This is a genomic window from Burkholderia sp. WSM2230 (assembly GCF_000472445.1).
In the GTDB taxonomy this organism is placed as follows: Bacteria; Pseudomonadota; Gammaproteobacteria; order Burkholderiales; family Burkholderiaceae; genus Paraburkholderia.
In genome coordinates, this window is record NZ_AXAJ01000011.1 from 1 (window position 1) to 57,671 (window position 57,671).

44 protein-coding genes (1 of these 44 running past the window's edge) are annotated in these 57,671 nt (G+C 63.0%); 28 read left to right on the forward strand and 16 right to left on the reverse strand.

Annotated elements, in window-relative coordinates:
• From A3AC_RS0120345 to tssJ, 6 genes are all read left to right on the forward strand, one after another.
• Positions 1-1,617: type VI secretion IcmF C-terminal domain-containing protein (locus tag A3AC_RS0120345; RefSeq protein WP_025601069.1), on the forward strand; the 1,617-nt coding region annotated here is incomplete at its 5' end.
• On the forward strand, positions 1,614-1,892 hold the full coding sequence (locus tag A3AC_RS0120350; RefSeq protein ID WP_025601070.1) for a hypothetical protein: 279 nt from the start codon (positions 1,614-1,616) through the stop codon (positions 1,890-1,892). The genes A3AC_RS0120345 and A3AC_RS0120350, both read left to right, overlap by 4 nt.
• A 5-nt stretch (positions 1,893-1,897) precedes the next feature.
• Complete coding sequence (gene tssA / locus A3AC_RS0120355) at positions 1,898-3,481, forward strand: type VI secretion system protein TssA (protein WP_025601071.1); 1,584 nt, start codon at positions 1,898-1,900, stop codon at positions 3,479-3,481.
• A gap of 36 nt (positions 3,482-3,517) precedes the next feature.
• Entirely contained in the window at positions 3,518-5,341 is a 1,824-nt protein-coding gene (gene tssF / locus A3AC_RS0120360; RefSeq protein WP_025601072.1) for a type VI secretion system baseplate subunit TssF, read from the forward strand.
• Positions 5,342-5,415: 74 nt separating this feature from the next.
• Positions 5,416-6,408 carry a type VI secretion system baseplate subunit TssG gene (gene tssG, locus A3AC_RS0120365; RefSeq protein ID WP_051361666.1) on the forward strand — a complete coding sequence of 331 codons (993 nt, stop codon included), beginning with the start codon at positions 5,416-5,418 and terminating at the stop codon, positions 6,406-6,408.
• Positions 6,409-6,448: 40 nt separating this feature from the next.
• The gene (gene tssJ / locus A3AC_RS0120370; RefSeq protein WP_025601074.1) at positions 6,449-7,060 is read left to right on the forward strand and encodes a type VI secretion system lipoprotein TssJ; all 612 of its coding nucleotides are present in this window, start codon (positions 6,449-6,451) and stop codon (positions 7,058-7,060) included.
• Positions 7,061-7,252: 192 nt separating this feature from the next.
• Here the strand turns inward: tssJ and A3AC_RS0120375 are convergent, their stop codons facing one another.
• Positions 7,253-8,464 (reverse strand): MFS transporter, encoded by a 1,212-nt coding sequence (locus A3AC_RS0120375; protein WP_025601075.1) that lies wholly within the window; start codon positions 8,462-8,464, stop codon positions 7,253-7,255.
• A 396-nt stretch (positions 8,465-8,860) separates the two neighbouring features.
• Between A3AC_RS0120375 and xdhA the strand changes: the two genes are divergently transcribed.
• From xdhA to xdhC, 3 genes are read left to right on the forward strand one after another with little or no spacing between them, the layout of a single operon-like run.
• On the forward strand, positions 8,861-10,414 hold the full coding sequence (xdhA, locus tag A3AC_RS0120380) for a xanthine dehydrogenase small subunit (protein WP_025601076.1): 1,554 nt from the start codon (positions 8,861-8,863) through the stop codon (positions 10,412-10,414).
• A gap of 36 nt (positions 10,415-10,450) precedes the next feature.
• Positions 10,451-12,817, forward strand: a complete 2,367-nt coding sequence (gene xdhB / locus A3AC_RS0120385) for a xanthine dehydrogenase molybdopterin binding subunit (RefSeq protein WP_025601077.1) — start codon at positions 10,451-10,453, stop codon at positions 12,815-12,817.
• A 13-nt stretch (positions 12,818-12,830) separates the two neighbouring features.
• A complete protein-coding gene (gene xdhC, locus A3AC_RS0120390) occupies positions 12,831-13,415 on the forward strand; it encodes a xanthine dehydrogenase accessory protein XdhC (RefSeq protein ID WP_025601078.1) in 585 nt (194 codons plus the stop codon).
• A gap of 150 nt (positions 13,416-13,565) precedes the next feature.
• Here the strand turns inward: xdhC and A3AC_RS0120395 are convergent, their stop codons facing one another.
• The 3 genes from A3AC_RS0120395 to A3AC_RS0120405 form a co-directional block, all read right to left on the reverse strand.
• Positions 13,566-14,519 (reverse strand): LysR substrate-binding domain-containing protein, encoded by a 954-nt coding sequence (locus A3AC_RS0120395; RefSeq protein WP_025601079.1) that lies wholly within the window; start codon positions 14,517-14,519, stop codon positions 13,566-13,568.
• Positions 14,520-14,768: 249 nt separating this feature from the next.
• Positions 14,769-15,413, reverse strand: a complete 645-nt coding sequence (locus tag A3AC_RS0120400) for a 2-hydroxychromene-2-carboxylate isomerase (protein ID WP_025601080.1) — start codon at positions 15,411-15,413, stop codon at positions 14,769-14,771.
• Between the two features lie 100 nt (positions 15,414-15,513).
• Positions 15,514-17,046: a TAXI family TRAP transporter solute-binding subunit gene (locus A3AC_RS0120405; protein ID WP_025601081.1), complete on the reverse strand. Its 1,533-nt coding sequence runs from the start codon at positions 17,044-17,046 to the stop codon at positions 15,514-15,516.
• Between the two features lie 516 nt (positions 17,047-17,562).
• Between A3AC_RS0120405 and A3AC_RS0120410 the strand changes: the two genes are divergently transcribed.
• Together A3AC_RS0120410 and A3AC_RS0120415 are read left to right on the forward strand one after the other, a co-directional pair.
• Positions 17,563-17,916, forward strand: coding sequence for a BON domain-containing protein (locus A3AC_RS0120410; protein ID WP_025601082.1), 354 nt, complete (start codon positions 17,563-17,565; stop codon positions 17,914-17,916).
• A gap of 302 nt (positions 17,917-18,218) precedes the next feature.
• On the forward strand, positions 18,219-18,467 hold the full coding sequence (locus tag A3AC_RS0120415) for a hypothetical protein (protein WP_025601083.1): 249 nt from the start codon (positions 18,219-18,221) through the stop codon (positions 18,465-18,467).
• 24 nt (positions 18,468-18,491) lie between these two features.
• On the opposite strand, the gene A3AC_RS0120420 is transcribed toward A3AC_RS0120415, so the two are convergent.
• Positions 18,492-19,280 (reverse strand): sulfite exporter TauE/SafE family protein, encoded by a 789-nt coding sequence (locus A3AC_RS0120420; protein WP_025601084.1) that lies wholly within the window; start codon positions 19,278-19,280, stop codon positions 18,492-18,494.
• Between the two features lie 202 nt (positions 19,281-19,482).
• Positions 19,483-20,151: a LysE family translocator gene (locus A3AC_RS0120425; protein ID WP_025601085.1), complete on the reverse strand. Its 669-nt coding sequence runs from the start codon at positions 20,149-20,151 to the stop codon at positions 19,483-19,485.
• Between the two features lie 243 nt (positions 20,152-20,394).
• Between A3AC_RS0120425 and A3AC_RS0120430 the strand changes: the two genes are divergently transcribed.
• Positions 20,395-21,636 (forward strand): CaiB/BaiF CoA transferase family protein, encoded by a 1,242-nt coding sequence (locus A3AC_RS0120430; protein ID WP_025601086.1) that lies wholly within the window; start codon positions 20,395-20,397, stop codon positions 21,634-21,636.
• Positions 21,637-22,062: 426 nt separating this feature from the next.
• Positions 22,063-23,148, forward strand: coding sequence for a glycosyltransferase family 4 protein (locus tag A3AC_RS0120435; RefSeq protein WP_025601087.1), 1,086 nt, complete (start codon positions 22,063-22,065; stop codon positions 23,146-23,148).
• A 25-nt stretch (positions 23,149-23,173) separates the two neighbouring features.
• Here A3AC_RS0120435 and A3AC_RS0120440 read toward each other — a convergent pair whose 3' ends face one another.
• The 4 genes from A3AC_RS0120440 to A3AC_RS0120455 form a co-directional block, all read right to left on the reverse strand.
• Positions 23,174-25,561: an RICIN domain-containing protein gene (locus A3AC_RS0120440; protein ID WP_025601088.1), complete on the reverse strand. Its 2,388-nt coding sequence runs from the start codon at positions 25,559-25,561 to the stop codon at positions 23,174-23,176.
• A gap of 90 nt (positions 25,562-25,651) precedes the next feature.
• Positions 25,652-26,104: a GDP-mannose mannosyl hydrolase gene (locus A3AC_RS0120445; protein WP_025601089.1), complete on the reverse strand. Its 453-nt coding sequence runs from the start codon at positions 26,102-26,104 to the stop codon at positions 25,652-25,654.
• A 54-nt stretch (positions 26,105-26,158) separates the two neighbouring features.
• A complete protein-coding gene (locus tag A3AC_RS30755) occupies positions 26,159-26,308 on the reverse strand; it encodes a hypothetical protein (protein ID WP_198018020.1) in 150 nt (49 codons plus the stop codon).
• Between the two features lie 59 nt (positions 26,309-26,367).
• Positions 26,368-28,407, reverse strand: coding sequence for a hypothetical protein (locus A3AC_RS0120455; RefSeq protein ID WP_051361667.1), 2,040 nt, complete (start codon positions 28,405-28,407; stop codon positions 26,368-26,370).
• 831 nt (positions 28,408-29,238) lie between these two features.
• Between A3AC_RS0120455 and A3AC_RS0120460 the strand changes: the two genes are divergently transcribed.
• The 9 genes from A3AC_RS0120460 (at position 29,239) to A3AC_RS0120500 (ending at position 41,475) form a co-directional block, all read left to right on the forward strand.
• Positions 29,239-30,222: a helix-turn-helix domain-containing protein gene (locus tag A3AC_RS0120460; RefSeq protein WP_025601091.1), complete on the forward strand. Its 984-nt coding sequence runs from the start codon at positions 29,239-29,241 to the stop codon at positions 30,220-30,222.
• 88 nt (positions 30,223-30,310) lie between these two features.
• The gene (locus tag A3AC_RS0120465; protein WP_025601092.1) at positions 30,311-31,846 is read left to right on the forward strand and encodes a mannose-1-phosphate guanylyltransferase/mannose-6-phosphate isomerase; all 1,536 of its coding nucleotides are present in this window, start codon (positions 30,311-30,313) and stop codon (positions 31,844-31,846) included.
• A 51-nt stretch (positions 31,847-31,897) separates the two neighbouring features.
• A complete protein-coding gene (locus A3AC_RS0120470) occupies positions 31,898-33,283 on the forward strand; it encodes an undecaprenyl-phosphate glucose phosphotransferase (RefSeq protein WP_025601093.1) in 1,386 nt (461 codons plus the stop codon).
• A gap of 69 nt (positions 33,284-33,352) precedes the next feature.
• Positions 33,353-34,492 (forward strand): polysaccharide biosynthesis/export family protein, encoded by a 1,140-nt coding sequence (locus A3AC_RS0120475; protein ID WP_025601094.1) that lies wholly within the window; start codon positions 33,353-33,355, stop codon positions 34,490-34,492.
• A gap of 50 nt (positions 34,493-34,542) precedes the next feature.
• Entirely contained in the window at positions 34,543-36,777 is a 2,235-nt protein-coding gene (locus A3AC_RS0120480) for a polysaccharide biosynthesis tyrosine autokinase (RefSeq protein ID WP_025601095.1), read from the forward strand.
• 55 nt (positions 36,778-36,832) lie between these two features.
• On the forward strand, positions 36,833-37,951 hold the full coding sequence (gmd, locus tag A3AC_RS0120485) for a GDP-mannose 4,6-dehydratase (RefSeq protein WP_013338182.1): 1,119 nt from the start codon (positions 36,833-36,835) through the stop codon (positions 37,949-37,951).
• 5 nt (positions 37,952-37,956) lie between these two features.
• The gene (locus A3AC_RS0120490; RefSeq protein WP_025601096.1) at positions 37,957-38,913 is read left to right on the forward strand and encodes a GDP-L-fucose synthase family protein; all 957 of its coding nucleotides are present in this window, start codon (positions 37,957-37,959) and stop codon (positions 38,911-38,913) included.
• 25 nt (positions 38,914-38,938) lie between these two features.
• Complete coding sequence (locus A3AC_RS0120495; protein WP_025601097.1) at positions 38,939-40,081, forward strand: glycosyltransferase family 4 protein; 1,143 nt, start codon at positions 38,939-38,941, stop codon at positions 40,079-40,081.
• Positions 40,082-40,143: 62 nt separating this feature from the next.
• A complete protein-coding gene (locus A3AC_RS0120500; protein ID WP_025601098.1) occupies positions 40,144-41,475 on the forward strand; it encodes a glycosyltransferase WbuB in 1,332 nt (443 codons plus the stop codon).
• Positions 41,476-41,504: 29 nt separating this feature from the next.
• On the opposite strand, the gene A3AC_RS0120505 is transcribed toward A3AC_RS0120500, so the two are convergent.
• Positions 41,505-41,993: a hypothetical protein gene (locus A3AC_RS0120505; RefSeq protein WP_025601099.1), complete on the reverse strand. Its 489-nt coding sequence runs from the start codon at positions 41,991-41,993 to the stop codon at positions 41,505-41,507.
• Positions 41,994-42,176: 183 nt separating this feature from the next.
• On the opposite strand from A3AC_RS0120505, the gene A3AC_RS0120510 reads away from it, so the two are divergent.
• Both A3AC_RS0120510 and A3AC_RS0120515 read left to right on the forward strand, forming a co-directional pair.
• A complete protein-coding gene (locus A3AC_RS0120510; protein ID WP_025601100.1) occupies positions 42,177-42,791 on the forward strand; it encodes a DapH/DapD/GlmU-related protein in 615 nt (204 codons plus the stop codon).
• Between the two features lie 171 nt (positions 42,792-42,962).
• Complete coding sequence (locus tag A3AC_RS0120515) at positions 42,963-44,696, forward strand: FAD-dependent oxidoreductase (RefSeq protein WP_025601101.1); 1,734 nt, start codon at positions 42,963-42,965, stop codon at positions 44,694-44,696.
• 87 nt (positions 44,697-44,783) lie between these two features.
• Here A3AC_RS0120515 and A3AC_RS0120520 read toward each other — a convergent pair whose 3' ends face one another.
• Positions 44,784-46,001 carry a glycosyltransferase gene (locus A3AC_RS0120520; RefSeq protein ID WP_025601102.1) on the reverse strand — a complete coding sequence of 406 codons (1,218 nt, stop codon included), beginning with the start codon at positions 45,999-46,001 and terminating at the stop codon, positions 44,784-44,786.
• Positions 45,998-47,440, reverse strand: a complete 1,443-nt coding sequence (locus A3AC_RS0120525; protein WP_025601103.1) for a hypothetical protein — start codon at positions 47,438-47,440, stop codon at positions 45,998-46,000. The genes A3AC_RS0120520 and A3AC_RS0120525 overlap by 4 nt, the downstream gene beginning before the upstream one ends.
• A gap of 283 nt (positions 47,441-47,723) precedes the next feature.
• On the opposite strand from A3AC_RS0120525, the gene A3AC_RS0120535 reads away from it, so the two are divergent.
• A complete protein-coding gene (locus tag A3AC_RS0120535; RefSeq protein ID WP_025601104.1) occupies positions 47,724-48,872 on the forward strand; it encodes an acyltransferase family protein in 1,149 nt (382 codons plus the stop codon).
• 77 nt (positions 48,873-48,949) lie between these two features.
• Here A3AC_RS0120535 and A3AC_RS0120540 read toward each other — a convergent pair whose 3' ends face one another.
• A complete protein-coding gene (locus A3AC_RS0120540) occupies positions 48,950-50,152 on the reverse strand; it encodes a glycosyltransferase (protein ID WP_025601105.1) in 1,203 nt (400 codons plus the stop codon).
• A 368-nt stretch (positions 50,153-50,520) separates the two neighbouring features.
• Between A3AC_RS0120540 and A3AC_RS0120545 the strand changes: the two genes are divergently transcribed.
• Positions 50,521-51,774 carry an oligosaccharide flippase family protein gene (locus A3AC_RS0120545; RefSeq protein WP_025601106.1) on the forward strand — a complete coding sequence of 418 codons (1,254 nt, stop codon included), beginning with the start codon at positions 50,521-50,523 and terminating at the stop codon, positions 51,772-51,774.
• On the forward strand, positions 51,774-52,847 hold the full coding sequence (locus A3AC_RS0120550; protein ID WP_025601107.1) for a glycosyltransferase family 4 protein: 1,074 nt from the start codon (positions 51,774-51,776) through the stop codon (positions 52,845-52,847). Before A3AC_RS0120545 ends, A3AC_RS0120550 begins: the two co-directional genes overlap by 1 nt.
• An 18-nt stretch (positions 52,848-52,865) precedes the next feature.
• On the opposite strand, the gene A3AC_RS0120555 is transcribed toward A3AC_RS0120550, so the two are convergent.
• The gene (locus A3AC_RS0120555) at positions 52,866-53,753 is read right to left on the reverse strand and encodes a hypothetical protein (RefSeq protein WP_232231973.1); all 888 of its coding nucleotides are present in this window, start codon (positions 53,751-53,753) and stop codon (positions 52,866-52,868) included.
• A gap of 277 nt (positions 53,754-54,030) precedes the next feature.
• On the reverse strand, positions 54,031-54,660 hold the full coding sequence (locus A3AC_RS31095) for a hypothetical protein (RefSeq protein ID WP_084515529.1): 630 nt from the start codon (positions 54,658-54,660) through the stop codon (positions 54,031-54,033).
• A gap of 996 nt (positions 54,661-55,656) precedes the next feature.
• On the opposite strand from A3AC_RS31095, the gene A3AC_RS0120565 reads away from it, so the two are divergent.
• On the forward strand, positions 55,657-57,671 hold the 5' portion of the coding sequence (locus tag A3AC_RS0120565; RefSeq protein WP_025601110.1) for a hypothetical protein. Its footprint extends 286 nt past the window's final position; 2,015 of the gene's 2,301 nt are visible here — the first part of the coding sequence; the start codon lies at positions 55,657-55,659; its stop codon lies beyond the right edge, outside the window.

A 57,671-nucleotide genomic window follows, 5' to 3' on the forward strand; every position in this document is an offset into this window, starting at 1 on the left:
GCGGTTTTCGCGCTCGAGATGCATGCTGACACGGTGCCGCAATCGGTCGTGGTGGCGGACTACAACCCGGATCAGGCCTGGGAGCGCTACAAGGCCGAGGCGAACATCGCCCGCAAGGACCCGACTACCTACGGCCAGCCGTACGTCTACGGCACGCATCATCTCGACCAGGACGGCGCCAAGTGGGAAGCGCAACTGCGTCACGAGGCCGAGATCGCCTGGCAGGTGGTCTATGAGGGTGAGAGCAACGTGCTCGACCCGCGGCCGGCGCGCGCGCTGCGCATGGACGCGTCGTTCGGTCCAGTCATGCGGCTTGTCGTGCAGGGGAGCGTCAATAGCGGCGCGAGCGGCGACCTGAGCCTGCAGCGCTTCATGGAGCGCCTCACCACATTGCGCCTGAAGCTTCAACAGATCAGCGACAGCCCGGACTCCGACGCCCAGGCAAGACAAATCGCGCAGTCGCTGTTTCAGGGCAAGGGCTCGGAGTTGGCCGACACTCAGACTTATGCGCAACTGATTGCCGCGAGCCTCGGTGCGCAATGGGCCGGCATGGGCGATGCGCTCTTCGTGCGGCCGGTTGCGCAGGCGATGCAGACGGTACTGCTGCCCGCCCAGGCGAGTCTGAACGACGCATGGCGTCAGACGATCGTCGCCACATGGAACCGGTCGTTCGCGGGGCGCTATCCATTCGCCAACACAGCTAACGACGCGTCGCTGGCCGAGCTTGCACGGTTCCTGCGGCCGCAGGGCGGCCTGATCGGTGCGTTTCTCGGATCGCAGCTCGCGGGCGTCCTCGAACTGCAAGGCGACCAGTGGGTGCCTGCCTCCACAGGCAGCGCGACATTCGATCCGGATTTCCTCAAGGCGTTGAACACGCTGCAGCGCATTGCGGGGCATCTGCTCGCCTTGGGCGAGCCGCAATACCGCTTCGATCTCAAGCCCGTGCCGACGGCCGGCGTGACTGACATACTGTTGACGTTGGATGGCCAGACCCTGCACTACTACAACCAGATTGAGGCGTGGCAGGCGTTAAGCTGGCCGTCCAACAGCCCGCAGGGTCTTGGCACCCGCCTTCAGTGGCAGACGGAGAAGGCCGGCACCAACAGCAGCTTCGAGTTCGGTGGCCGTTGGGGGCTTGTGCGGATGCTCGAGCGGGCACGAGTGCAGCCCATGGACAGTGCCACGTTCCTGCTGACCTGGCAGGCCGCTGCGGATGCATCGAAAGTCCCGCAGGCAGCGAAGCCTGGCTCAGCGTCCACCGCAGCGGCGGGGAGCGCGGATGACGAGGACGATTACAGCGCCGGCACAATGCCGCTCGGCGGCGCGCGGCGCCTCGACAGTCTCACGTCGCAGGGGCCGCTTACGCCTGCATCGCAGGAACTGACCTACCCGCTCAGCTTCATGATGCGCACAGAGGTAGGCAAGGGGCCACTGGAACTGCTTGCGCTGCGCAATGTCGTGCTGCCTGCGCGGATCTTCGCGAGCAAGGGCGGTATTGGCGCAGCGGGCGCAAAAAAGGTCGCGCAGGCCGAGGGTCCGCCGCCGTTGCCGCAAGCCATGCGCGACGCCGCAAGGCACGCGGCAGCACCGCTGCCTCAAGGTTCGCTGCCGCTATGAACCGTACCGGGCGTACCGTGGAATCCTATCTGCCGGCGCGTCGCGAACTTCACCGGCGCGCGCGGCGAATTCTTGCCGCCGCGACGGATGCGACCCATGGGGCAAACGTGCGCAACACTTCGTTGCCGGAGCATGTCTATCACCGCTATCCCACAACCGTCGTCTGCCTGTCTGAAGCAGGCAGCCGGCAGTTTTTGCTGCGCAAGCTCATCTTCATTGCGCCATCGCTCTTTCGCTTAGACCGGCGCGCCGGTCCGCGCGCAGCCCCTCTTTGACGCCTATGCTAACGAACCTTCTGAGCGCGCTATTCGGCGCGCGCACGCCGTCCGATCTTGCCCGTTCGACACAAGGTCGATGGGATGACTGGCTGCGTCCCATCAGCGATAGCGCGTCCACCGGGGCCGACCCCGGTTACGACGACGACTTCCTCGCGATCAAGGAAGAGGTCGCGAAACTTTCCGACATCGACGACACGCTGATCGTCGAAACAGCCGAGCGCCTGCTTAAGCACAGCGCTAAGGATGTGCGTCTCGCGGTCTATTACGTCTATGGACGTATGCGTCGTGATGGCGCTGAAGGCGTCGCGTGCGGATTCGAACTGCTTTCGGCACTCGTCGACCGTTTTGGCGAAGAGCTACTGCCGGCCCGCATGGGAACCCGCAAGGCTGCGCTGGAATGGCTCGCGGGCAGCACGTTCGCGGACCGGCTCGAACGCGTGCAGGGTCTGTCGGAGACGCTGCTCGAACGCACGCTCTCGGCGCTGGCATTGATTGTCGAGCGCACCGCGCAATGGCCCGAAGCCGCACGTCCAGATCTGGATCCGCTCTTTCGCCGCTTCGAAAGCCGCGTGGAAACGCCGCAGCCTGCGCCAGGCGTCAGCAACGACACGCCCTCCGGCGCAACGCCGTCGGCGATGCTGGCGGCCGCCACGGAAGTCTCCTCGACCCGCGAACTGCTCGACCGCGCGCGTCAGATGGCGCAGTTTCTGCGGGACCAGCCACACGGATATCTGGCGGCTTACCGGCTGATGCGCTGCGTGCGCTGGGACACGCTCACGGAGGTGCCGCCGCACGAGGCCAATGGCAAAACGCGGCTCGTCGCGCCGCGCGCCGAATTGCGCTCGCATCTAAAACGCCTGCTGCTGCAGAAGCAATGGCCGGAACTGCTGGATCGGGTCGAAGCGGCGTTTGCCGAAGGCGCCAATCACTTCTGGCTGGATCTGCAGTACTACGCGTTCAGCGCGCAGGAGCAGGCTGGTGGCGAATACGCGCAGGTCCGCGATCTGGCGGCGACTGACTGTGCGTTGATGCTCGAACGCCTGCCGGGGCTCGATCAACTTGCGTTTTCCGATGGTTCGCCGTTCGCCGACGACGCGACGCTCGAATGGATCGCGCGCTACGCCACGGTGCGGGACGTCGAGCGTGGCGAGGCGGTTGCGCCGGTGAGCAAGTCGTCGGCTCAGACCGACTGGGCGGAGACCGAAGCGCAGGCTTCTGACCTTGCCGCCCAGCAGGGACTCGACGCGGCGTTTGCCTGGCTGCAATGCTTGCCCGCGCAGCGCGGAGAACACGGCGAACGCGAGCGCTTTCTGCGCCAACTGGTAATGGCGCGCGTGGCCGAGCGCGCCGATCGTGCGGACACCGCGCTGCATCTGTTGTCCACGCTCGAGCGCAGCGCGCAGCGTTTCGAGCTCGCCGCGTGGGAGCCGTCCCTCGCGTTTGAAGCCAAGCATCACCTGGTGCGTCTGCTGAAAGTGCGGATCAATCGCAAGGACGCGGACAAGCCCGCGTTGAGCGCGCGGATCGAGCTGTTGACGGACGAGCTGACCGCTATCGATCCGGCGCGAGCGGTCACGCTGGCTTAAGCCCATACGAGGATACTGACATGCGAGATTGCGCCAATGAACAGCGCCACTAAAGACAATGAAGTCCTCCGCTACTACGAAGCGGAAATGCGCTATCTGCGCGAAGCGGGCAAGGAGTTCGCGCGGGCATTTCCTGACCGGGCGAGGATGCTGAACATCGACCGCGTTGGAGATCGCGACCCGCACGTAGAACGGCTGTTCGAAGGCTTTGCGTTCCTGATGGGGCGTCTGCGCCACAAGCTTGATGACGAACTACCGGAGCTGACCGAGGGGCTTGTCAGCATGCTGTGGCCGCATTATCTGCGCATGATTCCGTCGCTATCGATTCTCGAACTTTGCCCGGCCCATGGCGCACTGCAGAAACATGAAACGCTCGCGGCCGGACTCGAAGTGACGTCGGATCCGATCACGGCAGGAGCATCGTCGGGTGCTGCGGACGAGGGTGTCGAGTGCATCTACCGGACCACCCAGGAAGTGGACCTGTATCCGCTGCATTTGTCCGACGCCCGCGCCTACGCGCGCGAAGACGGCCGATCCGTACTGCGTTTGCGGCTCGAAGTGCAACCGCAGGCGCGGCGCGAGCAGCTGGAAGTACCGCGGCTGCGCCTGTTCCTCAACGCCGACCGGCCGGTGGCCCTTGCCCTTTATGCGGCGCTGATTGCAGAGCCGGTGGCGATCAATGTGCGCGTGCCCGGCTATCCCGCCGATCGTGCCGGCATGCCGCAGCCGATGCCGGGGCTGCGCATCGAACCGGCCGGCTTTGCCGCGAACGAACGCCTGTGGCCGAAGGCAGATAACGCGTTCGGCGGCTACCAGTTGCTGCTCGAGTACTTCACGTTCCCCGAAAAGTTCATGTTCGTGGATCTGCTCGGCCTCGACATGCAGGCAATCGCGCAGGACGCGCCGTATTTCGACGTGGAAGTCGTGCTGCACAAGCCCTATCCCGACGACATGCGTTTCTCGGCTGAGAACGTGCGGCTCTTCTGCACGCCGATCATCAATCTGTTTCAGCTCGAAGCCGACCCGGTGGTCGCCACCCAGTTCGAAACCGAATACCGCGTTCACGCAATCGCGCATTACGGCGAGCACGTCGATGTCTATTCCGTGGATAGCGTCCAGGGCCTCGAGGCGGGATCTGGCCGGCGCTTCGAATACGCGCCGTTCGCCGCATTCCGTCATCGCGGTGGCATGCTGCGCCACGAAATGCCCGAACGCTATTTCCACACGCGTGTGCGGCGTGGGCCATCGGGGCGCTTCGACACGTGGGTCGTGCTCGGCGGCCATGCGTGGGAGCATCAGGAGGCGCTGGAGGATGAAACGCTGTCGCTGTCTGTGACCGGCACCAACGGTATGCTCCCGCGCAAAGGCTTGCGCGAAGCGGGTATTACGAGAATGCGCAGCGGGTTCACGAACATCGGCTCTGTGCGCAATCTCACCGCGCCCACGCTACCGGTCTATCCGCCAACCGGCGACCGTTTCCAGTGGCGCGTGCTGTCGCATCTCGCGCCGAATTACCTGTCGCTGCTCAATGCGGAAATCCTGCGCGGTTCGCTCTCCCTGTACGACTGGACCGAGGGCGAACTGAACAAACGCCGCATCGACGCGATTACGGACGTCAAACACCGGCTGTTGCAGAACCTCGTGCAAGGCGGGCTGCAGCGTGGCGTGGAGATCGAGGTGACGCTCGACAGCAATCAGTTCGCGGGCGATGGCGATATCGAACTATTCGGCGGAATGTTGAATCGTTTCCTCGGACTGTACGCAACGCTGAACCTCTTCACGCGGCTGGTGGTCATCTCGCAGCCCACCGGCCACCGCATGGATTGGCCCGATACAAAGGGCGAAGGAGCACCGTTTTGAACGCGCCGGGCAGGGAGTTCCAGCCATACGCCGACAGGACGTTGCTGCCAGTCCTGCTCGATCAGGCACCGCGGATGAACTTCTTCCGCTTCTGCGAGCTGATCGAACTGGCCGCGCCGGACAAGCCGCCACTCGGTACGACCGATTCGCCGTCCGCCGAACCGGTGCGCTTCCGCTCGCGGATGCGGCTAGGGTTCCCGAACCGCGAGATCGATGCGGTCGAATACGATCTGGACGATCCGTCGGCGCCGCCTACGGTACGCACGACCTTTCTCGGGCTGTACGGAGTCGATGCGCGCATGCCCTCCTACTTCGTCGACGAGGTTGCGCAGAACCGCGACGGCGCCGAACCCATGTCGGCGTTTCTCGACCTGTTCCATCACCGGGTGGTTGCGCAGTACTACCGCGTCCGGCGCAAGTATCGCTATCCGGCGGGATTCAGACGTGACGGCACGGATGAGATCTCGCGGTACCTCCTTAGCTTCGCCGGGCTCGGCTTCGGCGCTCCGGAGATCGCTGAGGCGGTCGGCCCACGCAAGCTGCTGTCTATGCTGGGTCTGGCGAACCAGAAAACACGCACTGCGGAAGGGCTGGCGGGCGTGCTACAGCACGCGGTGCCGGATGCGCGCGTGACGGTGGAGGAGTTCCATCCGGTATGGATTCGCGCAGACGATTACGTGCCGGGCGCATTGGGCGAAGGCTGTCTGTTGGGCCGCGGCTTTTATGACAGGGCCAATACTGTGCGCGTCGCCATTACTCCCCGATCGCGTGAAACGGTACTCGGCTTGATGCCGGGGCGTAGCCGCCATCGCGAACTGATGGCGCTGTTGCGCTTCTACCTGGGTTACGAGGCACGGGCGCATCTGGAAATGCACGTGAGCCCGGAACTGATGCCGGGCCAGCAGCTAAATTCGGATCAGGTCAGTCTCGGCTATACCACCCAGCTGCCGTGGTCGAAAGCGGGCGATCGTGCGGTCGAAATTACCCGCGTCCAGCTCGGCCAATGGACCGGCGGCAGCCAACAGCACCGCACCCACGGCCGCACTCCCTCGCGTCCCGCCCACTAACAGGCACTCAAAGTACATGCAACAAAGAAAGGACCAAACGATGATGCGGCAACTTCGAACCGGTGCAATCGTTCTAGCCATACTTGCCCTCGCCGGTTGCGGGGTAGGGCAGACGGTGAAAGACAGCACGGTGGACGCAGCGAAATGGGCGTTCACGACGCAGGTGAAAACGATGAACGTCGACCTCGTGAGCCGCTCGTCATTGAACGCAAATGGCGATGGACAATCGTTGTCGACGGTGGTGCGGATCTATCAGTTGAAAACGCCACAGACGTTCCAGCAACTCGATTACCAGCAGTTGCAAACGAGCGACCTCGACGCACTGAAAGCCGATCTGCTGGCGACGAAAGACGTGGTACTGCGCCCGGACGCGAGCGCGAGCATCAGCGAGCCGATGAACGGCGACGCGCAGTATGTCGGCGTCGTTGCCTTCTTCCGCAACGCCGGCAGCGACGCGACCTGGAAGCTCGTCATCCCGAAGAAGCAGTGGAAAAAGACAGACCCGGTGAAAATCGAGGCGCGCGACAATACGCTGAATCTGGTCGGCACCACCGATGACACGATCCGGCGCAACGCGCCGCAGCAGAGCCTACCGAATCCGCCCAAGCCGAAGCCCCCCGCTGTGAACGACCACGCAACGCAGGCAGGATAGTTTTTTCACGCGAACAATACGCGCGGTGCGGCGTGCAGGAGCCGACCAGGTAGGTGAAGGCGCGTGCGCTGTGCGCGGCAGACAAGCTTGCGCAGCCCAGTCGCCGGCGCGCATCAAGCACGCCGCGCTCTCAATCCCGCCGAAGGCATCAGAAAGTGCCGCCCGCCAATCCCGCCGGGCGCGCACCCACTCTCAAAGTGCCGCGGGCATCTTCCCGACCTTGGCATCGCGAAGATAAAGAAAAGACGACAGCCCAACAGCCGCCGCGGCAGCAATAGCCGCGAACAGAAACACCGAGCCATATCCGAACTCGCCGGCAATATATCCGGCCAACGGCCCGGTAATGCCCAGCGACAAATCGAGAAACACAGAGTAAGCCGACAAAGCCGCGCCCCGGCTGGCCGGCGGCACGAGCCCCACCGCCTCCACGCCCAGCGCCGGAAACACCAACGCAAACCCGAACCCCGTCAATGCCGCGCCCGCCAGCGCGATATGCGGTTCGGGCGCGAGCCATAGCATCAGCAAACCAACGCATTCGAACGAAAACGAAGCAATCGCGACCCGGAACCCGCCGTAGGTCTTGATCGTGTTGGCAAACAGCAGCCGCGCGCCGATGAACAGCGTGCCGAACACGGTCAGCGACAACGCCGCGTTCGGCCACTGCTTCGCCGCATAGAACAGCGTGATGAACGTCGCGATCGATCCAAAACCGGCGGAGCCGAGCGCGAGACCTATGCCGTGCGGCAGCACGCGCGTGAATACGCTCCGGTATGACATCCGCTCGCCGTGCACGAGAGGCACCGGCGCAATCGACCGCGCGAGGTAGAAGCCGAGCGCCGCCAGCAGGATCACCAGAATGCCGAGCGCCGCAAAGCCGACTGACCGCTCGATCGCCACGCCGAGCGGCGCGCCGACCGCGAGCGCGCCATACGTGGCGATGCCGTTCCACGAGATCACCCGCGCGTTGTTGCTCGTGCCCACGCGGCCGATCCCCCACAGAATCGCGCCCGTGCCGCACAGGCTTTCGCCGAATCCGAGTATGAGCCGGCTGCACACCAGCAGTGCGAGGCTCGCCGCGGGCCAGCGTCCGCACAAGACCGCCAGCAGCAACAGCACGCCGCTCGCGCCGCAGCCGAGCAAGCCGATCGATACCGTGCGCTTGGGCCCGAGCGTATCCGCGGAACGGCCGGCGAGCGGCCGCGAGGCCAGCGTCGCCAAGTATTGCACGCTGATCGCCGCGCCGGCAAGCACCGCGCTGTAGCCGAGGTCTCCGTGGACGTAGCCCGGCAGCACCGCAAGCGGAATGCCGATCGTCAGGTAGCAAAGAAACGTGAAAAAGACGACCGGAATGATCTGCATGGTCGTCGCAAATTCGCTGCGAGGTGGCGCTGAGTCGGTGGACATGGGGAAAACGAGACTTGAAAACGGCGGGAAGGCATGATTTTCCCATGGAACCGATTCCCTTGCAGCGTTCGCTTAACAATCATCGGACGAAAGCGGGAGGCAAACGCTGCGGAAGTGAGGCTTCGGCTGCGAAATACGGACCCGTTGGCTTTGGAAACCCGCTCCGACACAGCGACGAGACCGTCCGGAACGCGCGCACGACGAACAAAACGCCTCAAACCAGCCACACCAACATAAGCCAACGCCGCGCCAAACCTATCTCGATATCGCTTTGCGAATATATCCCGCATGCGGTTCGGCCTATGGGTTCCATTTATTGACGGTGATAGTTTTCGAACCATCCCCGCGGTACTGGCAGCCGCACCCGAAATTCCGAGAACATCGAGAGCCTGAGACATGACTGAGCCGATTCGCTTCTATCACCGCAACGAGATACGCGAGATCAAGGACGCGCCCGTCACGCGCACGGTCCTGCAGTATCTGCGCGAGGACGTGCATTGCACCGGCACCAAGGAAGGCTGCGCCGAGGGCGATTGCGGCGCGTGCACCGTCGTGATCGGCGAGCGAAACGAAGCGGGCGGCGTCGACTTCAAGGCGGTCAACGCGTGCATCCAGTTCGTGCCGACGCTCGACGGCAAGGCGCTCTTTACCGTCGAAGATCTGCGCCAGCCGGACGGCTCGCTGCACCCGGTGCAAGAGGCGCTGGTCGAATGCCACGGCTCCCAGTGCGGTTTCTGCACGCCCGGCTTTGTCATGTCGATGTGGTCGCTGTATGAAAAGCACGGTCACGAACAGAGCTGCGCGAACAGGACGGTGCCCTCGCGCGAAACGATCAGCAACGCGCTGACCGGCAACCTGTGCCGCTGCACGGGCTATCGTCCGATTGTGGATGCGGCCGTGCGCATGTTCGAAGCCCCCCCGCCGAAAGCGCCGGTGAATGTAAATGCATTGGCGACTGCGCTCGCCACGCTGCAACGCGATCACACGTTTCACTATGAACAGGACGGTCAGCGCTTTTATGCGCCGCGCACCGTTGAAGCGCTCGCGCAGATCAAGCAGGCCGAACCGGCGGCGCGCATTCTCGCGGGCAGCACGGACATCGGCCTGTGGGTCACCAAGCAGATGCGCGACCTCGGCAACGTGATCTACGTGGGGCAGATCGCAGAATTGCAGAAGCTCGAAACGCGCGGCGACTGGATCGAAATCGGCGCGGGCGTGACAGTCGAGAATGCCTACGCGGAGATCGCGAAGCAGTACCCGGAAGTCACCGAAATGTGGCAGCGCTTTGCCTCGCTGCCGATTCGCAACGCGGGCACGCTCGGCGGCAACATCGCCAACGGTTCGCCGATCGGCGACTCGATGCCTGGTCTCATCGCGCTTGGCGCGCGCGTGATCGTGCGCGGCGGCGCGAGCGAACGCGAAATGCCGCTCGAAGACCTGTACCTCGCCTATCAGAAGAAGGACATGGCGGAACACGAGTTCGTCGTCGGCGTGAAGGTGCCGGCTCGCACCGGCGCACGCGCGCAACTGCAATTTCGCACCTACAAGCTGTCCAAGCGTTTCGACTCCGACATCTCCGCCGTGTGCGCGGCGTTTTCGTTCATCGCGGACGGCGCGCTGATTCGCGAGCCGCGCATCGCGTTCGGCGGCATGGCCGCCACACCGAAGCGCGCGACGCATGCCGAAGCCGTGCTGCGCGATGCAGAGTGGCATGAAGCCACCGCGCAGGCCGCGATGCTCGCGCTCGGCAACGACTACACGCCGCTCTCGGACATGCGCGCGACCAGCAACTATCGTCTGGAGGCCGCGAAAAACACGTTGTATCGCTTCTGGCTCGAAACGCGTCCGCACAATCCGCTGCCCAAAAGCGCGCTCGATGTGCGCGCGGTCGCGGCGGCCCGCGCGCCTGCCGACGCACATGGCGCGGTCAACGCGGCAGCCGGCGCCTGACGCGCGCGATCCAGCAGAAATACGGAGAACACAACAATGAATCAGCATGCGGAACCCTTCCTGAAAGACGCTCACGCGCTTGACGACTTCACGCAGGTGCACGTGTCGCGTCCGCATGAATCGGCGCATCTGCACGTGAGCGGTCGCGCCACTTATACCGACGACATCCCCACCGTCGCCGGCACGTTGCATGCGGCGCTCGGCCTGTCGTCGAAAGCGCATGCCAGGATCGTGTCGATGTCGCTCGACAAAGTGCGCGCGACGCCCGGCGTGGTCGCGATCTTCACGGCGGACGACATTCCGGGCGCCAACGACGTCGCGCCGATCGTCCACGGCGACGATCCGATTCTCGCGGACGGCCTCGTGCAATACGTCGGGCAGCCGGTGTTCATCGTGGTCGCGACCTCGCATGAAACTGCGCGGCTCGCGGCGCGGCGCGCCGAGATCGTCTACGAGGAATTGCCCGCGATTCTGACCGCGCAGCAGGCGCGCGCCGCAAATCAGTCTGTGCTGCCGCCGATGAAACTCGCGCGCGGCGAGGCCGGCACGAAGATCGCGCGCGCGGCGCATCGCGAGGCGGGCGAAATGCTGCTCGGCGGCCAGGAGCAGTTCTATCTGGAAGGGCAGATTTCCTACGCGGTGCCCAAAGACGACGACGGCATGCACGTGTACTGCTCGACGCAGCATCCCACGGAGATGCAGCACCTTGTCGCGCACGCGTTGGGCATTGCTTCGCATAACGTATTAATAGAATGCCGGCGCATGGGCGGCGGTTTCGGCGGCAAGGAATCGCAGTCGGGCCTGTTCGCCTGCTGCGCGGCGCTCGCCGCGTGGAAGCTGTTGTGCCCCGTCAAACTGCGCCCCGATCGCGACGACGACATGATGGTCACCGGCAAGCGCCACGACTTCCACTACACGTATGAAGTGGGCTACGACGACAAGGGCGTAATAGAGGGCGTCGCGGTGGACATGACTTCGCGCTGCGGTTTTTCGGCAGACCTGTCGGGCCCGGTCATGACGCGCGCGCTGTGTCACTTCGACAACGCGTACTGGCTTTCGGACGTCACGATCGACGGCTTCTGCGGCAAGACCAACACGCAGTCGAACACCGCGTTTCGCGGCTTCGGCGGTCCGCAGGGCGCGTTCGCAATCGAATACATCATGGACAACGTCGCGCGTTCCCTTGGCGAGGATTCGCTCGACGTGCGCCGCCGCAATCTGTACGGCAAGACCGAGCGCAATCAGACGCCGTATGGTCAGATGGTCGAAGACAACGTCATTCACGAACTGATCGACGAACTGGAAGCGACGAGCGAATACCGCGCACGGCGCGCCGCGATCAACGAATTCAACGCGAACAACGAGGTGCTGAAAAAAGGCCTCGCGCTTACGCCGGTCAAATTCGGCATTGCGTTCAACGTTACGCATTTCAATCAGGCCGGCGCCCTTGTGCACATCTATACCGATGGTTCCGTGCTCGTGAACCACGGTGGCACCGAAATGGGCCAGGGCTTGAACACCAAGGTGGCGCAGGTCGTCGCGCATGAACTGGGCGTCGGTTTCAAGCGTATCCGCGTAAGTGCGACGGATACGAGCAAGGTCGCGAATACGTCGGCGACGGCGGCGTCGACTGGCTCCGATCTGAACGGCAAGGCCGCGCAGGACGCCGCGCGTCAGTTGCGCGAGCGCCTCGCCGCGTTCGCGGCGGAGCGGTTCGGCGCGGGCCAGGTTACTGCTTCAGAAGTGCGTTTTGCGCATGACCGTGTGATCGTCGGTGAGGCTGTGGTGCCGTTCGAGGAAGTGGTCGCGAAGGCCTACCTCGCGCGCATTCAGTTGTGGTCCGACGGCTTTTACACGACGCCCAAGCTGCATTGGGATCAGGCGAAGCTGCAAGGCCGGCCGTTCTACTACTACTCGTATGGCGCGGCAGTGTCGGAAGTGGTGATCGATACGCTGACCGGCGAAATGCGCGTGCTGCGCGCGGACGCGCTGCATGACGTGGGCGCGTCGCTGAATCCGGCGCTCGACATCGGCCAGGTGGAAGGCGCGTTCATTCAGGGCATGGGCTGGTTGACCACCGAAGAGCTGTGGTGGAACGCAGGCGGCAAGCTGATGACGCACGCGCCGTCCACGTACAAGATTCCGACCGTCAACGATACGCCGCCAGAGTTCAACGTGCGCCTCTTCAAGAACCGCAATGCGGAGGACAGCATTCATCGTTCGAAGGCGACGGGCGAGCCGCCGTTGCTGTTGCCGTTCTCGGTGTTCTTTGCGATTCGCGATGCGGTCTCCGCAGTCGGTGATCACAAGGTGAATCCGCCGCTGAACGCGCCGGCGACGAGCGAGGAGATCCTCAAGGCTATCGGCGCCGTGCGCGCCGCGACGTCCGCTGCACGGCGCTAGCGGGATCATTGCGATGAAAGACTGCACTTCCATTCGAATCGGCCGGCGCAGCGCCGTGGAAGCGCCGCGCCCGGCGCCCCTGCACATCGTCCTGTTTGGCGCGGGACATGTGGGGCATGCGCTCGTCGAGTTGCTCGGCACCTTGCCGTGCGTGGTTCAGTGGGTTGACGAACGTGACGAACTCTTTCCCGACGAAACGCCCGCGAACGTGCAGATCGAAGCCACCGACACCCCCGAGGCGATAGTCGACGCGGCGCCGCCCGGCGCCTGGTTTCTGGTGATGACACACAACCATGCGCTCGATTTTTCGCTCGCGCTGGGCATCATGCGGCGACGCGACTTCGCTTACTTCGGCATGATCGGCTCAAAGACAAAGCGCGTGAAGTTCGAGCGGCGTCTGCTCGAGCGTGGCGTCGAGGCTGGGCGGCTCGCGCAGATGACGTGTCCGATCGGCATTGCAGGTATCGTCGATAAAGCCCCGGCGGCTATTGCCGTGGCGGTGTGCGCGGAGTTGCTGCAGGTTCGCGGGCGGCGGCAAGTTGCGGCACTGGCTGAGGGCTTGGAACACACACGTCAACGGCCGGCCGTTAGCGTATAGCCGCAGGCGGGGAGTGCGCCTGCACCGCTCGCGGCGCCTCCAGATCCTGAAGCGCTTCAATCCCGCGAAGTGCCTCAAACCACAAAAGCGCTGCAAGCGTGATAACGCGTGAAGGCACAACCCGCTCCTCCGACGCTCTCCCAACACCGCTCACCGTACCCGCTTCGCGCGCCGCGCCTTCTGCGCAACCAGCGCGTCCGACACTTGCGACATCAACGCACGCAGCCAGCCGAGATCGCTCGGCCGATCAGGCTGCGGATGCCACATCTGATAGCACTTGATACGCGGAAACGGAATGGGCGCCTCGACGACCGCGAGCGGCAAAATGCTTGCGTAGTGCGTCGCGAAGCGGCGCGTCGTCGTGAAGATCAGATCCGATTGCAACAGTGTTTGCGGCACGAGGCCGAAGTAGGGCAGCGTGGCCACGACGCGCCGTTCCGCTCTGGCACGCGCAAAGCCGATGTCGATCGCGCCGCCGCGTCCGCCGCTATACGGAGTCGGCGCGAGATGCGGCGCCGCGAGATAGGCCTCTCGCGTGAGCGGCGCATGCGCGAGCGGATGATCCGCGCGCATCATGCACACCACGGTGTCCGAGAAAAGATCGCTACGCTCGAAACGTGGATCGGGCTTCGGCCAGTTGCCGATCACGAGATCGAGCTCGCCCGCGTCCAGCGCGGCTGAATGGTCGAGCATCGGGTTCAGCGAATCGATTTCGAGCCGCGCATGCGGCGCCGCCTCGCGAAACTGCGCGATCACGGTCGGCATGAAGAAGTCGTTCAGATAATCAGGCGCCGCCACGCGAAACGTGCGGCGCGAGCGGCCCGGATCGAAGTCGCCGTGGGGCGTGGCCACAAAGTCGACCTCGCGCAGCACGCGTTGCGCCGAGGCGAGCAGCGATTCGCCATACTCGGTCGGCACCATGCCCGACTTGCCCCGCACGAGGATCGGGTCGTTCAGCGTCTCGCGCAGCTTGCGCAGCGCGGTGCTGATCGCAGGCTGCGTCTGATTCAGCCGCAGCGCGGTTTGCGTGACGCTGCGCTCGACGAGCAGCGTGCGCAGCACGCGCACGAGCCAGATATCGAGGGAGGCGGCGGTGTCGTCCATGGCAAAAAGGAAAGCGAAGCGGTCGGGCGTGGTATCGGCCACCCAGGCGCCCCAGAGTCCGGGGTCGCAAAGCCGCAAAGCCGCAAGGTCCGAAAGTCAGCCGTGCGCGAAGGCCCCGCAAAACGCGCGAGATCGTGTATGGCGCAAAGGTTATAACCTTAGGCCCGATTGCACTGCAGCCGCCATAGCGGGCGCGGTATGACCGGCATCAGGTGCACCTTGTGTGGGCGCACCGCCGCGCGCCGGCGCTCAGATATCCGACGAACCCCAGGGCAGCGCGCTGATCCGCTTTACCTCGCTCGATTCCAGCCAGTTCGGCGTACGCGCGCAGTAGAGCACCATCGGCAAGGCGTCCTCGCCCCAGAACAACTGATCGTTCAGACGGAAGGTAGGCACGCCGTAGACGCCGAGCCCGATCGCATCGGCGGTATTGCGCTGTAACTGGGCCTTCACTTCCTCGCTTCTGATTAGCTCGGGCCCGTCGGGCATGCCCACGCGCTCGCATAGTTCGGCGAACGCCTCGTCGCTCGAGGGATCGCGGCCCTCGCGCCAGATAAAACGGAAGATCTCACGCACGCAGACCACGTCCGCCTGAGCGGCGGTGGCGAGCAGGAGCGCCTTCATGGAATCGAAGGGATGAGCGGGCGGCATCTTGTACGGAATGCCGAGCTGCTCTGCGCGAAAAAGGGCGTGCCGGTACATGAACGTGCGCTTGGCCGGCACGCTGTAAGCCGGCCGCTGCCCCCAATGGCGATACAGGTCGTTCAGCACCACCGGCGTAAAGACGAAGTCGAAGCCCGGCCATTTATCGTGTTGCTCGAGCAGCAGATATGTGAACGGCGAGACGAAATCGTAAAACCACAGCGGCTGCGCGGCGTCGATGCCAACGGTCATATATGTCTCCCGGATTGCCTGCCCGACGGGATCGGCGGATGAATCTGCTCGAACGTCGGAATTGTAATGATCTTACGCGGTGCGGCTCTGCCTTGCACCGTCAATCTGGTTTGCGGCGCTCGTCCGCCCGCGTTTCGCCGGTTTCACCGATTTCGGCAGCTTCGTTCGGCGTGGCGGGCATGCCGTCTTTATTGCTGGCCTGGTCGGCTTCGTCTGCTTCTTTCGCTTCGCTCGCCGCGGCGGAGTCGTCGTCCGCTTCATCGCCGGAGATGTCGCGCCGCGCGTCGCGGCTTTGCGTGAGCCGCGCCCGCACAAAGCCGATATGCTCGCGCAGCACGTAGAACTGGTCGGCGTAGGCGAGCGGCATCTTCAGACCATTCACCGAATCCTCGATGGTATCGAGCCGCTGCAGCAAAGAGGCCCGCTCGGCCGCCGAGTGATCGCTGAGGGCGCTGCGTTCGATCGCGATCAGCGCGCCGTACCAGCGATAGATGCGCGACTTCACGCGCCACGCATACAGCGACGGCACGAGACGCAACGCCGGAATCAGCAGCACGACGAGCGGGACGACCACCACCAGCAGCCGGTCGGCGAGACTCGCGAGCCAGAACGGCAACAGCCGGTAAAGAAAGCTCTTGCCCGACTTGTAGTAGCGCGCGGCGTCGTCGCTGATCGGAAAGTCGTGAGCGAGCGGCGCGGGGAATTCGCCGGCGCGCTGCATGATGTTGGCCTTGCCGTGCACCTCGCGCGCGGCTTCGATCAGCAGATCCGACAGCGCGGGATGCAGCGAATTGCGCGCCACCAGTTCGGCGGTCGGCGCGACCATGTGGATCGGCGCGGACGGCAGGTTCTTGCCGAGATCGAATGCGCCCATCGGCAATTCGAGTTGCGTCAGATACGGAAAGCGCCGTGTGTACGCGTCGGCCTGGGTGAAATCGTAGAACTGCACGTTCGGCGTGCGGTAAAGCTTGCCCATGACCGCGGGCTGCGCCGAATCGCCGGCTAGAAACGCCGCGTCCACCTTGCCGGAGACGAGCGCCTGCGCGGCCTCGTCGCCGGACAGCGGCAGCAGCCGGGTCGCGCCGCCCGGCTCGATGCCGTTCGCCTTCAGCAGCGCGAGGGCCAGTTGCCGCGTGCCGCTGCCTTCGGCGCCAACCGCGAGCCGCTGCCCTTTGAATTCGGAAAGACGCGTGACCGTAGGGCCGTGATAGAAAATCGCGAGCGGCACATACGACACGCTGCCAAGCGACATCAAGCCGTTGCTGGCCGCGCCGGGCGCAATGCCGTCCTGCACGAACGCGACGTCGACATCGGCGTTCGGCCCCGAGAGCCGTTGCAGATTCTGCAGCGAGCCTTCCGAAGGCAGCACATTCAACGTGATGCGGTTGCGCGCCAGAATCTCCTTGTACTTCTGCGCGGCATTCCAGAAGGTGCTGCCCTCGGGACCGGCGCTGATGGTCAGCGTGCTCGGCGGCGCGGGCTGGATCAGGCGCACGGCGACCCAGATCGCGGCCACGGCGATCAGGAAGATGGGACCGAACGAAACCGCCAGGTCGCGCCAGGAGATCGCGACGAAACGGGCGACGAGGCGGGTTGGGCGGGTTGGGTATTTGCGGCCGGTGGCTGGCTTCATCGGATGACGGGACGGCTACGGTCGAAAGTGAACTGGATGGCGGCTCTGTGCGCGTGGCGCCGATGGTACCTGAGATTGCCGCGGCGGCGGAATGCACGGCCGGCAGGGGCGCGGAGAAAGCCGTAACAAAAAGTGACGACGCCCGCGTGAGAGCGACGCTCACTCGCGTGCCCCATGAGTAAACCCTTTGCGCTTCTGGCCCGGCTAGATTAAATTGTGCATCGCTGCCGCGAACACACGTTTCGCGCGGCGCGACCCGGCACGACACACAAGAACCGGGCGCGTCGGCGGATTTCGCGGCTTGCCGGTTTCCGTACCGCATCGCATGCGCGTCGTCATCGCATGCGGCACATGGCAGCCGGCCTCTCTTTGCCTCTCGCATTTCGTGTCGCAGCCACAGCCGGCCATTGCCTCGCCGCGCGCCTTGTCGCGTCAGGCGTCTGGGTGTGGCCGCAGGTAGTCGTAACGAAGCCGCTTATTCAAGCGGTCCAATATGAAGCTAAGGAGAGAAGAAACATGAAATCGGTCGGTTTTCTGAAGACGCTGGGCTCGGTGGTGGCAATGGTGGTGGCATGCAATGTCTATGCTCAGGCAAGCGATGCAACGGCAACGGGCACGACAGCCGCCCCTGCCGCGACCGCGAAGGCGAGCAAGAAGGCCAATAGCCAGCTCGGCCGCAAGGTGCGCGCGGCCATTTCGAAGGTGCAGGGCGTGGACGTGTCGAACATCGCCGTGCGTGCTCGCGGCGGCGCCGTGACGCTGACGGGCTCGGTGCCCGACCAGGGCCAGATCGACGCAGCCGGCGAAGCAGCCAAGGGCGTTGCGGGCGTGACGTCCGTGTCGAACAAGCTGACGGTGATGCAGCAGTAAGCATGACGAGCGGGCGCCGCGGCAAGCCCGCTGCGACGGCGCATTGAACGGGCGCCCAGGCGGCGTGCAAGTCAGCGCCTAAGACGGTTCACGACGCAATGCGCCGTTTCGACAGAGGTGAAAAAGCTCCGGCAAGCCGCCGGAGCTTTTTTGTTTTCCGCCACGCGATTATTGAAGCGGCGATGATGGTCGGAGCACACGCCGTTGCGGCGCGCGGGGCGCCGTCGTCCAATTGTGCGCGACGACACATTTCCGACGCCGGTCAGGGCGTACTGTGTGCGTGAAGACACGGAGTGATCGCCATGCAAACCACGGTCCTACGCTATACCGACCTGCCCATCGACGACCGGGCCGCCTTCGAACTGGTCTGCGCGCGGCACGGCTTCGCGCCCGCGCATTTCGACGTCACCATTCACGCCGATCCCGTCGACGCCGCCCACGAGCGCCTTGTCACGGTGCGGCGCGGCGGCTGGGCGCAGTCCTACTACGACCGCCACGGCCAGTGGGTCAGACAGTTCGAGGCTGATCTGACCTGCCGCTTTTTCAAATGACGGCGAGAGGCACGCCTCGCGCCGTCACGCCACCACGAGGCGCACGCCGACCAGCGTGAGCGTGGCGGCGAGCAGATTGCGCAGCAGCGCATCCGGCGCGCGTGCGGACAGCATGCTGCCTATCGCGATGCCGGGCAGCGAGCCGATCAGCAGCGACAGCAGCATCGACCAGTCGACGGAGCCGAGCAGCCAGTGGCCCGCGCCCGCGAGCAGCGTGAGCGGCACCGCATGCGCAATGTCCGAGCCGACGATGCGCGTGGTCGGCAGCATCGGATAAAGCAGCAGCAACACTGTCACGCCAATCGCGCCCGCGCCCACCGAAGTCAGCGACACCAGCACGCCGAGCACGGCGCCTGTCAGCATGGTGAGGACGAGCGTGCGTCCCTGGCTCGGGGTGCGCCGGCGGTGCGCGCCGAGCGCTGCGAGTTGCGGGCGGAACACGAGCGCCACCGCCGTCACCAGCAGCGCGGCGCCCAGCACGAGCTGGATCAGCCGGCTCGCGCCCGGTGTGTCCATGCCATAGCGGTGCAACAGCAGCAGCGTGACGGTGGCTGCCGGGACGCTGCCGGCGGCAAGCCGCAACGTGACCTGCCAGTCGACCGAACCCTTCAGGCCGTGCACCAGCGTGCCGGTCGCCTTGGTGGCGGCCGCGTACAGCAGGTCGGTGCCGACGGCGGTGGCCGGATGCACGTTGAACAGCAGCACCAGAATCGGGGTCATCAGCGAGCCGCCACCCACGCCCGTCAGTCCGACCAGAAAGCCGACAAATAGGCCGGAGACGGAATACAACAGATCGATATGCGGAAGAGCCATTGAAGAGACCGCTGGCGGTCGGTGGATTGACGGTTGAGGCACGGGCGGCGCGCGCGTGCCTTGAGCGCCGACACCGGTCGGCAAACTGGAAGGAAGGCTGCGCCCGGCGCGGCGAAAGCCGCTATTGTCGCAAAACTGAAGCGCGAGCGTACGGAATGCCCGGAAGCGTGAGCGCCGCGCAGGTTTTCGGGCGGCGCACGGCTCAGAGCGCGCGACGAATCTCCACGACGCCGAACGCCGCCAGCATGATGCCGACGAGCCGGTCAATCGCGAGCCGCAGTTTGCCGCCGATTGCATGGCGCGCAAGGGACACGACGGTCACGAGGACACACCACCACGCAATGGAGCCGCAGAACACGCCGCCGACCGTGGTCAGCGCAATGGCCGACGAAAACGCGCCGCGCGGCGCGAGCGTGGTGAAGAGCGCGGCAAACATGATGACCGTTTGCGGGTTGGTCAGCGTGAGCAGCAGGGAGCTCGCGTAGGCGCGCAACGCGCCCGCGCGGCCCACTTGCGCGAGCTTGCCGTGGTTGCCATTGCCATTGTCGTTGCCGTTCTGGTCGCCGCTGGCGGTGTCGGCGGGCGCCTTCTGCAACAGGGTGCGCACGCCGAGATAGAGCAGAAACAAGCCGGCGAGCAGATGCAGCGGCCGGTCGTAAGCCAGCATGAACTGCGAGATGCTGACGAGGCCGAGCGCTGCGATCAGGCCGTAGAAGGCATCGCCGCTTGCAATGCCGAGGCCGATGGCAAGCCCCGCGCGCGGACCGCCCGTCAGCGTGCGGCGGATGCAGAGCATGCCCATGGGGCCGACCGGCGCGGCAATCGCGAGGCCGACGCCGGCGGCGGTGAAAAAGAGGCTGGTCATCGACATGAAGTGTTCCGTTGGCTTGTCGTGATGGATAGCTGATCGCGGGGGCACCGGGTGCGTCAAAACCGTCGAGCGAATCGAGTGGAAGGCGCCGGCCGCCGCGAGCATCGCTCAGCATAGCCACAGCGCATGCCGCGAGCAAGCTCACAAATGCCGCCAGGGAATTGACCGTGGATACCCTGAGATGACTCCGGCCGCCGCTCTTCCTCGGGCATAATTTTCAGCACTCGATTCGCAGGTGCTGCAATGAACGCCTCTACCTCAGCCGTGACTTCCGCTTGCGCACCGGACGCGCCGCAAAGCGCATTGCCGCTCGCCGGCATTCGGGTGATCGAGCTCTCGCATATGGTGATGGGCCCGACGTGCGGGATGATTCTCGGGGACCTCGGCGCCGAAGTGATCAAGGTCGAGCCGCCGCGCGGCGACGGCACGCGGCGTTTGCTCGGCACCGGCGCGGGCTTTTTCCGCACCTTCAATCGCAACAAGAAAAGCGTTGCGCTCGATCTGGACAGCAAGGCTGGACTCGCCGCGCTGCATGAGCTGGTCGACACCGCCGATGTGTTCGTCGAGAACTTCAAGCCGGGCCGCATGGCGAGCCTCGGTCTCGACTACGCGTCGCTACGCGAACGCAACCCGAAGCTCATCTACGTATCGCACAAGGGCTTTCTCAATGGGCCTTACGAGCATCGCCTCGCACTGGACGAAGTCGTGCAGATGATGGCCGGCCTCGCTTATATGACGGGCCCAACGGGCCGTCCGCTGCGCGCCGGCAGTTCGGTCAACGACATCATGGGCGGCATGTTCGGCGCAATCGGCGTGCTTGCCGCGCTGCATGAACGTCATGCGAGCGGGCGCGGCAAGGAAGTGCAGAGCGCGCTCTTCGAGAACTGCGTGCTGCTTTCCGCGCAGCACATGCAGCAGTACGCGGCGACCGGCGTGGCGCCCGCGCCGATGCCCGAGCGCATCAGCGCATGGGCCGTGTACGACGTGTTCACGCTCGCCAACGACGAGCAGATGTTCATTGCCGCGACCGGCGACGGTCAATGGCGCGCGTTGTGCGGCATTCTCGGCCGCGCTGATCTGCTCGCCGATCCGCGCCTCGCGACCAACAACGACCGCGTGCTCGCGCGCTCATGGCTGTTGCAGACGCTTGGCGAAACGCTGCGCCAGTTCGAGGGCGCGGCGCTCGTGCCGCTGTTCGAGCGCGACCATATTCCGTTCGCGTCTATCGCGAAGCCCGAACAACTCTTCGACGATCCGCATCTGAACGCAAGCGGCGGCCTTGCGCGTCTCACGCTCGACGACGGCAGCGAAACCGCAATGCCCTTGCTGCCCATTTCAATCGACGGCGCGCGTTTGCAGCCGCGTCGGCCGATCGCGAAGATCGGCGAGCACACGGCAGAGGTGCTGCGCGAGCTCGGCTATGACGAGGCGCGGATCGCGTCCATTACGTCCATTACGTCCACCACGTCGCCCACGGACGGTTGAGAACAGGCGCCGCGCGCAGCCACACTAGCATTCGTGCGTGCGTTTCTGACTGAACAACGTGCGCGAGATGCTTTGATCATACTTACGTGTCATGTGCGGTAGCGCTCATTTACCTCCGCCACCACTCCTCTTCGTTCGCGAGGCGGATCGGACCGCTAACTGACATTCGCGTTATGAGTGGGCGCTACCGCTCATTTCCCCGCGGAAGAGAGCTTGGCCTTGGCGCAAATTTGCAGGATGTTCGGTGTAACGTTTTCTGGCGACAACTGCCGGTGCATCGGCGAGTCGCGGGTTTCGGAAACGACGCACGCCGTTTCAGGCACGCGCCACATACCAACTAACAGATGAGGGCGTCACGTGGGCCGTTGCTCACGAGGCCGGCTCATCTGGCCGCTGCACGGCGGGCGGTCATCAGAGAGATAAATCGTGAGGATTCTTCAACTGGTTCACGCACCACGATTGTCCGGGGCAGAGGTACTCGTAAAAGGTCTGGCCATTCATCATCAGCGTGCCGGGCACGAGGTCTGTATGACTTCGCTGCTGCCGCAGCAGGACGATTTCGCGGATATTCGCGCGGAACTCAATGCGGCCGGCGTCATGTGCCGCTTTCCCGGCGTGCGTCACGGCCGGGTAGGCAAACTGCTGCACCTGTACCGGGTGGTGCGCGAGTTCCGCCCTGATTTCATCATTGCGCATGCCACGCTGGCGGCGCTGTACGTGCGTCTGTTGCCGGTGCATACGCCTATTGCCTGGGTGATGCACTCGGGCGTCAACGACTTCGAAAATGGCGCACTCAAGCGTGCGGAGCGGCTGCTGTCGCGCCGGGCCAGCGCCGTCATCGGCGTGTCGCAGCAGAATATCGACGACTACATGCGCGAGATCGGCAAACATCCGTCAATGGTTGTGATTCCTAATGGAGTGGATGCATCGCTCTTCGCCGCACATGATGCCACGCCCGCGCGCGACAGTGCGGTGCCGCCGAAGCAGATCGTTCAGCTTGGCCGGTACATAGAAGGAAAGAGCCAGCTCGATACGGTTCGCGCGTTCCAACGCGTATTGCAGGCGGAGCCGGACGCGACTCTGCTGCTGTGCGGTGTGGTCGAAGAGCTCGATTACCACCGCGCCGTGGTGGAGCTGGTCCGGCAGCTTGGGCTGGAGAGCAGGGTTAGCGTGTGCGGCCCGCGCTCGGACGTCGCCGCGGTGTTGCGTTCGTCGCGCGTGTTTGCGATGCCCTCGCGCTTCGAAGCGCAGAGCATTGGTTTTCTCGAGGCGCTGGCGTCCGGGATTCCGGTCGTGGCGAACCGCATTCCCTCGTTTGGTTTCGCGAGCAACTTTGCCGGCGTGAGCCTCGTCGATACGACTGACGCGCAAGCGTACGGCCACGCGCTCGTCAATGCGCTGAACACGCCGCGCGCGCACCGGCAGCTCGCGGGTTATACGCTGCATGACACTGCGGACCGCTACATGTCCATCGTGCGCAAGTTTGCAGAGCCGCTGCGGGTTTCTGCCTGAAAGTAATCGACCGGCCGCGCGAGGATTATTGCGCGAGCCGGTCTATCCTCACCGTCTCCGAAAAGAGCCCCGGCATTTCGCCGAGATCCTGCGGCGTGCCCACGGCCAAGCCGCTTTTTAGCGGATAGCGCGACAACGCCGGAGCGCCTCCTGTGAAGTAAAAGTCGCCGAGCGTGGCGTCCACTCTGCGGTAAAGCACGAGCGCCGCGCCGTGCTTGTCCTGCACGTAGGCAGGAAACACGTCGGACCATGACATGCCTTGCAGCGATGCGACATGCACGGGCACGGCTGCCGGGTCGCCTATATCGAGCGTGGCGATGTCGATAAGCGTGCCGGCCTCGGTGCCCTCGAGACGCGGCGTGATCAGCATGAGCGTGTCGCGATGATCGCCGTGCAACGAGGCAATTGCCGTCTTCACGAAGCCGGGCGCGAAACTGGCCGGCAACATTCTGCGTTCGCCGATGGTCATGCGCGCGCCTTCGTTGGCAATGACCGTGAGCGAGACGCGCTCGTGCATCGTTTCGAGCGCAACGAGTGACGAGCGCGAACCCGCCTTGCCGAAGGGCAGCAGCGTGGCATTCTGCGCGAGGCCCTTGGCTTCGGTGGCGAGTATGGGCGCCCCTGCAGCACCTGCCGCGCCGTTGGACGATGCAATCCACAAGTCGAGTCCGCTGTCGGCGCGCTTCTGCGCAATCATCACGCTCGCTCTGTTCGTGCCGGTGAAATCGGCGGCCACATATTGCTGTGTCAGTTCTGGCTTGAATGCGGAGCTCGTTTGCAGCCACAGACGCGGCGCGTTGAAACGATCGCCCGCGCTGTGCAGCAGCCAGAATGCGGTGCCGTTCTCGCGCGCAGTGACGACCATCAGGTCCGCCTTGCCGTCGCCGTCGAAGTCGCCGAGCAGAAAGCGTGCGGTGTCGAAGCAGAGGGTGTCGCCGGCACAGCTCGGTGCGGTGGCGCGCGGATCGAATGGCACCGAAGCCGAATACCACAGCGCCGGCGGCCTCTCCTGTTCGAGCGACGCGGCATAGACACTGAATCCGGGGCCATCGTGCTGACGCTGCACATAGACGGCGGAAGAAGTGCCTGTGCCTGTCACGTCGCCATACATGGCGGTGGCGAGCCGCAGATCGTTGGCCTGAATGCGCTGTGTCGTCGCCCAACGGTAGCGCGTGGTGAGCGAGGTGCAGCCGCGCATCGTCAGCTTGCCGCCGTTTTCGCCCAGGCAGTGACGCATCGGCGTGTAGACGAGGCCGAAATCCCATGGTGTCCAGCGTTGCGCGAGATCCCATTGATCGCAGCTTTCCGCGCGCAGATAGCCGTCGCGCTCGGCAATGCATTGAGACGTGGCGACACTAACCAGCGCGGCATTGCGCGCGTTGCCGGGATAGACCGTGACGGGTTCCCATCGCCATTGTTGTGCGGGCGATCCATTGCATGCAGCGAGCGTGGGCGCCTGGCCAATACCGTTGGCACTCACGCAGCGGTTCGTCGCCACATTGAATAGCTTCACCGGACGCGCCTGGAAGTCCGGCACGCGGCGATCGCTGCGGTCCGCAAACGCATAGCGCCGCGCGACCCAGTTGCCGTCCCATTGGAACTCGCCGAATACATGCGAGGACTCGCTTCCGTCGATAGAAAAGTAGCTCGCGACAATGTCGCGCTTGCGTTGCACCTCGGCAGCAGGCAGGTTGCCGGGCCAGCCGCCGGTCGGGTAGGTCACGTGGTAGACGATCGGCACGCTCTTGCCGAGCGTCTGCGCGACATGACGCGTGATGCGCGCGGCGAAGATGTGGTCCGGGTGCTCGACGAATGGTACGGTGTCCGGATTAAGTGTGTAGATTTGCGAGGCCTGTAAAAGGATCACCTTCAAGGTGGCCGACAGTGATTCCCTATCGTATTTCATGCGCCCCGAGCCGTCCGTATTCATCGGATAGGTGGAAAGCGTCGCCCGCTGTTCCCATAGCAAACCGAGCGGCTCGCGGCCGCCGCGCACGCCGCCGCCCGGCAGCCGCAATTCGAGCAGGCGAACCTGTGGCTTCGCCTTCAATACCATTTCATGTACGAGCTTGCCGGCCACCTGGATGTTGGACTCGTCCCACACATCAGGCACGCCCGCCATGCGCGCATACGCGAGCCGCGAGGCCCGCTCGCGCGTCAGCACGTAGGAGAAGTTCGCGCCGTTCGCGCCGCCGATAAGATGCACAGTCGTGATGCACCACCCGGCATCCAGACGCTCGCTGATCGCGGGATCGACGAACAGGAGGTCGTCGTCGAGATGCGCGACGACCGTGACGAGCGTGCCAGCGTTGCAGTTCGCGGCACGCGCTGCCGCCGGAAACAGGGTTAGGGATAGTAGCGCGATGAGCGCAATGCATGCACCCCGCACAAGCCTGGCCGCTGGTGATCGCATGTGGATTGGAGCCGTTATGGTTGGCCCGATCATACTGCAATTGTCTGATGTTCCGGCCATCTCGCGCACACGCGGGCGCGTGCGGCGGCTTCAACGGAAATAGGCCTTCGTGTTTTCGTGGACGTCGCCGCGTGCAAGCAGTTGCGCGGGCGTAAGCCATAGATAGCCGCTGTGCTGATCCGGCCGGCCGAGTAGTTGCATGCCTGCAAGCGTCAACGCATAAGCCAGCACAATGTAATGCGTCGACACGCCCGGCTCGCCTGCGAAGTTGTCGCTGTAGTGATGCTCGAAGACGCCCTCGAATCGCGCGGACGAACGCGCGAGCTTCGCCACGCCGAGTTCCGCGTCGGCAATGCGCGAGAATGCGGCGTCGAGCGTCTCGTCCTTGAGAATGCGGCCGCCGGGAACAAACCAAGTGCCGCGCGCGGGCCGGTTGCGGCGGTGGCCAATCAGGATGCGTCCGTCTGCATCGCTAACTATCAGATCAATCGCGACGAGTGGCGTCAGACGAACAACATCGAGGAAGTCGAGCTCCGTCAGCATTTCAGTTCCTGAGCAAGGGCTTCGTACCCATGGTGGTGTTTATGGCGCGAGCCGTTAATAATCGCCGCGGTTGTCGTCGTCGCGAGTCAGATCTTCAGCCACGTAAGCGATCAGCAGCAGGAGCACGAGCGTGCCGGCCGCCGCGAACACAAACGCGCCGGCTATCGCGGTCAGCACCAGCATGGTCCATGCAACGCCGGTCATCGGGCGGCTCCAGCGCGTTGATACAGATGCTAACTTCGGTGGTGCGGACTTTCTGTGCGCTACCTAGCTATCGGGCCTCTGGCATTGCTAGCCGACTTGCCCGCGGACTGCGGCAGCGGTTCGGCTCCCTGCCGCGCGACGTAACCCTCTGGTGTGATGACAGCGTCCTTGAACACGTCGGCGTTGTTCGACACCACGTACACAGGCGCGGGCGACAGCTTCAGGCTCGCGACGCCGTCGCGATACGGAACAGCCGACGCGTTGCCCATCATGTCGAGCGCCGTCACTTCGCCGCTCGTGCCGGATGCGTCGACACGCAAGCGGTATTCGACGCTTTGTCCCGCGTTGAACCCGGTTTTCGCGCTCCATTTGTCGTTGTCGTGAGTCCACAGCGCAATGACGATCTTGCCACCGCCGAGCCGGCGAAACGCGTAAGCGTAGACGCCTTTCGGCAAGCCCTTGAGCGGCCCGAGCGTACTCGTTCCGTCGACAATACGCGTCATTGCCGCTACCGCGAGCGCCGCGGGCTTGGGGCTGATGTGGGTCGGACCATAGGCGCCTTTCGCGTGCTCGAGCTCGAAAAAGATGCCGTATCCGGGCGCGGCGTCCGGCATATCCGCGAGATAGAACACGTAGGTCATGTCGGCACCTTCGCCGAGCAGGATGAGATGCGTGCGCGCGACGACCGCGGCTTGCGCATACAGCACGTCGGCATTCGGATAGCTCTTGCCGTACGATTCGGCGATGTCGTAACTGATGCCGGTTTCGGTGACGAACAGCGGCGCGCCGGGCTTCAGGTATTGCCGCATTTCATGGCGCAACGCGCGCATTGAAGCAGCGAGCGCGCCTGACACCGTGCCTTCGTTGCGCGTGTCCGCCACGCGTTCCGGCGGATGCGACGGCGTTGTGCCGATGTCGTAATAGCCGTGCACGGTCATGCCGTCCATATAGCGGCCAATGCCGAGCGGACCCAGGCGGCGCATCCACTTCACGTTGCCTTGCACCGACGAATACGTAAGGCCCATGACTACCGCATGCGGGTCGGTCTGATGGATGCCTTCCCACACGGCCTTGTACATGGCGATGAAATTGGCGTCGGTATCGCGCCACGGCAATCCGCCGTCCGCGTCGGGCTCCCACGTGACCTGATAATAGTTGTCGCGCTGCTTCGGGAAGTAGGTGCTGCGAACGCGATTCGACTCAGCGCCGACCTTTGCCATGTACTCCTTCATCTGCGCGAGCGAAGTAGGCGCATAGCTATGAGTTTGCCTAGCCGTCGGACTGGCCCATTTGGGAATGCCGTCGAGCTGGATCAGACGCATGACGTCGCCGCGCTGCAAGTACGGCGTGAGCTGCCTGGCCGCGGGATCGAAGGTGCCGGACCTGTCCGGCTCTTCCATGTACCAGTTGCGGTTGTCGTTTACCCAGCTGAGGCCGAGCGCCGTATAGACCGGGCGGTAGCCGTCGCCGTCGCAGCAGTGCTGACCGGGCGCGAGATAGGCGGTGCCCTGGCCGCCGAACCGATGCAGGTCCTCGTACGGAAAGCGCACGGCGGGCAATGCTGCTGCGGTATCGGGCAGCACGCCGAAGGTGGCCATGCCCGCAGGGCGCGTGCCGCGCGATTCGAGCTGACCGCGCGCGCGTTGGAGCGATGCCGACACGGCGAAGTAGCCTGCTATTGTGGAGGTGCAACTGAGCGTCGACGAGACGGCGCCCGCTGCCACGTCAAAGCTGCCGCTTGCACGCACTACATTCCACGTGTCGCGTATCTGCCAGTTGAGCGTATCGTTTTGAGGGGCGCGCGTGGTGAAGACGAGCGCAAACGGCTTCGATGCGGATGCGGTAAAGAGCCGTGTGCCGTCGCTCGGCGTGTCGGCTTCTATCAGATCGCCATTCGAGGGCGCGCCTGTTTGCGAGGAGGGCGCTGAGCAGCGCAGGCCCGCGGCCTGACTCTGCGACTGTGCCGCCGTTATATCGACATGCACCGCCGATGCCCCCGCAGCAGGGGACGCTGCTTCGCCTGAAGCTAAACGAAAGGCGAGCACAGCGGCCACCATAGCGGTGCGATGTATCGGCGTGCGCCCCGCCCACTGGCTCATGAAGCTTCGCGCTCCGCGATCTTCGCTTGAAATCGACATAGCTTCCCCCGTACCGTTCGCGGCGCGTCGCGACGCCTGAACGTCGTCAAACTGCTAATTCACCAGGTCAGAGCCGCCTCAGCATAGTGTCCGTTGCCGCCTGTCGCGCAAAACGCATAGTGTATTTCGGCAATCCGATGGCGGTTTTGGACCGTCGGCGGCGTTGCATTCGCGGCCGCGGGACCGCCGATTGCGCTGCCATCTTAACGGCCGTAATTCCGATGTTTCAGGACTGAAACATTGATCGCCGTATTTATATTGAATGCGGACAATAAGAGCAAATTTAAATAACCGAAACGCGCTGTGAAGTGCCTATATTAGACACTGGTTCGCCTTATTGAAGTGCGCGGTAGCTATCGTCAGCCGAAACAGGCGCAGCAAGTTCCGCCAGAAATATTCGCGCTGGGGAAAAGATGTTCGGTAAGTGGGTTCCGTTAGGGGAAATCACTTTATAAGCGCGGAATATCCCTGCGAAACAGATTGTAACCGCCCTTTTTTGAGTAGTGATGCAGTGTGCGGTGGCGAACGAAATCGGCTTTGGCTTTGCACTAAGATTCGCACAACGCCAATTCAATGATATGTGGAATCGGCAATTAATTCGGTGCAATTCGGTGAAGGCAGAATGTTGCCGAAAATCACTGATGTGCCACTCCCGTCAATGCGCCAACATGTCAGCACTATCGGTCATGGCGGCTAAATACTGGACTGGTGATGGCTATGATGCACTGCTCAGAGTCGGCCCGGCGTGGCCGTGGATGGTGAAAGTAAATCCGTTTTCTGGTGAGGATAGCTATGACCTGCGCGAGTCTCGAGTCTGCCATGCTGCGTTGGGGGCACGCACCGAACAAAGGCATGCGTCGCATCGCGATACTGATGTTCAACGACTGCTCGCTGCAAGGCGCCGGCGTGGTAGCCGAGGTGTTCCAGACGGCAAATGAACTGGCTTCCTCGGCCGTGAGCGGCTGCTCATACGAGGTGTGCTTCCTGTCCGCCGACGGCGGCATGGTGACATCGTCGTCGGCTCTGCGAGTATGGACCGACGGACTCGACGCAAGACATTACAACGGTTTCGACGCGCTGTACGTGGCTGGAGGCAAAGGCGCGATCGCCGCCGCGAGGGACGAGCGCCTGATTGCCTGGCTGCGCCGCGTGCGTCACAACACCGGCATGATCCGCCCGATTGCCGAAGGACGGGCGCTGCTCGACGCGGCCTATGTGCCGGACGCAATAGAGAGCCACGAATTGCGCGAGGCGTCGAAAGCGCCGCGCCAGGCGGAACAGACCGCCGACGCGGGCGACCGCCTGGAGTCGATGCGCAGCGCGCTCGCCATGATCAAGCGCGATCTCGGCGCCACTACCGCGCGCACCGTTGCCGAACGTTTGCTTGCCGATTCGTGCTCGAACCTCGCGCCGCTTTTGAGCGATGACGGTGCACTCACGCCGGGCGACAAGGTGCGCGCAGCAGCGCGCTGGCTGCAGGAAAACTGTCAGCAGTCGATTTCGATCGCGGACGCCGCGCAGTTCGCCGCGATGAGCGAGCGCAACTTCCTGCGCCGCTTCAAGATGGAAATGGGCATTACGCCCTCGAGTTTTCTGCTGCATGAGCGCCTTGCCGTGACGTGCAGCCTGCTCACCGAATCCGAATTGCCGGTCGACAAAATCGCGCGTCGCACGGGCATGGGTAACGGCGACCGGCTCGCCAAGGTGTTCCGCAAGCGAATGAGGATCTCGCCTACCGAATTCAGAATACAAAGCCGCCGCATGGTGGGCCAATAGCGTCGACGGGGCAAGCTGGAGGGCGCTTGCTGCACGCGGTCTCCGGTATCTGTTGGGGTGGTTTTGAAGAATCATAAGGATTGCAAACATGTTGAATCAGGGAGCTGGAAACAACACATCGCCCAATGCCGCCGACGACGCAGCCGGCGCGCGTTGCACGCGCATTGTCCCGGTCATTCTCGCGGGTGGTTCGGGTACGCGGCTGTGGCCGGTGTCGCGCGAGAACTATCCGAAGCAGTTGATCGACGTGGTGGGCTCCGATTCTCTGCTGCAAGCCACTGCACGACGCATGAACGGTTTTCCGGCGGGCTGGCAGGTCGATGCTTCGCCGATCATCGTGTGCGGTGAAGAGCACCGCTTTGTGATTGCTGAGCAGCTTCACGAGAACGGTGTGGAGGCGCGTCTGATGGTCGAGCCCGCTCGCCGCGATACGGCGCCCGCGCTGACGCTCGCCGCGTTGCTTGCGTGCGCGGAAGGCCAGGACGGCATTCTCGTCGTGATGCCGGCGGATCACTCGATTGCCGATCTCAACGCCTTGCAGGCCGCACTGGAAAGCGCGGCACGTTACGCCGAACGAGGTTCGGTTGCGACGCTCGGTGTGCCGCCCACGCGACCCGATACCGGCTTCGGCTATATCCGCATCGGTGCGGCGCTCGGTGACGGCGCGCATGCGATCGACGGCTTCGTGGAAAAGCCCGCGGAAGAAATTGCGGCGCAGTACGTTGCAGCAGGCACGTATTGGTGGAACAGCGGCATCTTCATCCTGCGCGCGAGCGTGTGGCTCGACACGCTCAAGCGTCTGCAGCCGGACATGCACTCGGCCTGCGAACGCGCGTTCCGCGGCGGTCGCAACGAAGGCGGCTATTTTCGCCCGCTCGTCGATGCGTTTCTCAGTTCGCCTGCCGATTCGATCGACTACGCCGTGATGGAGCGCCTGACCGAAGCCGCGGACGAGTCTGCCCCGGCAAACGGCGCAGCGCCCGCGGGCGTGGTGGTCCGGCTCGAAGCCGGCTGGTCCGATCTCGGTTCATGGGACGCTGTGTGGGCCGCGATGGAAAAAGACGCAAACGGCAATGCAGGTCGTGGCCGCGTGACCTTCGAGGGCGCGGTGTCGAGCTATGCGCATTCTGAAGGGCGCCTCGTCGCGTGCGTCGGTACGACCAATGTGGTCGTGGTCGAAACCGCCGACGCCGTGCTCGTGGTGGACCGCTCGCATGTGCAGGACGTCAAGGGTCTCGTGTCGCGCATCAAGGCGCAGCACGCACCGGAGGCCGACGCACATCGCAAGGTGCATCGTCCATGGGGTTTTTACGATTCGATCGATCACGGCGAGCGTTTTCAGGTGAAGCGCATCGTCGTCACGCCGGGCGCCCAGCTCTCCCTGCAACTGCATCATCACCGCGCCGAGCATTGGGTGGTGGTGCGCGGCACGGCGCTCGTCACGCGAGGCGACGAGCAATTCCTGCTGAGCGAAAACGAATCGACATACATTCCGCTCGGCACGCGGCACAGGCTGGAAAACCCGGGGAAGGTGCCGCTAGAGATCATTGAGATCCAGTCGGGCACTTATCTCGGGGAAGACGACATCGTGCGATTCAACGACAACTACGGCCGCTGTTCATAGACAGCGGACCCGGCAGGTGTCGGCAGGAACGGCCAGTACGAGGTAAGCAAAATGCGCAGGTTTCAGGATTTGCTCGCGCGAATGTTCGATGTCGCGCTGGTGCTCGCGGGTGCGGCTGTGGCGTCGCAAATCCGCTTCGACTACCTCGCTCAATCGGGTTTCTATTGGGCGCTGGTGATGTTCGCGGCGGCGTTCGCGCTCGCCATTTTCCCGGCATTCGGCGTGTATGAATCATGGCGCGGCCGCTCGAAGCTCGCGCTCGCGGGCCAGGTGTCGCTCGCGTGGCTGATCGTGCAAGGCAGCGCGCTCGTGCTGATGTATTCCCTGCATCGCAGCGACTTCGTGTCGCGTTTGTGGTTTTCGTACTGGACGGCCGTGACGGGTGGTCTGCTGATCTCGTACCGCCTCATCACGCACGCGGTGCTGGCGCGGGCACGCGGCGCGGGGATGAATCTGCATCAGGTCGCGATAGTAGGCAGCGGCTCGCAATGCGACGCGATCATCCGCCGTATCGAATCGGCACCCACTACGGGTTTTCGCGCGGCGGCGGTCTACAACACGAGCCCACAGAAATCGCCGGTGACGAGTACAGGCGTGCCGGTTTTCGACAACGTCGATGCGCTTGCCGGATACATCCGCACGAACGATGTTCATGAACTCTGGCTGATGCTGTCGCTGGCAGAAGAGCCGCTCATCTGCTCGCTGGTCGGCGAGTTCCGTGACGATCTGGTCAACATCCGTTTCATGCCGGACGTGCGCAGTCTCGCGCTATTCGAAGGCAGCGGCGTGATCGAACTTCTTGGCGTGCCGGCCATCAACCTCGTTGCATCGCCGCTGTCCGCAAGCTCGATGCTGAAGAAGGAGATTTTCGACCGCCTGTTTGCAGCCGCCGCGCTCATCTGTCTTGCGCCGCTTCTGCTTGCTATTGCCATCGCGGTCAAGGTTTCGTCGCGCGGACCGGTGTTTTTCAGGCAGAAGCGCAAGGGCGCGGATGGACGCGTCTTCACGATCTACAAGTTCCGTTCGATGCGCCTGCATACCGAGGAAAAAGGCAGCCTCAAACAGGCAACGCGCAACGACCCGCGCGTAACGAAAGTCGGCGCGTTCCTGCGCCGCACTAGCCTCGACGAACTGCCGCAGTTTTTTAACGTATTGCGTGGCGACATGTCGGTCGTGGGACCGCGTCCTCATGCGCTCGAGCACGACGATCTCTATCAGAAAGTGGTCGCGGGCTACATCAATCGCTATCGGATCAAGCCGGGCATTACAGGTTGGGCGCAGATCAACGGCTTTCGTGGCGAGACCGACCGCATCGAAAAGATGGAACGTCGCGTCGAACATGACCTGTACTACCTGGGCCATTGGTCGTTCGCACTCGACATGCGGATTATCGGCGCGACGATTGTCGCCGGACTGGTGCATCGAAACGCTTACTAGTTGTTAACAAAGCACGCAAGGCGGTGCCTCTTTCCGGGGACATTCGCTCTTGCGCAAGGAGGAAAAGTTATGAGCTCGCTTGGTACACGCACGGGAAGTCTCACGGTTTTCGCTATCGCTGCACTGCTTGCGGGCTGTGCCGCCGCTCCGGGCCAGCGGATGGAAACGCCGGCCACATTGCAGGAGACGGGCGGCGATTTCAGCACTGAACCGTCACAGCAGCAGACGATACCGATTACCGATATCAACCTGTCGCTGCTGCGCAAGATGCACACGGAGCAGGCTAGTGCCCCGTTGCCGCCGGCCACGCTAGCACTGTTCGGCAAGCCGGGGCCCTACAGGGTCGGCCCGGGAGACGTGTTGCAGATCGTCGTGTGGGATCACCCGGAACTCGCGGCGGCGCTCGGCCAGCCCGCGCAGAACGCCAAGTCTTCGGATGCGGCCTCGGGCTTTCTCATCGACGAGAAGGGTGATGTGCAGTTTCCGTATGCGGGTACGGTACACGTGGCAGGCAAGGACGTCGGCGCGATCCAGAAGGAACTGTATAGCCGCTTGAGCAAGGTGTACCAGAAGCCGGAAGTGACCGTGCGTGTGGCGTCTTTCCGCAACGCGCAGATTTTCGTGGACGGCGAAGTGCGCACGCCTGGTGCACAGTCGCTCAACGACATTACGATGACGCTCACGAGTGCGATCAGCCAGAGCGGCGGCTTCAGCCCGAACGCGGACCGCAGCCGCGTCGAGTTGATCCGCAATGGCGTCACGTATCAGCTGAACATGGACGACCTGCTCAAACGCGGACACAACCCGTCGAACATCTATCTGCAAGCGGGCGACGCCGTGCGCGTGGCCTCGCGTGAAGACAGCGGTGTCTACGTGATGGGCGAAGTGAACAAGCCGGCAACGGTCACGCCGATGCGCAACGGTTCGCTCACGCTCTCGCAGGCCATTTCGGACAGCGGCAGCTTCGACCAGGCCACGGCTTCCACGCGGCAACTGTTCGTGATCCGCAATTCGACGAGCGAATCGCCGCAGATTTACCACCTGGATGCAACGTCGCCGGTTTCGATGATCCTCGCCAATCAGTTCGAACTGCAACCGAAGGACGTCGTGTACGTGGGCCAGGGCGGGCTGGTTCGTTTCAACCGCATCCTGAACCTGCTGCTGCCCGCGATCAACGCGGCTGTCACAGGTGTCGTAGTAGCGAAGTAAGACCGTACAAAGCAAATCAGAAAAACCGCGGGTTATGCTGGGTGACCAAAATGGCAATCAACTTCGAGAACCGTTATACCGACGTGTCCGGACCGGACGAGCTGCATCTGTCGGACTATCTCCGCACGATCGTGCGGGGCTGGCGCACCATTGCAACGGTGACGCTGATCGCGCTCGCGCTGGGGTGCGCGTACGCTTTCCTTGCCCCGCCGACGTACCGGGCGGACGTGCTGTTCCACGTCGAGGACAAGACGGCAAATGCCAACGCGAATGGTAAGGATTCCTTGCCGCCTCTAACCGGCATGTTCGACACGAAGCCCTCGACTGCAGCGGAGATTGAACTGCTGAAGTCGCGGCTCGTGACGGAGGAAACCGTCAAGAAGCTGCACCTCGACATTACAGCTACGCCGCGCTATATGCCGCTTATCGGCGGCCTGATCGCGGGACTGGTGAACGGGCAATGGGGCTTCAAGCTGCCCCAGTTCATCAATCTGTCCGGCTATGCGTGGGGTAACGAGAGCATTTCCGTATCGCGCTTCGATACGTCGAAGGAGATGTACGACACGACGTTCACACTGGTTGCAGGCAACGACCGTTCGTACGTGCTGCGCGACAGGAACGGCATTGCGATCCTGTCGGGCCATGTCGGCGAAACAGTGGAAACCGATACGGCCGACGGTCCTATCGCATTGCGGGTCGACGCCCTGACCGGCGCACCCGGAGCGCAATTCGAGTTGCAGCGTGCGTCGACGTTGAGCACGGTGGACCGTCTGCAGAAGGCGCTCGTCGTGCAGGAAACCACGCTGCAATCTGGTGTGATCCGCGCGAGTCTCGAAGGCAGCGACAGCGGACTGACCGCGGCGATCGTCAACAGCATGGCGCGTGAATTCGTGCGCCAGGACGTCGCCAGCCGTTCGACGGAAGCCGAGCACATGCTCGCATTCCTCGACCAGCAATTGCCGGGCTTGCGCAAGGAGCTCGATGAAGCGGAGCAACGGTACAACAAGTTCCGCAACACGCACGGAACAGTGGACCTTGGCGAAGAGAGCCGCCTGCTGCTTCAGCAGATCGTCGACAACAAGACGAAGCTGCTCGATCTGCAAACGCAGCGCGCCGAGATGTCGCAACGTTTTACCGCGAATCACCCGGCCGTGGCTTCGCTCGATGCGCAAATCGCGGCCCTGCAAGGCGCGCAGACCAACATGAACCGCAGTGTTTCGGTGATGCCGGACACTGAGCAGACCGCGTTGCGTCTGTTGCGCGACGTGCATGTCAACACGGAGCTCTACACGAACCTGCTCAACAGCGCGCAGCAGTTGCGTGTCGCCAAGGCAGGCCAGGTCGGCAACGTGCGCGTGGTCGATTTCGCCGAGGCCCCCGATGAGCCGGTCCGCCCGAAGCGCGTGATCGCAATCCTCATCGCGCTCGGCGGCGGTCTCGTGCTCGGCGTTCTTCTGACGTTCTTCAAGCGCGCGATGTATGGCGGCGTGGAGCGTCCGGATGAACTGGAAGCGGTGCTCGGCGTGCCGGTGTTCGCGGTGGTGCCGCGCAGCCAGACGCAGTTGCGGCTGCAGGAGAACGTGATGCTGCGCCGCCGCGGTCTGCATGTACTCGCGCAGCAGGCGCCGGAGGACATTGCCGTCGAAGGCGTGCGCAACCTGCGCACTTCGCTGCAGCTTTCGCTCGACCATGCTGCGAATAACGTCGTCATGATCACGGGCTCGCGGCCCGATGCAGGCAAGTCGTTCCTCTCGGTGAACCTGGCGGCGCTCGTCGCGTCGGCTAACAAACGTGTGCTGATTATCGACGGCGATATGCGGCGCGGCGACGTGCACTCGCATTTCGGCATCGCGCATCAACCCGGCCTCTCCGATGTACTGAGCGGCGGCGATCTGACCGCGATGATCCAGCGCGACGTGCTGCCAGGCCTCGACGTGCTCGCCAAAGGCACGCTACCTTCGCATCCTTCCGAATTGCTGATGAGTTCGCGTTTCGAGTCGATGCTCGAAGAACTGAAGACCCGTTACGACCTGGTTATCGTCGATACGCCGCCGGTGCTCGCCGTGACGGATTCGACGCTGATCGGCAAGCACGCGGGCACGACGCTGCTGGTGGTTCGCCACGGCCGTCATCCGTTGAATGAAATTGCCGAGACCGCCAAGCGTCTTCGTAATGGCGGCGTCGGACTCAGAGGCGTACTGCTCACCGACGTACCGCAAGAAGGAGCGTTCCTCGGCTCGGGGTACCAGGGCGGCTATTACGGGTACGACAGCATCGCGGGCTGAAATCGCGGCCGAGTTTCTCGCTACAAGTATTGAAAAGTTAACTGGAGAAGCCTTCATGAAACGCAAGGTCGCGCTGATCACGGGGATCACGGGGCAGGACGGGTCGTACCTCGCCGAGCTTCTGCTCGCCAAAAACTACGACGTGCACGGCATCAAACGCAGGTCGTCGCTATTCAACACAGACCGGATCGATCACCTGTATCGCGATCCACATGATCCGGAGCAGCATCTCTTTCTGCATCACGCAGATCTGACGGACTCCACCAGCATTCTGCGCGTGATTCAGCGCGTGGAGCCGGACGAGATCTACAACCTGGCGGCACAAAGCCACGTTGCAGTTTCCTTCGAGGAGCCGGAATACACGGCCAACGCGGACGGTCTTGGCGCCCTGCGTATTCTCGAGGCGATACGAATCTTAGGTATGCAGAATAAAACGCGCTTTTATCAGGCGTCGACATCCGAGCTTTATGGGCTCGTGCAGCAGGTGCCGCAATCGGAGACCACGCCGTTCTATCCGCGCAGCCCCTATGCAGTCGCCAAGATGTTTGCGTACTGGACTACGGTCAATTATCGCGAGGCCTATGGTCTTTACGCATGCAACGGGATTCTGTTCAATCACGAATCGCCGGTGCGTGGCGAGACTTTCGTGACCCGCAAGATCACGCGCGCCATTGCGCGTATTGCAGTGGGTATGCAGAAAACGCTGTACCTCGGCAATCTCTCGGCGCTGCGGGATTGGGGCCATGCGCGCGATTACGTCGAGATGCAATGGCGCATGCTGCAGCAGGAGCAGCCTGAGGACTTCGTGATCGCTACCGGCGTGCAATACAGCGTGCGCCAGTTCGTTCAGCACGCGGCGGCGGAGCTGGGTGTCACCGTGCGTTTCGAGGGCAGCGGCGTCGACGAGATCGGCATTGTCGAAAAAGTGGAAGGGCGCGAGACCAGGATGTCGCCCGGCGACGTGATCGTGCGCGTCGATCCGCGCTACTTCCGGCCTGCCGAAGTGGAGACGCTGCTAGGCGATCCGTCGAAAGCGCATGCGAAGCTTGGCTGGCAACCCACCACGCCGTTCGCCTCGCTCGTCAAGGAGATGGTGCGCTCGGACTTTCAGATTGCACGTCGTGACGCGCTCGTCACGCTCGCCGGCTTCACGGCGCTCGAACATCACGAGTGATTGCGATGAACAAACAGTCACGCATATTTGTCGCGGGCCACCGCGGCATGGTCGGCTCCGCCCTGGTCAGACGGTTGGTCGCGGCCGGCTATACGAACGTGGTCACGCGTTCACGGCTCGAACTGGACCTCATGGATCAGGCGGCGGTGAACCGCTTTTTCGAGGCTGAGAAAATCGACGTCGTGCTGCTTGCCGCGGCGCGCGTGGGCGGCATTCTCGCCAACGCGTCGCGGCCGGGCGAATTCATTTACCAGAACCTGGTGATCGAAACCAACGTGATTCACGCTGCGTATCGGGCACAAGTCGAGCGGCTGGTGTTCTTCGGTTCGTCGTGCATTTATCCGAAGCAGTGTCCGCAGCCGATTCGCGAAGAGTATCTGCTGACCTCGTCGCTCGAGCCGACCAACGACGCGTACGCCATCGCGAAGATCGCCGGCCTGAAGCTCTGCGAGGCATACAACTGCGAGTACAACACGCAGTATGTGTCACTGATGCCGACCAATCTGTACGGCCCGAACGACAACTACGATCTGAACAGCAGCCACGTATTGCCGGCGCTGCTGCGCAAGGCTCATGAAGCGAAGCTGAACGGCGCCGATACATTGACCGTATGGGGCTCGGGCACGCCGCGCCGCGAATTTCTGCACGTGGATGACCTTGCCGCGGCTACGTTGTTCGTGCTCGAAAACAACGTGGTGAAAGGACTCTTCAACGTGGGTGTCGGCGAAGACCTGTCGATTCGCGAGCTGGCGGAGTGCATCTGTAAGGTGGTCGGCTTCGAGGGCGAGCTTGTGTTCGACGCGTCGAAACCCGACGGCACGCCGCGCAAGTTGCTCGACGTATCGCGCCTCGCGAAGATGGGCTGGAAAGCAACGATCGGATTGGAGCAGGGAATCGCCTCGACGTATCGGGAATTCGTCGAATCTTATGCCGGGTCGACGACCGCGGCTGCCATGCAATGACGTCTTTTCGAGGAGCTGCATAAAAATGAGTGCATCAGTCACCATCTTCCACAACGTCGTATGGTCGCGTCACAAAGGTGTCGTCTTTTCTGCGCTGCATAATATTTCGGCATCCGGAGCAATTCGCTACTCGATGGTGCAGATAGCGGATACCGAGCATGACCGCCTGGGCTTTTCCGAGGTCGATTATTCGTATCATCGGTATCCAATGCAGAAGCTGTTCGACGGCTGCTACGAAGACGTACCCACAATCAAAATGATCGTGCGCCTCACGTGGGAAGTGCTGAAGGCGAAGTCCGACCTGATCGTGTTGCCGGGTTATCACCGTCCGGAATATTGGGCGATGCTCGCGGCGTGCATCGTGACGGGCAAGCGGCGCGCGGTGTTCTGCGATTCGACCGGACGCGACCGGCCGAAGAAGCTCATCACGTCGATTCCAAAGCGGGTGTTTTTCTCGCTATGCGACGGCTACTTCGGGTTCGGTGAACGCAGCCGCGAATATCTGCTCTCGCTCGGCGCGAAGCGGGACAAGATTTTCGTGCCGTGTCAGGCCGCTGCGTTGCCCGGATCGTTTTCCCCGGAGCGTGCATTCCCCGAGCGGGTCGCCGCGCGCACCGGCAATCCGCCGGTGTTTCTATACGTTGGACGTCTTTCGGAAGAGAAAGGCGTCGGTACGTTGATCGAAGCGTTCGCCGGTTTGCACAAGCGGGTTCCCGCGGCGCGCTTGCGCATCGTCGGTACGGGGCCGATGGGCGACGCCTTGCGCACGAAAGCCGCCGATCTGCAACTGGGCGATGCAGTGACGTTCGCCGGCAGCCTGCAGGACGAGCCACTTACACGCGAGTACTACCGCGCGACATGCCTCGTGCTGCCGAGCTTCAGCGAGCCGTGGGGTCTCGTGGTCAACGAGGCGCTTGCGCACGGCTGCCCGGCTCTCGTGAGCGATAGCTGCGGCTGCGTGCCGGAACTCGTCGTCGACGGCGTGAGCGGCTATTCGTTCATTGCGGGCGACGTGCCGGGATTGCAGCGCACGCTGCTCAAGGCAATAGAAGCCTTCGCCGACGCAAGCGGTACCGCGCACCGTTGCATGGATGTGATTCGCCGGTTTGATCCACCTTCTGCAGCCGCCAACATTGCCCGGGGCTGTGCGCTGATGCTGAGCGATTGACGGGCGTCGCGGCGCCGCCGCGAGGTCGGGCATGGAAGCCTTAACACGTTCAGACACGCACAATGAAGATCCTGATCTACGGCCTTAATTACGCGCCCGAACTCACGGGAACCGGCAAGTACACGGCCGAAATGGCCGCACTGCTGGCGAGTCGGGGGCACGAGGTGCGGGTGGTATGTGCCCCGCCATACTACCCGGAGTGGCGGGTTTCCCGCGGGTATGCCGCATGGCGTTATCGACGCGAGGAGCGTGACGGTGTCTCGGTCTGGCGTGCGCCGCTGTGGGTGCCGTCGCGGCCGAGCGGCCTGAAGCGGATGATCCATCTGGCGAGCTTCGCGGCGGCTTCGCTGCCGGTGCTCGCGTGGCAGACATTCTGGCGGCCCGACGCGGTACTGTTGATCGCGCCGACCCTGATGTGCGCGCCGGCAACGCTTGCACTCGCCCGGCTCACGCGGGCGAGTGCGTGGCTTCACATTCAGGATTACGAAGTGGACGCGGCGTTCGAACTAGGCCTGCTAAAGGGATCGCGCGCGGCGCGGTTTGCGCGCTGGATAGAGAGCCAGTTGTTGCGGCGCTTCGATGCGGTCTCGTCGATTACGCGGCAAATGAGTGCCCGCGCGTCCGCGAAAGGTGTGTCGCCCTCAAAAGTGGTGTGTCTTCCCAATTGGGTCGACGTGTCGGCAATTTACCCGCTACCCCGCGCGAGCGAGTACCGCAGCCAGCTCAATTTGAGCGACGCGCAGAAAGTCGTTCTGTACTCGGGCAACATGGGTGCGAAGCAGGGCATCGAAACGCTCGCGGAAGCTGCGGCGTCGCTGGCATCCCGCGCCGATCTGACGTTTGTCTTCTGTGGCGGCGGGGCGGCCAGAGAGAGCCTTGCAAAGCGCTGCGCAGCCTTGCCCAACTGCATCTTTCTTCCGCTGCAGCCGGCGGAGCGCCTCAACGAACTGCTCAATCTCGCGGACATTCACGTGTTGCCTCAACGCGGCGATGCTGCAGATCTCGTCATGCCGTCGAAGTTGACCGGCATGTTCGCCAGCGGCCGCGCGACGATTGCGATGGCGCGGCGCGGGACCGCACTCCACGAAGCGGTGCATGCGCGCGGTGTGGTGGTGCCGCCGGACAATGTGAAGGCGCTGGTCGGCGCGATCAATGCACTTGCAAACGATTCAGAGCGGCGCGCGGCGCTTGGCCGCGCAGCGCGCGACTATGCGGAAACCGCGCTATCGCCGGATACCACGATCAGTACTTTTGAGGAACGCGTTGGCATGATGTGCCGCGCGGCAGGAAGAAGACGCTGGAAGGCGAGCACGACATACTTCGACCCAAGGCATTCAGCGGTAGCAGTGCCGCACGCGAAGCCGGCCACCACGGAGGACGCCGCGCCGGAGTGATCCGGTCCGCGGCAATCATGAATGTGCGATTACCACGGCGACCGGTAGACGGAGCGCTTACCGGTTGCATAGGGATCGGAGTAGGTGGCTTTGGCGGCGCCTTCGGGCAGAAGCTTGTCGGCAGCGCGCGGACGTGCTGCGGCATCGGCGACGCGCAGCTGGCCGCCGGGCGCCTTGCGCTTGTCCGCCGCCGGGCCTGGCTGCCCACCTTGCACAGCACCGTTGGCCGTCATGCGTTGCTCGTCGAGCAAGGCTGCGCGTCGGGCGTCGTCGAGGTTACCGTTCTGGGCATTGCCGACGTCGTATCCGTCCGGTGCGCCGAGCAGTTTCTGCTCCCGCTTGCGCTGGATCGCGCGGCGATCGACAGGAGCGGGCGTGGGTGCGCCGTAGCCGGTCGGAGCCGTCGCTGTCATCGCCGGTGTGCGGGCGGGCGCGGCGCCCTGAGCGAGCGCGGGTGCTGCATAGGCAGCGGTGACGAGAAGCATGCAGTGAGCGGTATGGCGAAGCAGAGTGGTCATTGTGGTCCCCCGGGGTTGATGCGCGTTAGTGAAGATATCGTGCGCCAAAATGCATGCACGTAGCCGCCAAAACGCTTGCCTGCGCGGCCACGTCGTGAAGATCGGCGAGGCGGGGCAAGACAGCAGTGAAATCAATTAGTAACCCTGTATATCGGCTGGCGGCGCAGGGTAAGGAGAAGAACCATGGGCAATATTGCAGACGATCCGCGGCTCGCATGTGCGCCGCAAATAGATGAAGGCGGCGCACAGCACCGTGTAATCGATCTGAGTCTCGCGGGCAAGGGCAACTATCGCGCACGGCGCAGTGCGTTAATCGAGCTTGTATGGTTTGTCGTCGAGGCGTGCGTGATAAACAACAAGCTGCTGCCGTTCTCATTCGTGCGCGTTGCGTTGCTGCGCCTGTTCGGTGCGCGGATCGGCAGCGGTTGCCGCTTTGTGCATCCGCTGCGTGTAAAGGCGCCGTGGAATCTCGAAGTAGGCGACAAGTGCTGGTTTGGCGTCGACGTATGGATCTACAACCAGGCGCCCATTCGTATCGGTTCGAACGTGTGCATTTCTCAGGGTACGTTCCTCACGGCGGGCTCGCATGATATGAGCACGACGATGGACCTGCGCGTCGCGCCTATCGTCATCGAGGACGGTGTGTGGATCACCTCGAAATGCGTCGTGCAAATGGGTGTGACTATCGGCCGCTCGGCGGTCGTCACGCCGCTCTCTGTCGTGCATCGCTCTATCGAAGCTGGGGGCGTGTATGGCGGAAATCCGTGTCGTTTCTTGCGGAAGCGTTTTCTTCCGTGACCTGAAGCACAGAACCAGATCCGCAGCCTTTATACGCTGAGGAGACCGACGTCGCGGCAAGCGGAGCAATCGTGCATCCGGCCACGACATAAGGGCGCGATACTTGCCGGCCATTGGCCGGCGAGCCGGAGACGTCCTACAAAATCATGATGAAGAACACGGGAGCTGCGGATGTTCATCGATACTCGCAATGTCGAACAAAACACGGTCATTGAAACGACGGTTTGCATCATCGGGGGAGGTGTCGCGGGCATTACGCTCGCACGTGAAATGTCGAGCGCCGGCGTGGATACGTGCCTGCTCGAAAGCGGCGGCTTTGCGCCCGACGAGGAGACACGCGACCTGTACCGCGGCGAAAACGCGGGGCTGCCGTATCGATTCGCGGACGGTTCGCGCAGCCGCTATTTCGGCGGCAGTAGCAACTGCTGGGGCGGCTGGTGCCGTCCGCTCGATCCATGGGACTTCGAGAAGCGCGACTGGATTGCGCACAGTGGCTGGCCCTTCGGCCTTGATGAACTCGCACCGTACTACGCACGCACGCACGAATTGCTGAAGCTCGGCCCGCAGAACTTCGACCCGGCATACTGGGAGCGCGAGATCGGCCGCTCCGACGTTCGCCGCATACCGCTTGGCACCGGCGACATGCGCGATACGATTGCGCAGTTCAGCCCGCCTCTGCGCTTTGGCAAGGTGTATCGCGAGGAACTGGGGCGCTCCACGCGTGTGCGGATCTTTCTGCACGCGAACGTCCTCAATATCGACGCCGATGCGCAAGGCACGACGATTACCCGCGTGCAGGTGGGCACGCTCAGCGGCCGCAGAATGTCTGTGAAGGCGCGCATTTTCGTACTGGCTACGGGCGGAATCGAAAACGCACGTCTGCTGCTCGCGTCCAACAACGTGCAGGCGGCGGGACTTGGCAATGCTAACGATCTGGTGGGGCGCTACTTCATGGACCACCCGCGCATGATGTCGGGGAAGGTCCGTTTCCGGCCAGGTGTGGCGCGCAATAAGCTTTACGACATCAAGTATCACTACCAGAATCCGGCGGTATCGGCGCATGGTACGAAAATCTCGTCGCAGTTCGCGCCGAAGCAGGAGATGATGGAGCGCGAAAAGCTGCTTAATTCTCGCGTGTGGCTCTATTCGCGCTGGTACGGCGAGGGCAGCGCGGGCTCGGAGGCGCTGATTCGCTGCAAGGAAGCGCTCATGCACAAGGATCAGCCGGGGCGCAGCCTCAAGGCCGATATTGCGACCATGGCAGCGCATCCATTGCATACGGTCGGATACGGCTTGACCCGACTGCTGCAGTGGCCCGCGCTCATTACCGATGTGACGCTGCAGGCGATTGTCGAAGCGGTGCCCGACCCGGAGAGCCGCGTCACGTTAAGTGCCGACAAACGCGATCGTTTCGGCATGCCGCGCGTGAAAGTGGAATGGCGCCTCGGCGAGCAGGTGAAGCGTACATTCGACAGAACGTTCGCCGGCCTGGCGAAGGAACTGCAGCTCGCGCGCGTCGCTGATGTGCAACTGGATGCGCCGCTCGAAGGCAGGGCATGGCCGGAGAAGCTGGAAGGAACCTGGCATCACATGGGCACGACACGTATGCACGATTCGCCGCGCGAAGGCGTAGTCGATCGCAATTGCAAAGTGCACGGCATCAGCAATCTGTATGTGGGCGGCAGTTCGGTGTTTCCGACGGTCGGCGCGAATTTCCCCACCATCACGATCGCGGCGCTCGCGTTGCGGCTTGCCGGACATCTCGCGCGACAGCTGGACGTTCCGCATGTCGTCGGCGGTACTCGCGTGGAAGCGGCCAATAGTGGAGTTGCGCCGGCGCAGTCTCCGGTCGAGACGCTGCCTATCGCTGCGTCCACGTTGACGCCTTTGATGAAGGAGCAGTGAAGTAAGGGATGAGGGCGGCGCGGCTAACGCGCCGTCGCTACGAATTGGCACGGCGCTCATACGAGCGCCGTGTTCTTTTATGGCAGTTCAGCGGCCCGGCTGGGCAGCCTCGCGCAAGCTGGAGAGCGTGTCGTTCTTTAGGCCGGCGTGCTGGCCGCCCTTCGTTTCCAGCAAGCTCGTCAACACGCTCACCATCGTCTCTACGCGAAAGCGCGCATTGAACGTGCGCGCGGCCTGCACGCGCATGGCTTCGCGAGCGGCGTCGTCGAACTCAAGCCAGCGGACGAGACTCCGCTCCGTGCCCTCGACGGTATCGGGCGCCACGAGTCCAGCGCCGTCCTCTTCGATTTCGCGCCAAACGTTGACCTTATCGGAGATCAGCGCGGGCAGCCCACAGCCCAGCGCCTCCGCTACCGCGACGCCGAAGTTCTCCTGATGCGATGGCAGCGCGAACACATCGCTTGCATGGAAGGCGCCCCACTTCAAATCGCCTTGCAGCATGCCGGGCAGGCTCAGGCGATGAACGATTCCAGCCGCTTGCGCCTGAGCCCGCAAGCTTGTAACCCAGCCGGTTTCATCGGGCCCGGCAATCACGAGATGCAGCGCCGGGTCGCGTTGGGCCACGCGCGCGAATGCATCGATCAGCAGGTCGCAGCCTTTTTTCGGATGCACCCGGCCGAGAAACAGCACGACACGTTTGCCGCGTGCTGCAGGCACTGCCTGCAAGAACGCTTCGCGTACCGATGCTACATCCACCTCCGGAACGGTAGTCCCGAACGGCACGATACGCTCGCGTGCGCGATAGAGCCAGAACGATTGACGTGCTCGCGTGCGTTCTTCTTCCGTCGTGAAGATCACAGCGCGCGCGTCGCGCAACACGCGATACTCGGCCCACGGCCAGTAAAGCCATTTCTTCAGGTGCTTGAGCGGATACGCTTCCTTGAACCACGGGTCGAGCATGCCGTGCGCGTACACGTAATACAGCACGTCGCTGCCGTGCAGCGCTTTCCATGTTGCGAAACCATGGTATTGCCACAAGCCGTGTACGACGACAGCGTCAAAACGCCTCGCGTGACTGGCGAGCCATGGCGCGAGATACGCGCTATAGCTGTAGCGATTCGAGGTCGGGCCGAATGCATGAACAGGAAACGGAAAAGTCGCGAGATAGGCGTCGTCCGGAGAATCACAGGTCGCGACTTCGATCTCATGCCCGGCATTCTGCATGGCTACGCCGCTGCGGCGAACGCCTTCAACAGGACCACCCGCGCGCGGGTCGACGCTTGCAAGGACGTGGAGGATTTTCATTGCGCAATGTCCGCCCGGTTGGAACCCGGCAGTCGTGCCGTATGCGACATGCCGAGCGTGCTGGCAAGATCCGCACGGCCCATGCCGGGTTGGATACGTCCGGGCAAGTCCGGCGTCGCGGCGGGCCGCATATGGCGGGCCGCCCGCACGCGGTTTGCGCGTGCCGGCAGCGCACGCTGCAAACGCGTGAAGGTGGCGATCATAAGACCCAGCCCAATACCGAATACGAGGCCCGAGAAGCGTGGCCCGAGAGGGTTGCCGCCAATCGATGTGGCGGGCAACGCGGCGAACAGCATGATCGCGCGTCCGAGCACCGGCAGCATGGGCGCATCGGGCACGACCTTGCGCCAGTAGCGATATGAGAAGAAGCACAGCGCGAGCGCGCCGAGCGTCGCAAGCGGCATGGCAATGCCGAACACGAGCCCGCCCGCGAAGAACTGGTAGACCCAGAAGTTGTGACCCGCGGCCCATTCGTTGATCGCGTAGAAATCCTGCTTGCTGAATTGGCCCGCAAGATCGGGCAAATAGTCCGGCGAGTAACGATAGTAGTGTCCGTAGCCTGCGCCGAACAGCAGCGTTTGCGGCGTTGCCGTCACCTGGTCGTACTGATCGCGCATTTCGGCAAGACGCGTGATGGTGGTCGGATCCTTGCCCGAAACGGTTGCTTCCGAGAAGAAAATGCGTTGCGACCAGTGCTCAGCGACATTCGGAACGGCCAGTATCGCGATGCCCGCCACGCCCGCCAGCACCGTGGCCACCACGACGCCGCGAGCGATAGCGCGCCAGATCTGCCGTATCGACGGCGCGCTCAGCGCCATTGCGATCAGGAACAGCAGCACGGTGCCGACCAGCAGACTGCGAGTCACGCTCAGCAATTCCACAATGACCGTGGCGGCGAACACGGCTACCGTGTATGGCGTGTAGCGCTTGGCGACGACGAATTCGTGCAGCAGCACGCCTTGCAATCCGAGCAGTGTGACCGAGATGATCCGGAAGCGTACGTCTTCGAGACCACCGCCCGTTGCAATGCCGTACACGAAAGTAAATACGAGGCTAATGACATTGCCCGCGAACAGAGCCCTTTCGAAGTGAGCGATTCGCTGCTCGCTCCACGGCCGGCACGCAACCAGATAGCCCAGCAGAAAGAGCACGAACGGCAGCAGCACGCGCAGATAGTTGCCGCTGTCGTTGTCCTGAATCAGTTGCGGGACGACGCTGCCGAACACGCACAACAACATGCTTGCGGTGATGATTGAGCGAAGCCGGGAGCGCTCGTGAAAGCGCGGTGCGATGAGCAGAAGGGCGAGTCCAGCTGCCACTGCCGGAACGACGAAAATGAACTGGGCGAAGTGCCCTGTGGTCGCGTTGGTGGCCTTATAGTCCACCGCAAGCGGTAGCAGGAACATCCATATCCATGGCGTTGCATACTGATGGCGCATTCTTGTTTCCTCCCCGTCGCCGTCATTTGCCGTCGTCTATAGCGGACGGTCTCGCGTCGGATCATTGTGAGCGCAACTTTGTGCTCGTGCACAGCGCGTGATGCGGTTCGTCTCCGGCTGCCTGGATTCTGGCGACAGTGGAAAGGGCTATGCCTGCAAGACGCACGCAAGCTCTTCAATGTTGTCGGTGAATGCCTTGATCTTGGCGCTCGTGTATGCACCCTGCCGCCGAAGATGAAACAGGTTAAAGGTGTCCGAAAAAAACGGAAATGGGGAGAACAACATGAAGCTATTTGGCGGGCCGGGACCCGCAAAAGCCGGCCGGGCGATCGAGCTGGATTTCGTTCGCGGCATCGCGATCATTGCGGTAATGGGCTTTCACTTTCATGCTGTTCATACGGGCAACGTTGTCATTCAGATAATCGAGTACCCGCTCAAGAACTTTGGCCGAGAGGGCGTCAATCTATTCTTCACGCTAAGCGGCTTTCTGGTAGGCGGACTGCTGCTGCGGCAATACGCGGAGACAGGCCACGTCGACGCGCGCCGCTTCATTGTGCGACGCATGTTCCGTATCTGGCCCGCGTATTACGTACTCATCGTGTTTCATGTTCTGGCTGGGCGGCATCCGTGGAATACGTTTGTATTTCAGAACCTCACGCACTTGCAGAATTATCTCGGCACCTCGATCACGCAGACATGGAGTCTTGCGGTAGAAGAACATTTTTATCTGGTACTGCCGGCGCTTTTATTGCTTTTCTCACGCTGGCGGCTCGGCGCATGGACGATTGTCGGCGTGCTTTCCGGCATCTGTGCGGTAACGCTCATAGCGCGTTGTTTTGCGGTTGCGGGCGGCAATCTGGAAGGCGCGTTCGCTTACACGCAGTACCGTATCGACAGCTTGCTGATCGGCGTGATTCTCTCGGCAATTTATTGGATGAAGCCCGGCATCTATCATCAGATCGCGAAGCGCAAGTGGCTGTTGATCGGCAGTATCGTGTTGCTGTGCGCGTGGCTGGCGTTCGCCACGAAGAACATCGCCCTCGACGAAAGTATCGGCTATACGATTCAGGCGCTCGGTTTTGCCGCGCTTATCGTGCTGGTGCTGGAGTACTCGGGGTCGCTGCGCACGACGTGGATTTATCGTGGCGTCGCGTGGGTGGGCCTCTATTCGTACGGTATTTACTTGTGGCACTCGCTCGCACTTGCTCCGGGCGACATGCTGATTCGCAAGGCGACAGCGCTTGGTTTGGCGCCGGGTGTCATCTGGGTAGTTGCGCTCGCTGCGCAGTTCGCCATTGCCATCACAATCGGCTATGTGACCACGCGCGCAATCGAATACCCGTTCCTGCTGATGCGCAATGCGCTGTTCCCTGAGAAGCGCAGCAGTTCCGTGCGGGAAGAAGTGCCGGTCGCAGGCGGGCAGTTGTCCTGAACAATGCGCATGACGTGTGACGTGCCCGGCCTTTAAGCCGGCGCACGTCGCACCGCTTCATGCTGGAGGCTTTCGAATTACGCCATCTGTTGCAGCAAGGTTTGCTTGAATTCGCCGAGCGTGTTTTGTGAAAGCAGATTGTCGCGTGAGGAAGCCTCCGCGTGCGCATGAGGCCATGAGCTCATTGCCTCGGAAATAGCCTTGCCTATCGACGCCGAGCTCAGGTCGCTCAGAATCGGTCCCAATTCGCAGCGTCTACTGAACCAGCCGATCAGGCCGTCTTCCGTTGCGATTACCGGCTTGCCGAAGCGGTAAGCCTGCACCAGTACGCCGCTCATGCCGTAATGACCTTTGTAGCCGAGCCACACCGCATCGCATGCGGAAAACAGGTCGCGCTCCATATCGTTGGAAATGAACGAGTCGAGCACCACAGGTGCGGGCTTGAGGCTGCGCACATGATTGCGCATGAAGTGCCGGGTGCTCTCATCCTGTTCGCCGGCCACGATCAGCGTCGGCGCATGCTCGAGGCGAGTCATCGCGTGAACCAGTTCGTAGATGCCCTTGCGTTCGGTGATCGCGCCGTACACCAGCAGATAACGCTCTGCGGGATCGAGGCCGAGGCGCTCGCGAGCAAGCGCCGGGTCTTCCGCGCGCTCGTCGGGAAAAGGGTCGGCCACATAGGCGACCTTTGCACTGCCTTTCGATGCATTGAGCGCCGCCCATTCGGGCAAGGTGGGATCGATGCTCAACAAGGTGCGCAGACCTGGCGTGCGGATCGCGCGCCTGAACAACTGCGCCTTGATCGCGTTGACGACTGGCCGATCGGGGGCCTTGATGCCGACCTTGTGGTGATGAAACGTGGAGCGCATCGTAATGCCGATCCATGGTGTCTTGCCGAATGGAGAACCGAGAAAAGGCAGTCCATTGAAGAAGTAGTCGGCATAGGGCACTACAACCAGCCGGATTGACTGCATGCGGCTCAGAAGCCGATAGGCGCGTTCAAAGTAGTGGTGAAAACGCCAGTACTGATTGCGTTCGCGCAAACGGTGGGTCCGGCTTTCCTCCGCATCGACGAAAGCGATCTGCTGATCGGCGCGATTGGCGGCGGTGATGCGACGCGCGAGCCGGTGATCTTCATTGGCGCATTCGGTGACGAGAATGCACGGATAGCCGGCATCCGCGCAGGCCTGCATGATCCACTCCGCGTAGCGCCAGCGGTGACCCGTCAGATTGGGCTCAACGATCAGGACAAACTCAGGTTCGATCAAGTCGGTAGGCATAAGCGGAAACGAGCGTGCAGGGTTGACGGTTTGCATGAGCGGGTCAGCCGGCAGAGACACAATAGCCCGAGCCGCGGGCTCTGCCGCGCAGTCAGATGAATAACGTTAGCACCGCCCCGCCACGGCGAAACCGTCTGATTCGCGCGTTGTGTGGGTAAACGAACTACCGCGCAAGGGCTTCGGCCGAAGCGGCCTGGTTGATGGCGGTTGACGGCGAATCTCTCGCGGTAAGGTCATGCTTACGGTTCCAGATGAGCCATTGCCAGCTTGCTGGCGCAACCTATCCAATCAGCCGCGGCGGCATCTACAGCGAGTGACAAAAAGCTGGGTGAACTGCTGAACGGCGCTGCAATTCGACGGAGAATCACTTGCGGGCAATCAGGCTTCCCGCGTTCTCGATAGCGAGCAGCTTCGGGGCGAGCGCGGCGACGTGGGTGTTATTGCAACAGTTCGCGGTGCGTGGACTGGTGGCGATCAAGTTTCTTGCGATTGGCCGCATGCTCGGACCAGAGGCAATCGGCAGCGTGAGCGTGGCTTTGCTCGCGGTCGCGATTGCCGAGGCGCTGTCCGACACGGGACTCGCGCAGGCCGTCATTCAGGGCGAGCATGCGCCTACGCGCTCGCAGCTCGGCGCGGTATGGACCACGCTCACTGCGCGCGGCGTGCTGATTTCATTGCTGCTGGTCGCGCTCGCGCCGTTGCTTTCGAGTCAGTTTCATCTCGACGGCTCGCTCGTGCTGATTCAGCTCGCGGCGGTACTGCCGCTGTTGCGCGGGTTGGCATCGCCGGCTTATTACGTGGTGCAGCGCGAGAGGCGCTTCCAGCATATTGCGGGCGTGGAAGTGGCGGCTGCCTTCGTCGATTGCGCAGCCGGACTTGCGCTCGCTTATCTCGGTGCCGGTGCGGCTTCGGTGCTGATCGGGCTCGTCGCCGGGGAAACATTGAAAAGCACGCTGACGTGGGCCACGATGAAGCCGCGGCCGCCCGTGCGCGCGGTGTGGTCGGGCATCAGCCAGTATGTCGGCTTCAGTCGATGGATCTGGGCGAGCAGCGTAATCAACCTGCTGCTGAACCAGTTCGACAAGGTGGTGGTCGGCAAATTGCTCGGCCCGACGCAACTCGGCGGCTATCAGATGTCGTCGCGCCTCGCGCAGATGCTGCTCGCCGATGCCGCAATCGCAATGTCGCAATACCTCTTTCCGACTTTTGCCGCGCATCATCGCCGTAGCGCACAGGCGGCTTCCAGGTTGATCAAGGTCTATCTGCTCGTGGCCGCGATCGGACTTGCTGCTTTTGTCGAAGTGCTGCGGCTGATTGCGCAACCGCTGTTCTCACTGATTCTGGGCGCGGCCTGGCTGCCCGCGGTGCCGCTCTTCAGGATACTTGTGATCAATATGGCAATCGGGGCGTTGATTGCGGTGCTCGTGTCGTATCTGCGCGCAATCGGCGACGCCAGGGCGACCGTGCATGCGTCCGCGATTCAGGTAGTAGTGCTGCTCGTCAGCGCGCCGCTCGCGGTTCGCTGGTGGGGCGTGACAGGTATCGCATGGTCGATGACGCTGGGCCTCGGCTGCGCCGCGGCGTGGATGCTCTATAGAACCTTGACGGCAAGGACGGCATGATGCGTGTCTTCCATCTCGTGCTGGCGCCGCGTTTGTCCGGTGCCGAAGTGCTCGCAAAAGACCTCGCGCTCGATCAGTGCGCCGAAGGAATGGCTGTGTGCGTGGCATCGCTGTTGCCCGCGCATGCCGATTTCGCCGCGCTCGCCGACGAATTGCATGAGCACGGCGTGCAGTGCTGGTTCCCGAAACAGCGGCATCACACACTGGGCAAGCTGTGGAATCTGTTTGTCGCCGTGCGGCGGTTTCGCCCCGACGTCATCTTCGCGCATGCCACGATTCCGTCGTTTTATGCGCGGGCGTTGCCGCTTGGCGCGCCGGTGGTCTATGTGATGCATTCGGCGACCAACGACTTCGAGCGCCCGCTTTTCAGGCGCGTCGAACATCTTCTGTCGGGGCGCGCGAGTGTGGTGATCGGCGTATCGCAGCAAGGCGTGAGGGACTACATAGAGGCAATCGGCGTGCATCCGTCCATGACGGTCGTGCCGAATGGCGTCGACCTCGCGCGCTTCGCATTCACTGACGGCGGCCAACGTGCGAGCAGCGTGCCGCAGATCGTGCAGATTGGCCGATACGCGTCGGTGAAGAATCAACTGCTCACGGTGCAGGCTTTCAGCGAGGTACTCACGCACGTCGGAGACGCGCAACTCGTACTGTACGGCGTGGTGGAAGACCCTGACTATCAGCGCGCGGTCGTTGCGCTTGCAACGGAACTGAACATTGCAGAGCGCGTCCTGGTGGCCGGTCCGCGCAGCGACGTCGCGACGGTGCTATCGGAATCGAACGTATTTGTCATGCCGTCGCGCTCGGAAGGACACAGTGTGGCATTTCTCGAGGCGTTGGCATCCGGTGTGCCGATTGTCGCGAGCCGCATACCGGCGTTCGCATTTGCCAATGGCTTTCCAGGCGTGCAACTGGTCGATACTGACAATTCGGGCCGCTACGCCGAGGCCATCGTCACGGCGCTGAGCCAGCAGCGTGTGCAAAGATCGCTTGCCGGGCTCACGCTCAGAGACACGGCCGAGCGATATCGCGCGATTGCGCGGCAGGTGTGCCCGGCGGTATCGGCACGTTAGACGCTATATACCGCGAGATCAATGATGAGCGTTGACGTCGCGTGTATCCGGCGCTGGTTCCGGCTCGCGCGCTACCGCTTCCGCAGTTGCAAGCGCCGACTCCTGCATTGCGAGCGTGACGAGATGCCGTGCTTCTTTGCTGCTTGAATCTATCTCGAGCGCGCTGCTCGCGTTGCGTGCTACACAATCCCAACGCGCAATGCTGCCGCAGCCTCGTGCGAGGCTCAGCAGTGCCTCGCGCTGCTGTTCGCGCGTGTTGACGACCGCGCGCAGGTTCTGTGCTTCACGGCTTTGTGGTTGCACGGCCATCGCCGCGGCGAGGCGCGTCTTCGTCGCGAACAAGTTGTTGTTCTGAAGACTCGCGCGCGCGGCACGCAGGTGCCGCGACAGATCGGCCCGCGCTTTTTCTTCCGCGGTCAGCGGTGCCGCCGCGCCGGGGTTGCGCTTTGCTTGCGCCGACACGGTTGCGGCGTTCGAGGAAGCAGGCGCTGCGGCGGAGCTGGAGGATATAGCCGAAACAGCGCGCCGAGCGGCCAATGGCGACGATGCCGGTTGTGTGGACGCGGATGTCGTCGACGATGTCGGTGGCGTAGATGTCTGCTCACGCGGAGCCGCGGCCGCGGCGACGACCGTGGACCGCACCGGCGATGCAGTTGCGGGACGCATTGTAGCTATCGCCGGCGGCACCATGTTTTGCTGCTTGATTGCGCCCGACACACCGACAGGCTCGCTTTCCGCATCACTGTCGCCGTTGTGTATGAAGCCCATATACACCGTCGACGCCACGACCAGCGCGGACGCGGCCAACGCAAGCGGCACGCGCAGGCGTTGATGAGCACTCTGGACGACCAGCGGCTCTTCGATGGTCGCATACGGGTTTGCCAACTCACGCGAGGGGCTCCACATTCTTCGAGCCCGCACGCGGCGTGCACGCAAGGGGCGAGCGTCGTTGAGCCGCACCGTCAAGGTCGGCACCATCGCCCCAAACGAAGGGACGCTGCGAGCACGACATGAAGGGCATGGCATCGTGCGGGTGCCGAGCGGCGCTCCGCACGATTCGCATTCCAAACTATTGTTGTGGTCTGTATTCATGTTGTTGTTTGATCGCGAGGTTGCAGAGGCGGTGAGTCAACTTGCGTCAGCCGGCGTGCGGGCCGCCGCAAGTCACGCTTGCGGTGCTCGGCTATTGTGCGACAACGTAGCCGCGCGCCTGCATGCATGCACCGTAGGCGGCCCAATAGCGTGTCATGGGCGGCTCCGGCGCAGGCAGCGGCGGCAGCGCGGCGGTGCCGGGCTGCGAAGCTCCGGGTGCGCTTGCAATCGTAGCCGGCTCAGAGGCAGCCTTTTCCGCGATTGCCGCGGAGGCCGGCGCTGCGGCAGATGCCGCGTGCCCGGCCCTCGCGGTTGCAGTTGGCGTGTCGCTTGCCGGAGCGGCAGGCGTCGCAGAGGCGGCATTGCCCGCAGTGGCAGTGCCTGGTTTCACTGCGGAAGCTGAACTGGGCGCGGCCGGCGCCATGCCGTCGGGGAGCGCGGGACCACCCGGCGCATGAGAGAAAGTGCTGGGAGGCAAAGGCGGACGGGAAGGCGCACCAGTCGACGACGTTTTGGTTCCGGCGGGTTTGGGCGGTGGCGTTTGAGGTTCGCGTGCGATGTTGATCTTGGTCTGCTTGTTCGCAGTCGCGTAGCACATCGCACTGTCGATGCTGCGTTGATACGCGCTTTGACTTCGAACCGGGTAGACCAGCGGCTGCCACGCGAAGGCCGCATTGCTAACTGCCATCAAGGTCATCAGGGTGTAGGTTTTGTATCCCATCGCAGTCGCTCCCGCAGCGATGTTGAGCCGTTCGCCGGCAATTATGCTTCGCGGTGCTTTCTGGTTGCTTCCATCTTGCCGCCAAAAAACGGCGGCTGGCTGCCGCGAAGACTGCTCTCCTCAGACTACCACTCGGGCGCACGAAATCAGTGCGTTGTATAACGCGCGAAAACGCCATCGTGCAGTCCAATCAGGCCATGTGGCGTCGACGTTGGCACGTAATCGTGATGCTTGCATTACACAGGTCTTGACGCAAAGGGTGCTTGGCGCAGTGGATAGCGCTTGTATCCATGGCGGAAAACGGCGTGCGCGGCGCGCTATGGCGCGTCCCCAATTGGCTTATCCGCCGACGAATACATGCCTTACGTTTTCGCCGCCGTCGCGAGACAGGTGTTGCGCAGAGCCGCAGATTTGCGAAAACGCTGGCCTCTTCAGCTGGAGTACGGTCGGAATCGCTACTTATCGCCTTCGACCACCGCTTCGTTGCACTTATGAAACGTTTATAATTCCTCCGCCAGCGCGCCAAGTAAGTAATACCTGTGGCGTTCGGGTCGCAATGAGCTTCAGCAAGATTTCCATGTCGGCGCCTTCGGGACGCCGCGCAGTATGGTAAGAACCGCGCTGATCGACAGATCGGGGTTTTCTTGCCGCCCGCTTGATGTCTGCCGCCAGTTTGCGTCGCGCGTGACAGACGGTATCCCGGAACCAGGATCATTGACAGATGACGGAAAGAATACTGGCTTTCATTAGCAGTTAGTCATCCTGATGATTGGAAGCACAACGAAAGACAAGCGGTTCTCGTAGTTCTGTTTCGAAAGGAGCGCGGAACACATTGCCGCGCTGGTCTTCGCTTGCCCCGCGTTTGACATCTTCTAACGGACCTCGTTGCGTCCGGGGGCACCCTTTTGCTTTTTCATCCGACAACATAAAAGACGGCCGGGCATCGTCCAATGCCGCTCATTCTCGGGGATAACTTTTTTCGCAAAGACAGGGACAATGGTTAGATATTCGAGGTTGATGGGGATTGCCGCCACAACGGCTCTGGCATCCTTCGGCGTGCAAAATGCACAGGCGCAGGCCAGCACGATCACGGTCGCGGGGCAGCAATACAAGTTGTGCGCGCAGGAGAACGGCAAGTGCTCGTTTCTTGGCACGGCTTCCGTAGTATTCGGAGCGGTGCCGCCGAATGCCCCGTCGACGATGCTGACGAGTCCCGCCACGTTCAACAACGGTGTCGGCTGCTATATGGGCGCCGTTTCGCAGACGGATCCGGCGTTCGGTTACGACAAGGCGTGCTGGATGCGCGCGGTAGCGGCGCCTGCACCTGCGCCAGCGCCTGCACCCGCACCCGCACCCGCACCCGCACCCGCACCCGCACCTGCACCTGCACCTGCACCTGCACCTGCACCCGCGCCTGCGCCTGCGCCCACGCCCACGCCCACGCCCACGCCCACGCCCACGCCAACCCCGACGCCTACACCGTCTCCTTCCCCGTCCGCTACCCCGTCCGCTACCCCCAGCGCCGCCATTTCCTGCGCCGCGCCGACGCAAATCGCGGGCGGCACAGCCAATGGCGTCATCAGCGCCGACACGCCGAGCAACGATGGTCTGCGCGTGTTCCCGAACAACACCGCGTTCAAGATTGCCATCACGACGAACGCGCCGGGCGCCGACACCGTCGTCTGGTCCGTGGCGGACTCGAATGGAGCGATCAAAACGCAGGGCAGCTTCGCGGTGAAATCGGGCCTACAGACGAGTACGCTGTCGTGCAAGTCGACGTGGGCTGGCTACGGCGCGCTGACCGCGACATTGCGCTCCGCCGGTGGCACGCTGCCGAGAAGCGGTACGCGGCCAACGGGCATCGCAACCTTCGGCGTGCTGCCCGACCTGAGCCCGGCGCTCGGCACGGTGACCTATGCGCATCAGGACCAGCATCGCTTTGGCATGCAGGGATTCAACGGCAATATCGCGGCGCTGCGCGCGCTCGGCATTTCGTGGACGATCGACGACCGCCAGGTGTCTGCGATGGAGCCGAACGGTCCCTACAGCTACACCCCGAGCGTGAACGATCTTGATCCGTTCTACAAGGCCAATCCGGATCAGATGCGCATTGTGCGTCTCGACGGCCTGCCCGCCTGGGATTCGAAGACGGGGCAGTTCAACGACAGCTATTACGCGCCGTCGAACTTGACGGAATTCAAGGACTTCATGGCGAGAGTCGGAACCGATACGAGCGTGATTCGTGGTGCTAACTATCCCAACCAGCAGAAGAACTATTATCAGGTGACGTGGGAGCCGAGCCTCGGCTGGGCGGACAGCGACGCGAATTTCGTCGCGATGTACAAGGCCGCTTACGAAGGCATTCACTCGACGGATCCGAACGCGATCGTGATGGGCACCGGCAACCCGTTCGCGGCGAATTGCGACACCTGCACGACGGGCTATCTGAAGAAGTTCGGCGCACTAGGTCTGTGGAATTACATCGACGCCGTGTCGACGCATGGCTACTGGAATGCCGGCACCTATCCCGCGCATCCGCCGGAATTGCAGGACGCCGATCCCGATCCGGCGAACCAGGCGAATGCGCTCGACAATCAGATGACGCAACTACGTTCGGTGATGCAGGCAGGCAAGCCCAACATGAAGCTGTTCTTCACGGAAGCGGGCACGAGCTACGATCCCGGACTCAGTTATGGTCCGACGGTTCCGTCGCAGAACCAGTTGTTTGCTCACGCGGCAGTCGGCGTGCGCGCGCACATCATCGTGCTTGGCGGCGGCGCACAGGTCACCACGCTGTTCTATGGCCCCGACTATCCCGGCGAAGTTGGATATGGGTCGTTCTTCGATCTGAACAACGCGCAAGGAGCGTTTGGTGCGTCAAACCTCTCGCCGAAGCCAGAGGCGATGGCTTTCGCGACGATGACACGCGTGCTCGACGGCACCAATACGCTTGGCCGCGTAAAGGGCACACCATCCGGTACGTTTGCGTATGCGTTCCAGCAACTCGGCAA

Coding starts and splice junctions, on each gene's coding strand:
- A3AC_RS0120350 (WP_025601070.1), top strand. CDS start 1,614: ATGAACCGTACCGGGCGTACCGTGGAATCCTATCTGCCGGCGCGTCGC.
- tssA (WP_025601071.1), top strand. CDS start 1,898: ATGCTAACGAACCTTCTGAGCGCGCTATTCGGCGCGCGCACGCCGTCC.
- tssF (WP_025601072.1), top strand. CDS start 3,518: ATGAACAGCGCCACTAAAGACAATGAAGTCCTCCGCTACTACGAAGCG.
- tssG (WP_051361666.1), top strand. CDS start 5,416: ATGAACTTCTTCCGCTTCTGCGAGCTGATCGAACTGGCCGCGCCGGAC.
- tssJ (WP_025601074.1), top strand. CDS start 6,449: ATGATGCGGCAACTTCGAACCGGTGCAATCGTTCTAGCCATACTTGCC.
- A3AC_RS0120375 (WP_025601075.1), bottom strand. CDS start 8,464: ATGTCCACCGACTCAGCGCCACCTCGCAGCGAATTTGCGACGACCATG.
- xdhA (WP_025601076.1), top strand. CDS start 8,861: ATGACTGAGCCGATTCGCTTCTATCACCGCAACGAGATACGCGAGATC.
- xdhB (WP_025601077.1), top strand. CDS start 10,451: ATGAATCAGCATGCGGAACCCTTCCTGAAAGACGCTCACGCGCTTGAC.
- xdhC (WP_025601078.1), top strand. CDS start 12,831: ATGAAAGACTGCACTTCCATTCGAATCGGCCGGCGCAGCGCCGTGGAA.
- A3AC_RS0120395 (WP_025601079.1), bottom strand. CDS start 14,519: ATGGACGACACCGCCGCCTCCCTCGATATCTGGCTCGTGCGCGTGCTG.
- A3AC_RS0120400 (WP_025601080.1), bottom strand. CDS start 15,413: ATGACCGTTGGCATCGACGCCGCGCAGCCGCTGTGGTTTTACGATTTC.
- A3AC_RS0120405 (WP_025601081.1), bottom strand. CDS start 17,046: ATGAAGCCAGCCACCGGCCGCAAATACCCAACCCGCCCAACCCGCCTC.
- A3AC_RS0120410 (WP_025601082.1), top strand. CDS start 17,563: ATGAAATCGGTCGGTTTTCTGAAGACGCTGGGCTCGGTGGTGGCAATG.
- A3AC_RS0120415 (WP_025601083.1), top strand. CDS start 18,219: ATGCAAACCACGGTCCTACGCTATACCGACCTGCCCATCGACGACCGG.
- A3AC_RS0120420 (WP_025601084.1), bottom strand. CDS start 19,280: ATGGCTCTTCCGCATATCGATCTGTTGTATTCCGTCTCCGGCCTATTT.
- A3AC_RS0120425 (WP_025601085.1), bottom strand. CDS start 20,151: ATGTCGATGACCAGCCTCTTTTTCACCGCCGCCGGCGTCGGCCTCGCG.
- A3AC_RS0120430 (WP_025601086.1), top strand. CDS start 20,395: ATGAACGCCTCTACCTCAGCCGTGACTTCCGCTTGCGCACCGGACGCG.
- A3AC_RS0120440 (WP_025601088.1), bottom strand. CDS start 25,561: ATGCGATCACCAGCGGCCAGGCTTGTGCGGGGTGCATGCATTGCGCTC.
- A3AC_RS0120445 (WP_025601089.1), bottom strand. CDS start 26,104: ATGCTGACGGAGCTCGACTTCCTCGATGTTGTTCGTCTGACGCCACTC.
- A3AC_RS30755 (WP_198018020.1), bottom strand. CDS start 26,308: ATGACCGGCGTTGCATGGACCATGCTGGTGCTGACCGCGATAGCCGGC.
- A3AC_RS0120455 (WP_051361667.1), bottom strand. CDS start 28,407: ATGAGCCAGTGGGCGGGGCGCACGCCGATACATCGCACCGCTATGGTG.
- A3AC_RS0120460 (WP_025601091.1), top strand. CDS start 29,239: ATGACCTGCGCGAGTCTCGAGTCTGCCATGCTGCGTTGGGGGCACGCA.
- A3AC_RS0120465 (WP_025601092.1), top strand. CDS start 30,311: ATGTTGAATCAGGGAGCTGGAAACAACACATCGCCCAATGCCGCCGAC.
- A3AC_RS0120470 (WP_025601093.1), top strand. CDS start 31,898: ATGCGCAGGTTTCAGGATTTGCTCGCGCGAATGTTCGATGTCGCGCTG.
- A3AC_RS0120475 (WP_025601094.1), top strand. CDS start 33,353: ATGAGCTCGCTTGGTACACGCACGGGAAGTCTCACGGTTTTCGCTATC.
- A3AC_RS0120480 (WP_025601095.1), top strand. CDS start 34,543: ATGGCAATCAACTTCGAGAACCGTTATACCGACGTGTCCGGACCGGAC.
- gmd (WP_013338182.1), top strand. CDS start 36,833: ATGAAACGCAAGGTCGCGCTGATCACGGGGATCACGGGGCAGGACGGG.
- A3AC_RS0120490 (WP_025601096.1), top strand. CDS start 37,957: ATGAACAAACAGTCACGCATATTTGTCGCGGGCCACCGCGGCATGGTC.
- A3AC_RS0120495 (WP_025601097.1), top strand. CDS start 38,939: ATGAGTGCATCAGTCACCATCTTCCACAACGTCGTATGGTCGCGTCAC.
- A3AC_RS0120500 (WP_025601098.1), top strand. CDS start 40,144: ATGAAGATCCTGATCTACGGCCTTAATTACGCGCCCGAACTCACGGGA.
- A3AC_RS0120505 (WP_025601099.1), bottom strand. CDS start 41,993: ATGACCACTCTGCTTCGCCATACCGCTCACTGCATGCTTCTCGTCACC.
- A3AC_RS0120510 (WP_025601100.1), top strand. CDS start 42,177: ATGGGCAATATTGCAGACGATCCGCGGCTCGCATGTGCGCCGCAAATA.
- A3AC_RS0120515 (WP_025601101.1), top strand. CDS start 42,963: ATGTTCATCGATACTCGCAATGTCGAACAAAACACGGTCATTGAAACG.
- A3AC_RS0120520 (WP_025601102.1), bottom strand. CDS start 46,001: ATGAAAATCCTCCACGTCCTTGCAAGCGTCGACCCGCGCGCGGGTGGT.
- A3AC_RS0120525 (WP_025601103.1), bottom strand. CDS start 47,440: ATGCGCCATCAGTATGCAACGCCATGGATATGGATGTTCCTGCTACCG.
- A3AC_RS0120535 (WP_025601104.1), top strand. CDS start 47,724: ATGAAGCTATTTGGCGGGCCGGGACCCGCAAAAGCCGGCCGGGCGATC.
- A3AC_RS0120540 (WP_025601105.1), bottom strand. CDS start 50,152: ATGCCTACCGACTTGATCGAACCTGAGTTTGTCCTGATCGTTGAGCCC.
- A3AC_RS0120550 (WP_025601107.1), top strand. CDS start 51,774: ATGCGTGTCTTCCATCTCGTGCTGGCGCCGCGTTTGTCCGGTGCCGAA.
- A3AC_RS0120555 (WP_232231973.1), bottom strand. CDS start 53,753: ATGTGGAGCCCCTCGCGTGAGTTGGCAAACCCGTATGCGACCATCGAA.
- A3AC_RS31095 (WP_084515529.1), bottom strand. CDS start 54,660: ATGGGATACAAAACCTACACCCTGATGACCTTGATGGCAGTTAGCAAT.